Consider the following 55,903-nt stretch of genomic DNA (forward strand, 5'->3'; position numbering starts at 1 on the left):
CTGGAGGCGGAGGGCGTCGGGCTGGCGCGGCTGTTCATGATCGCGCCGCCGGTGGAGCGCTTCGCGGTCAGCCTGCCTGCGCGCTGCCCGCTGACCGTGGTGCAGCCGGAGGACGACGACGTGGTCACGCCGGCCGCGGTATATGCCTGGAGCGAGTCCCTGGCACGACCGCACGAGCTGTTGCGGGTGGCAGAAAGCGGACATTTCTTCCATGGCAAGCTGATCGATCTGAAGGACCTGTTGCTGCCACGCCTGCAGGACTGACGTCGTCGCGCCGGCCCTGCTACCATCCGGCGCGCCATTCTTTTCTTTGCCTGACATCTGGTATCGCATGACTACTCGTATCCTGACCGGCATCACTCCTACCGGCACTCCGCACCTGGGCAACTACGCCGGCGCCATCCGCCCGGCGATCCTCGCCAGCCGTCGGAGCGACGTGGATTCGTTCTACTTCCTGGCGGACTACCACGCCTTGATCAAGTGCGACGATCCCGCTCGTATCCAGCGCTCGCGCCTGGAAATCGCCGCGACCTGGCTGGCCGGCGGCCTGGACGTCGAGCGTGCGACCTTCTACCGGCAGTCGGACATCCCCGAGATTCCCGAGCTGACCTGGTTGCTCACCTGCGTCAGTGCCAAGGGCCTGCTCAACCGCGCGCATGCCTACAAGGCCGCGGTGGACCGCAATGTCGAGGCCGGCGAAGACCCGGACGCCGGCGTGACCATGGGCCTCTACAGCTATCCGGTGCTGATGGCCGCGGACATCCTGATGTTCAACGCGCACAAGATCCCGGTCGGCCGCGACCAGGTGCAGCACGTGGAGATGGCCCGCGACATCGGCCAGCGTTTCAACCACCTGTTCGGCAACGGCCGCGAGTTCTTCGTCCTGCCCGAAGCGGTGATCGAGGAAAACGTCGCCACCCTGCCGGGCCTGGACGGGCGCAAGATGTCCAAGAGCTACGACAACACCATCCCGCTGTTCAGCCCGTCCAGGCAGCTCAAGGACGCCATCGCACGCATCGTCACCGACTCGCGCGCGCCGGGCGAGCCGAAAGACCCGGACAGTTCGCACCTGTTCCTTCTTTACTCGGCCTTCGCCAGCGCCGAACAGGTCGCCGCGTTCCGCCAGGAGCTGCTCGAAGGCCTGGCCTGGGGCGAAGCCAAGCAGCGCCTGTTCCAGTTGCTCGACAACGAACTGGGCGAGGCTCGCGAGCGTTACCAGGCGCTGATCGCCAAGCCGGACGATATCGAGGACATTCTCCTCGCCGGTGCCGCCAAGGCGCGCCGCATCGCCACCCCATTCATCGCCGAGTTGCGCGAGGCAGTCGGCCTGCGCTCCCTGCGCGAGCCGCTGAAAAGTGCCGAGAGCGGCAAGAAGAAGGCCGCCAAGGCTGCGCGCCTGGTCAGCTTCCGCGACGACGACGGCAGCTTCCGCTTCCGCCTGCTGGACGCCGCCGGCGAACAGCTACTGCTGTCCCGCGCCTTCGCCGACGGCAAGGCCGCCGGTGCGGTGAGCAAGCGCCTGCTGGCTGGCGAGACTGCCGACCTGCGGGCCGAGGGCAATGCCTTTGGCCTGTGGCTGGATGGCGAGGCGGTGGCGCAGAGCCCGGCCTTCGCCGACGCCGCCGCCCGTGACGCCGCCATCGAGCGCACCCGCGAAGCGCTGGCACCGCAGGAGTAGGCAGCCCCGGTACATCCTCGACGGATGGCCGATTGCCAAGAGACGGGGTCGTCGCTAAAGTGACGGCCCCGTTTTCGTTGCATTGCTACCGATCATGACGCCCCTCGAGCGCTACCAGGCCGATCTCCAACGCCCCGATTTCTTCCACGATGCCGCACAGGCGAATGCCGTGAAGCATCTGCAACGCCTCTACGATGACCTGGTCGCCGCCGACCACGCCAAGCCCGGCCTGTTCGGCAAGCTGCTCGGCAGGAAGTCCGGCGGGCCGGTGAAGGGCCTGTATTTCTGGGGCGGCGTCGGCCGTGGCAAGACCTACCTGGTGGACACTTTCTTCGAGTCGCTGCCGTTCGAGCAGAAGGTGCGCACGCACTTCCACCGCTTCATGAAGCGGGTGCACGAAGAACTGAAGACCCTCAAGGGCGAGAAGAACCCGCTGACCATCATCGGCAAGCGCTTCGCCGACGAGGCGCGGGTGATCTGCTTCGACGAGTTCTTCGTCTCCGACATCACCGACGCGATGATCCTCGCCACCCTGCTGGAAGAGCTGTTCAAGAACGGCGTGAGCCTGGTGGCGACCTCCAACATCGTGCCGGACGGCCTGTACAAGGACGGCCTGCAACGCGCCCGTTTCCTGCCGGCGATCGCCCTGCTCAAGGAACATACCGAGATCGTCAACGTCGATAGCGGCGTCGACTATCGCCTGCGCGCGCTGGAGCAGGCCGAGCTGTTCCACTGGCCGCTCAGCGAACAGGTCGAGGAGGAGATGGCGCGCAGCTTCAAGGCCCTGACCCCGGACTGTGCCAAGGCCCAGCGCGACGAGGCGCTGATGATCGAGAACCGCGAGATCCGCGCGCGCCTGACCTGCGACGACGTGGCCTGGTTCGAATTCCGTGAGCTGTGCGACGGCCCGCGCAGCCAGAACGACTACATCGAACTGGCGAAGATTTTCCACGCCGTGCTGATCTCCAACGTCGAGCAGATGGGCGTCACCAAGGACGACATGGCGCGGCGTTTCATCAACCTGGTGGATGAGTTCTACGACCGCAGCGTCAAGCTGATCATCTCCGCCGAGGTCGAGCTAAAGGATCTCTACAGCGGCGGCCGGCTGGAGTTCGAATTCCAGCGCACCCTCAGTCGTCTGCTGGAAATGCAGTCCCACGAATACCTGACGCGTCCGCACCGGCCCTGATCCGGGGCGGAAACGAGAAAGGGGTTGCCGATGGCCACCCCTTTTTTCATGGGCGCGCGGCGTTTCAGCGCTGCGCGGTGTTCTGCTCGAAGCCGGCGAGGAGCTTCTTCGCATGGGCCACTTCGAGGGCTTCCATGGCGTTGATCGGCTTGATCGCCACAGCCTGCTTCAGTTGGGCGATGGCCTTCTCCCGCTCGTCGTCGCCGTATACGTAGGTCAGCGCGTTGGCGTACTCGTAGTGGCCGATCGGCAGGTCGTTGGCCTGGCGGAAGGAGCGGGCGAAGTACTGCTCCATCTTGTCGGCGCTGACCCCGTAGGTCATCTTGCCGACCAGCTTGCCGACCTTGCGGATCACTCCCGCCTCGTAGCCGCCGTAGAGCGCCAGGGCGAACGGCTGGTTGGGTTGCCTGGCCAGGAGAGCGTCCAGTTCCTTGGGTATTTCGCTGGTATAGCCGCGCTTGAGCACTACCGGTACCGATAGCTCCTCGGCCAGGCGCGCCTTGGCGTAGACGCTGCCGAACTGGGCGACGATATCGGCCTTGACCAGCGGGCCGGCCTGTTCGGTGTAGTCGATGACTTCTTCGAGCAGGCGCTGTTTCTCCGCCTGGTCGGGAGCCAGGAACATGGCGTAGAGCACCTGGGCGAACATCGCCGGTACCTGGCCGCCGACTCCCAGGGCCAGTCCCTGCTCCTTGGCCTTGGCGTAGTCGCCGCGGAACAGCAGGCGCCAGACATCCTGCAGTCGTGCCGCATATTGCGCGGCCTCTTCCGGCTTGCCGGTGAAGCCGGTGCCGGCCTTCACGGTCTTTTCCAGGGCATCCGGATGGGCGGTCGCCATGTTCACCACCCAGTCGGCGTCCGGATAGGGATAGTCGCCGAAGCCGCGGGTCAGGCGCGGCCAGGCTTCCTTCAACTTGTCGCCTGGATAGTCATAGGCGCTCTGGTCGTAGGGGAAGGCTTTCCAGTTGTCGGCGGCCATAGCATTCATACCGAAGAGGGCCAGGAAGGCGAGCAGATAAAGGCGCATGGCAAAGGTCCGTTCTTGTCGTTGTTCGGAACGCCCGCGTCTGCGGCGGGCCTGCGGATTCATGAGAACCCGCGAAGGCCGACCTGGCTACCTATCCTAGGTTCTGTAGGAAACGCGCCGGCGCCGATGCCGTTCGGGCAGGCCCGGCGAAGTCCGGCTCAGCTTTCCTTCTGCATGAACTGGCGACGGTAATGGTGGGGAGAGAGTTCGGTGTGCTGGCGGAACAGGCGGGCGAAGAAGCTGGCGTCGTCGTAGCCGACCTCGTAGCTGATCGTCTTGATGCTCTTGCGCGTGCTCGAGAGCATGCCCTTGGCGGTCTCGATCCGCAGTCGCTGCAGATAGTGCAGCGGCTTGTCGCCGGTAGCGGCCTGGAAGCGCCGCATGAAGTTGCGGATGCTCATGCCGTGGTCGCGGGCGACGTCCTCGAAACGGAACTTGTCGGCGAAGTGGTCTTCCAGCCATTGCTGGATCTGCAGGATCGTCGGGTCATGGTGCAGCTTCTGTCCGCCGAAGCCGATGCGCCCTGGGGTGTAGCTGCGCTGTACTTCGTAGAGGGTATCCCGGGCCACCGCCTGGGCCACCGATCCGCCGCAGAAACGCTCGATCAGATAGATGTAGAGGTCGCAGGCGGAGGTGACGCCGCTGGCGCAGAACAGGTCGTCGGCATCGGTCAGGTGCTTCTCCTGGTTGAGCAGCACGTTCGGGAAGCGTTCGGCGAATTCTCGATAGAAGCGCCAGTAGGTGGTCGCTTCCTTGCCATCCAGCAGACCTGCCTGGGCCAGCCAGAAGACCCCGGTCGCCTCGCCGCAGAGGGCGGTTCCCTCGGCATGGCTGCGGCGCAACCAGGGAACGATTTGCGGATAGCGCCGTTCGAGCGCGTCGAAATCGCCCCAGAAGGCGGGCAGGACCACGATATCGCAGGCGGCGAGGGGACCGTCGACGGCGATGCTGTCGCCGCTGAAGCTGCGTACCGGCTGGCCGTCGGGGCTGAGGATGCGGGTGCGGAAGGCCGGCTGGAGACCGAGGCCCTGCTGCTTGCCGTGGCGCAGGCTGGCCATGTGGAAGAAGTCCTTGGCCTGCATCAGGGTCGAGGCGAAGACGCCGTCGATGGCGACGATGCCGACATGTTTCAGCACCGGAGCGGATTGAGCGCGCATGGATTTTTATCGTTGTTGTGAGTAAGGGAAAGCGGTCAAAAGGCGGCTGGATCGTCTTATTTTTTGGCGCAACTGTCCAGTGCGTCGGTCAGGGCATTTCCCTACAGTCGAAGACCTGCCGCGTGCAGCCAACCCGATCCCAGACCGTTTCCAGGTGACCACGATGATACCGAGAACCCTGTTCAGCTCCGACCACGAACTGTTTCGCGACAGCGTGCGCAAGTTCCTCGAACAGGAAGCCGTGCCTTTCCATCACCAATGGGAAAAGGATGGGCATGTCGACCGCGCGCTCTGGAACAAGGCCGGCGAGGCCGGAATGCTCTGTTCGCACCTGCCGGAAGAGTATGGCGGGATGGGCGCGGACTTCCTCTACAGCGCCGTGGTCATCGAAGAGATCGGTCGGGCCGGCCTGACCGGGATCGGTTTCTCCCTGCATTCGGACATCGCTGCACCCTACATCCTCCACTACGGCAGCGAGGCGCTGAAGCGCAAGTACCTGCCGAAGCTGGTATCCGGCGAGATGGTCGCGGCCATCGCCATGACCGAGCCGGGGGCCGGTTCCGACCTGCAAGGGGTGAAGACCACTGCGGTACTGGATGGCGACGAGTACGTCATCAATGGCTCGAAGACCTTCATCACCAACGGCTTCCTCGCCGACCTGGTGATCGTGGTGGCGAAGACCGATCCGAAGGCTGGCGCCAAGGGCATAAGCCTGTTCGTGGTCGAGGCGGGTACGCCGGGCTTCAGCAAGGGCAAGCGCCTGGAGAAGGTCGGGATGAAGGCCCAGGACACCTCCGAGCTGTTCTTCCAGGATGTGCGGATTCCCCGGGAGAACCTGCTCGGCAAGGACGGCCAGGGATTCATCTACCTGATGCAGGAGCTGCCGCAGGAGCGCCTGACCGTCGGTATCGGCGCGCTGGCGTCGGCCGAGGCGGCCCTGCAATGGACGCTCGACTACACTCGCGAGCGCAAGGCGTTCGGCAAGTCGGTGGCGGACTTCCAGAATACCCGCTTCAAGCTTGCCGAGATGGCTACCGAGATCCAGGTCGGCCGGGTCTTCGTCGATCGCTGCATGGAGCAGCATCTCCAGGGCAAGCTGGACGTACCCACCGCCGCCATGTGCAAGTACTGGACGACGGACCTGCAATGCAAGGTGCTCGACGAATGCGTGCAGTTGCACGGCGGCTACGGCTTCATGTGGGAATATCCGGTGGCGCGGGCCTGGGCCGATGCCCGGGTGCAGCGGATCTACGCCGGTACCAACGAGATCATGAAGGAGATCATCGCGCGGGCCCTGTGAGGCGCGCCTGGTCACCGGGAGGGGCGGACGACCGCATCGCGCGGTTGTCCGCCGAACCCGCGGCAGCGCCAGGCCCCTGGAGGCTCAGGGAGCCGGGTTCGGTTGCTCCCGGTGGATTGCATCGATACCGGCGAGCAATTCCTCGTCCAGCCTCAGGTCGACGCTGCCGAGATTGGTTTCCAGCTGTTCCAGCGAGGTGGCGCCGATGATGTTGCTGGTCACGAACGGCCGCGAGGTGACGTAGGCCAGTGCCATCTGCGCCGGTTCCATTCCATGTTCGCGGGCCAGCGCTACGTAGCGCGCGCAGGCCGCTTCCGCCTGCGGGTTGGTGTAGCGGGTGAAGCGGCTGTACAGACTGATGCGCGCGTTGGCCGGGCGGGCGCCGTCCGTGTACTTGCCGGAAAGCATGCCGAAGGCCATCGGCGAGTAGGCCAGCAGGCCGCACTGCTCGCGGATGGCGATTTCCGCCAGGCCCACCTCGAAGCTGCGGTTGAGCAGGTTGTAGGGGTTCTGGATCGATACCGCGCGCGGCCAGCCGCGCTCCTCGGCGAGCCTGAGGAAGGTCATGGTGCCCCAGGGCGTCTCGTTGGACAGGCCGATGTGGCGGATCTTGCCGGCGCGCACCTGCTCGTCGAGCACTTCCAGGGTTTCCTCCAGCGGTGTGAAGCTCTCTTCCTGGTGCTGGTAGCCGAGCTGGCCGAAGAAGTTGGTCCGCCGCTCCGGCCAGTGCAACTGGTAGAGGTCCAGCCAGTCTGTCTGCAGGCGCTCCAGGCTGGCATCGAGGGCGGCGACGATGTGCTGGCGGTTGAACTTGAGGTTGCCGTCGCGCACATGGCTGATGCCGTTGCCGGGGCCGGCGATCTTGCTGGCGAGGATCCAGTCGGCGCGGTCGCTGCTGCGGCGGAACCAGTTGCCGATGATGCGCTCGGTGCTGGCGTAGGTCTCGGCGCGGGGCGGCACCGGATACATTTCGGCGGTATCCATGAAATTGATCCCGGCGGCCTTGGCCCTGGCGATCTGGGCGAAGGCGTCCTGCTCGCTGTTCTGCTCGCCCCAGGTCATGGTGCCGAGGCAGAGGGCGCTGACTTTCAGATCGGTGCGGCCGAGCGGGCGATACTCCATGCGGGTGTCCTCGTGAAATTAAGTGGTTAATGCGGTTGTAAATTCTGGCGAAATCTGCATAATTCCGCAGCCTTTCATCGGTGGGGGATGCCAAGCCTGCCGATCGATGTATCTAGTCGTTACGGACGCACACCGACCCGAGCCCCAATTCGTGTCTGTTTTCGGCTGTCCTTGACTTGTCAAGGCAACCACTGTCCAGTAAGATTCGCCGTCTTATTTTCAGGCGGCCCCTGAGGCTATAACGAATGAAAACCTATACCGCGAAACCGGAAACTGTACAGCGCGACTGGTTCGTCGTCGACGCTGCCGGCCAGACCCTGGGTCGTCTGGCGACCGAAATTGCCCGCCGCCTGCGTGGCAAGCACAAGCCTGAGTACACTCCGCACGTTGACACCGGCGACTACATCGTCGTCATCAACGCCGAGCAGGTGCGTGTGACCGGTGCCAAGACCACCGACAAGATGTACTACCACCACTCCGGCTTCCCGGGCGGCATCAAGTCGATCAACTTCGAGAAGCTGATCGCCAAGGCCCCTGAGCGCGTCATCGAGACCGCTGTAAAAGGCATGCTGCCGAAGAACCCTCTGGGTCGCGATATGTATCGCAAGCTGAAGGTGTACAAGGGTGCCAGCCACCCGCACACCGCTCAGCAGCCCCAAGAACTGAAGATTTAACGGGATAGCTCATTATGTCGGCGACTCAAAATTACGGCACTGGCCGTCGTAAGACCGCTACCGCTCGCGTCTTCCTGCGTCCGGGTACTGGCAAGATTTCCATCAACAACCGTGGTCTCGATCAGTTCTTCGGTCGTGAAACCGCTCGCATGGTCGTGCGTCAGCCGCTCGAGCTGACCGAGACCGTCGAGAAGTTCGACATCTTCGTTACCGTCGTTGGCGGTGGCGTAAGCGGTCAGGCCGGTGCGATCCGTCACGGCATCACCCGTGCCCTGATCGAGTACGACGAAACCCTGCGTAGCTCGCTGCGCAAGGCCGGCTACGTGACTCGCGATGCCCGTGAAGTCGAGCGTAAGAAAGTCGGTCTGCGTAAAGCGCGTAAGCGTCCGCAGTACTCCAAGCGTTAATTCGACGCTTGCTGAAAAACGCCCACCTCTTCGGAGCTGGGCGTTTTTTTATGTCTACGCTTTAACTCTGCGGCAAGGTGTCGCATGGCCGAAGGGCGCGCCCTACAAGGGTTTCGGGCGTTTTGTGTCAGGCTATTACCTTGTCATCAAAGGGGGTTTTCTTTACCATTTGGCGAATTTTTTGCGCGGCTCGAATTTTTACTTAAAGGCCTGATTAGAACAGGTCTGAAGCTGATGGGAGACGACTGAATGAGTAATGACGGCGTGAATGCAGGCCGGCGTCGCTTCCTCGTCGCGGCCACCTCTGTGGTTGGCGCGGCGGGAGCGGTGGGTGCTGCGGTCCCGTTCGTAGGGTCATGGTTCCCCAGTGCCAAAGCCAAGGCTGCTGGCGCGCCGGTGCAGGTGAACGTGGGCAAGATCGATCCAGGTCAGCAGATCATCGCTGAATGGCGCGGCAAGCCTGTATTCATCGTGCACCGCACGAAGGAGATGCTGGACGCCCTGCCGAGCCTCGAAGGACAACTGGCCGACCCGGACTCCAAGGCCTCGGAGCAGCCGGAGTACGTCGATCCCAAGCTTCGCTCGATCAAGCCGGAACTGGCGGTGATCGTCGGCATCTGCACCCACCTGGGCTGCTCGCCGACCTTCCGTCCCGAAGTCGCCCCCGCCGACCTCGGTCCGGACTGGAAGGGCGGCTACTTCTGCCCTTGCCACGGCTCCCACTACGACCTCGCCGGTCGTGTCTACAAAGGCCAGCCAGCGCCGCTGAACCTGCCGATTCCGCCTTATACGTTCGATGCTGACGACGTCATCACCATCGGCGTGGACCAGGAGAAAGCCTGATGAACAAGTTCATGGCTTGGGTCGATGCGCGTTTTCCCGCGACCAAGATGTGGGAAGACCATCTGAGCAAGTACTACGCACCGAAGAACTTCAACTTCTGGTATTTCTTCGGCTCCCTGGCGCTGCTGGTGCTGGTCAACCAGATCCTCACCGGCATCTGGCTGACCATGAGCTTCACGCCGTCGGCCGAAGAGGCGTTCGCTTCCGTCGAATACATCATGCGCGATGTCGACTACGGCTGGATCATTCGCTACATGCACTCCACCGGTGCATCGGCGTTCTTCATCGTGGTCTACCTGCACATGTTCCGCGGCCTGCTCTACGGCTCCTATCAGAAGCCGCGCGAGCTGGTGTGGATCTTCGGCATGCTGATCTACCTGGCGCTGATGGCCGAGGCCTTCATGGGCTACCTGCTGCCTTGGGGTCAGATGTCCTACTGGGGCGCCCAGGTGATCATTTCCCTGTTCGGCGCGATTCCGGTGGTCGGCGAAGACCTGGCCCAGTGGATCCGCGGTGACTTCCTGATCTCCGGCATCACCCTGAACCGCTTCTTCGCCCTGCATGTGATCGCCCTGCCGATCGTCCTGCTCGGCCTGGTCGTGCTGCACATCCTGGCGCTGCACGAAGTCGGTTCGAACAACCCGGACGGCGTTGACATCAAGAAGAAGAAGGACGAGAACGGCGTACCGCTGGACGGCATCGCGTTCCATCCGTACTACACCGTGAAGGACATCGTCGGCGTGGTGGTGTTCCTGTTCATCTTCTGCACCGTGATCTTCTTCTTCCCGGAAATGGGCGGCTACTTCCTCGAGAAGCCCAACTTCGAGATGGCCAACCAGTTCAAGACCCCCGAGCACATCGCTCCGGTCTGGTACTTCACCCCGTTCTACGCGATCCTCCGCGCGGTTCCGGACAAGCTGATGGGCGTGGTGGCGATGGGTGCGGCGATCGCTGTGCTGTTCGTCCTGCCGTGGCTGGATCGCAGCCCGGTTCGCTCGATCCGCTACAAGGGCTGGCTGAGCAAGCTGTGGCTGGTGATCTTCGCGGTGTCCTTCGTGATCCTCGGCTACTACGGCGCCCAGGCTCCGAGCCCGCTGGGTACTACCCTGTCGCGCGTTTGCACCGTCCTGTATTTCGCCTTCTTCATCCTGATGCCGTTCTACACCCGGATGGAGAAGACCAAACCGGTTCCGGAAAGGGTGACTGGCTGATGAAAAAGCAATTCGCTGCACTGATTCTGGCGGTACTGCCAGTCCTGGGTTTCGCCGCTGGCGGCCATGGGCCGCAACTGGATCATGTCGATATCGACCTGACCGACAAGGCGGCCATGCAGGATGGCGCGCGTACCTTCGCCAACTACTGCATGGGCTGCCATAGCGCCAAGTTCCAGCGTTACGAGCGTGTCGCCACCGACCTGGGCATTCCTGCCGATCTGATGATGGAGAAGCTGGTGTTCACCGGCGCCAAGATCGGCGACCACATGGACATCGGCATGAAGCCGGCCGACGCCAAGACCTGGTTCGGCGCCGCTCCGCCGGATCTGACCCTGGTTGCCCGCGTACGCGGCACCGACTGGCTGTACAGCTACCTGCGCTCGTTCTACGAGGATCCCAAGCGTCCGTGGGGCGTGAACAACGTGATCTTCCCCAACGTCGGCATGCCGAACGTCCTGGCGCCCCTGCAGGGACGCCAGGTGATCGGCTGCAAGCAGGTACAGGTGGTCGAGGATGGCAAGAAGCAGTTCGATCCGTTGACCGGTACCCCGCTGACTCACGAAGCTTGTGACCAGTTGACCGTGGTGCCGAAGACCGGCGAGCTGAACGAAGCCCAGTTCGACGAGAAGGTCAAGAACCTGGTGACCTTCCTGGCCTATTCGGCCAACCCGAACAAGCTGGCCTCCGAGCGTATCGGTACCTACGTCCTGCTCTACCTGGCCTTCTTCTTCGTATTCGCCTATCTCCTCAAGCGCGAGTACTGGAAGGACGTGCACTAACCCGCACGTTGGTCTTCGAAGCGCGCGCCCTACGGGGCGCGCGCGTCTTTTCACCTCCCACAAGTCGACCTGCGAGGAGGGCTCCATGGCTTCAATCAACAAGCTGACCTGCTATTCCGACCCTGCCGATCATTACTGCCATCGCATCCGCCTGGTCCTGGCCGAGAAGAACGTGGCGGTAGAGGTGATCGATATCGAGGCGGGCCGCTGTCCGCCGATGCTGGCGGAGGTCAACCCCTACGGCAGCGTACCGACCCTGGTCGATCGCGACCTGGCGCTGTACGAGCCGACGGTGGTCATGGAATACCTCGACGAACGCTATCCGCATCCGCCGCTGCTGCCCGATTATCCGGTGAAGCGTGCCAACAGCCGCCTGTTGATCCATCGTATCCAGCGGGACTGGTGTTCCCTGGTGGACCGGATCCTGGATGCGCGCAGCAAGGAGGCCGAGCGGGTCCAGGCGCGCAAGGAGTTGCGCGAGAGCCTGACCGGGGTTTCCCCGCTGTTCGCCGACAAGGCATATTTCCTCAGCGAGGATTTCAGCCTGGTGGATTGCTGCCTGTTGCCGATCCTCTGGCGTCTGCCGTTGCTGGGCATCGAGTTGCCGCGGCAGGCCAAGCCGTTGCTCGACTACATGGAGCGCGGATTCGCCCGGGAAAGCTTCCGGGCCAGCCTGTCTTCCGTTGAACGAGATATGCGTTAAGGAACATGAAGATGAATTCCAGCCGTCCCTATCTGGTCCGCGCGCTCTATGAATGGATCGTCGACAACGATTGCACGCCACATATCCTGGTGAACGCAGAGTTCGCCGGGGTAAAGGTGCCTCCGGGTTATGCCAGCGATGGGCAGATCGTGCTCAATGTCTCGCCCTCTGCCGTGCGGCATCTGCACATGGACAACGAGGCGGTCAGCTTCGAGGGGCGTTTCGGCGGCGTGGCGCAGAGCCTGTACATTCCAGCGCTGGCGGTAATGGCCATCTACGCCCGGGAAAACGGACAGGGCATGGTCTTCGATCTGGAGCAGCCGGGTCCGGTGGACGACGAGCCGGGCGATGACGATGGCGGACCGTCCGATGAGCCGCCGCGTCCCAGTGGCAGGCCATCCCTGAAGGTGGTCAAGTAAACGGCGAGCAATGAAAAAGGCGATCGAAGGATCGCCTTTTTTTCGTTCGCTGTTCTTCAGTTTATGTATTCGAACAGCTTGACGATCTTCTGCACCCCGTCGACGCCCTGGGCGACGCGGACAGCCTGGGCGGCTTCCTGCTGGTTGACCAGGCCCATCATGTAGACGATGCCGTTCTCGGTGACCACCTTGATCCGCGACGAGGGCACGTTGGGGTCGCTGAGCATCTGGGTCTTCAGCTTGGTGGTGATCCAGGCGTCGTTGTTGCGGGCGAGCAGGGAGGAGGGCGAGGTCACCTGCAGTTCGTTATGCACGTTCTTGACCTTCTGCACCGTGCGCGCGGCCTGTTCGGCCTTGCTCTTGAGGTCGGCGCGCGGGGTCTGGCCGGCGATCAGAACGATGCCGTTGTAGCTGACCACGACGATGTGAGAGTCCTTGTCCAGGGCCGGATCGGCCTTGGCGATGTTCACCGCGGCCTTGGTCTCGATCAGCGAGTCGTCGATCTTGCTGCCGATGGTTCGGGTCCCGCGATCGTCGTCGATCGGTTTGTCCCGGGTGGCGCTGAGGAAACTGCTGCAGCCTCCCAGGGCCAGGCTCAGGGCCAGGGTGGCGGCGACGAAGGCGGTACGGCTCATTCTTCACTCCCGAACAGTTGGCGGTCGATCAGGTCGCAGAGGCAGTGGATGGCCAGCAGGTGGACTTCCTGGATGCGTGCGGTGATCTTGGAAGGAACGCGGATCTCCACGTCTTCCGGCAGCAGCAGCGAAGCCATGCCGCCACCGTCGCGGCCGGTCAGGGCGACCACCAGCATCTCGCGGTCGTGGGCCGCCTGGATGGCCTGGATCACGTTGGCCGAATTGCCGCTGGTGGAAATCGCCAGCAGGACGTCGCCCGGCTGGCCCAGGGCGCGGATCTGCTTGGAGAAGACTTCGTTGTAGCTGTAGTCGTTGGCGATCGAGGTGATGGTCGAGCTGTCGGTGGTCAGGGCCACGGCCGGCAGGCTCGGACGTTCGCGCTCGAAGCGGTTGAGCAGTTCGGAGGAGAAGTGCTGGGCATCGCCGGCCGAGCCGCCATTGCCGCAGGAGAGGATCTTGCCCTCGTTGAGCAGCGCATTGACCATCACCAGGCTGGCTTGCTCGATATAGGGAGGCAGTACTTCCAGCGCCTGCTGCTTGGTCTCGATGCTGGCCTGGAAGAGCTGGCGGATACGGTGTTGCATGTCCATCGGTAATGACCTTCGGTGGGGCGGCTGATCAGGCGTCGAATGCGTTCTGAATCCAGTCCAGTCGCGGTGGTGATTGTCCGTCGCTGGTATCGACGGTGACCACATCGAAGCGACAGGGGCGTTTGGCCCAGCGCGCCTCCTGTTGCAGAAAAAGTTCGGCGGAGAGAATCAGGCGCTGCCGCTTGCGCGCGTCGATGCTCTCCAGGGCTCCGCCCCAGGCGCGATGCCGGCGGGAGCGGACTTCGACGAATACTACTGTATCGCCGTCGAGCATGACCAGATCGAGCTCTCCGCGGCGACAGGTCCAATTCTTGCCAAGTGTGGCAAGGCCCTGTCGCCGTAGATGGGTGCAGGCCAGTTCCTCGGCCTGGCGCCCCTTGTCCCGGGAGCTTTCCCTATCGGTCAAAAGCTGCTGGTCCCCAGCGGCTGGACCTGGCCATTGCGGAACTCGGCCCATTGCAACTGGCGTTCGATACGTTGGGTCGGATTCAGGCTCAGGGTACCGGTCAGGCCGTCGATCTGCAGGCTCGGCACGGCCTTCAGTTCAGGCAGACGCGGAGCGAGGCGGTAGGCGTCGACGCCCATGGCGTAGAGGCGGCCCATGCTGCCGTTGGCCTGGGGCCATTGGGCGGCGACCTGCTGGCGGGTCGGGTCGCTGGGGTTGAGCAGCCACGGGGTCTCGCAGAAGCGGATGCCGTTGAGGTCCTGGTCCTGGGTCGGGTTGTTGGTCCCGGTGTAGAGGTGCGAAGTGGCGTAGACCGGAAGGTCGCCGGCGTACTGGAAGGCCAGGGTCGGCTTGATCTGGCGGGCCTGCTGCGGGGTGGCGGCGAGGAACACGAAGTCGATGTCCTGGCGGCGCGACGGCTGGGTGGCGATCTGGCTGCCGAGGGCGCCCTGCAGGCGCTGGGCGCGGCCTTCGCTCTGGCGCAGTTGCAGCAGGTCGGCGATCTGTTGCGCCAGTTGTACCGGCTGGTCGACATGCTCGGCGGCGATCAGGCTGCCGCCCGCGGACTGCCAGCTCTGGCTGAAGGCGGCCAACACGCGGTCGCCCCATTCGCCGCGCGGCACCAGCGCCACGGCCCGGCGCATGCCGTCGCCCCAGGCCCGGCTGGCCACCGCGCGCGCTTCGTCCTCGGCGGCGAGGCCGAACTGGAACAGCTGCGCCGGGCCTTCCTGGCTGTTGTCGCTGTAGTTGAGTGCGAGGGTGGTGATCGGCAGTTGCTCGCGGCTAGCGAGTTGCTTGACCAGCGGCTTCTCCAGTGGACCGACGACCAGTTCGACGCCATCGGCCTGGGCCTGGCGGTAGAAGTCATCTAGCGAGCGCACCTGGGTACTGTCGTAGAGCTTGATCGAAGGAGGATTCTGGCCGGCCTGCTGGGCCTGGAAGTGGGCGGCGAGGAAGCCGTCCTGCAGGGCCCGGGCGACGTTGGCCAACTGCCCCTGCTGGGGTAGCAGGAGGGCGATGCGGGTCAGCGGCTGCTGGGACAGCGTCTTGAGTTTCTCCAGCGCCGCCGGCAAGTGCTTGGCCGCCGGGTGCTCGGGGTTCTGCTGTTGCCAGCTCTCGATGCTGGCCTGCTGTTGCTGCAGGGTCGGCGAGGTCTTGGTGATGCGTGCCAGGGTCAGCCAGCCGCTGAGGTCGTCTTCGTTGGCGCTCGGTTGCAACTGGTCGACCGGCAGGCTGCTGACCAGGGTCCAGATCTTTTCCTGGTTCTCGATCACCGCCGGGCCCTCGAGCAGCGGTGCGAAGTAGATGCGCTCCTTGGCTGCGGCAAGGACCTGGCCGTCGGCGGCGAGGGCCTGGGCCTTGGCGCGCTGGGTACGAACCTGCTGGGTCACCGGCAGTTCGCTGAGATGCTGCATGCTCGGATGCTGCAATGCCTGCAGGGCGGCCTTGGGCTTGCTGCGGGCGAGGGCCAGTTCGGCGTTCAGGGTGCTGGCGAAGACCTGCTGGGCCGGCTTCAGGCTTTCCAGCGGAATCTGTCCCAGGATGGCGGTGGACCTGGCGAGGTCCTTCTGCTGGTAGGCAAGGTCCGCTGCCGAGAGGCGCAGCAGCGCCGCTTCCTCGGGCTTGCTCTGGCTGGCCTGTTGCAACAACTGCTCGATGCTGGCATTCGGCGTACGGGGAAGTTCGCCCAGTCCGGAATTGGACGAGGTCGCGCAGGCGGTCAGCAGACCGGCCAGGATCAGAGCAGAAAGCGGACGCAGGCAAGCGATCATATAGGGCTTCTCATGGCGCATTCACGAAGAGTCGCCGATTGTACCGGAGGCCCGCCTCGGGTGCGATGGCGGCACCCTGAATCGCGATACAATGCCGCCTTTTCAGATAGCTCCCGAGGTATTTTCGTGTCAGCAGGCACTCTGTTCGTAGTGGCGACCCCGATCGGCAATCTCGACGACATCAGCCCGCGCGCCCTGCGGGTGCTGCGGGAGGTGGCCCTGGTGGCTGCGGAGGATACCCGCCATTCGATCCGGCTGTTCCAGCACTTCGGCATCGAGACGCCATTGGCGGCCTGCCACGAGCACAACGAGCGCGAGGAGGGCGGGCGCTTCATCTCCCGGCTGCAGGGTGGGGAGGACGTCGCGCTGATCTCGGACGCCGGTACCCCGCTGATTTCCGATCCCGGCTTCCACCTGGTGCGCCAGGCACAGGCGCTGGGTATCCGGGTGGTCCCGGTGCCGGGCTCCTGCGCGCTGATCGCGGCGCTGTCGGCGGCGGGATTGCCGTCGGACCGGTTCATCTTCGAAGGTTTCCTGCCCGCCAAGGCTGCGGGACGACGCAGCCGCCTCCAGGCGGTACAGGAAGAGCCGCGCACGCTGATTTTCTACGAGGCGCCCCATCGTCTGCTGGAAAGCCTGGCGGACATGCGCGACGTGTTCGGCGGGGAGCGCCGTGCGGTGCTGGCGCGGGAGCTGAGCAAGACCTTCGAGACCATTCGCAGCCTGCCGTTGGCCGAACTGCACGATTGGGTCGCGTCGGACAGCAACCAGCAGCGCGGCGAGTGCGTTGTGCTGGTGGCGGGGTGGCAGGCGCCGGAAGGCGAGGAGTCGATCGGTGCGGAGGCGCTCAGGGTGCTCGACCTGCTGCTTGCCGAGCTGCCGTTGAAGAAAGCCGCGGCGCTGGCGGCGGAAATTACCGGGGTGCGAAAAAACCTTTTGTATCAACAGGCTTTGCAACGCCAAGGGAAGAGTTGAGCTTGTTCTTCGCGCCTGCTCCCGCTAACCTTGTCGGCGGAGAGTCGATTGGACAGTCGCTGTCGCGCAATAGCGCGGTGGAGGAAAGTCCGGGCTCCATAGGGCAGAGTGCCAGGTAACGCCTGGGAGGCGCGAGCCTACGGAAAGTGCCACAGAAAATAACCGCCTAAGCGCAACAGCGCCGGTAAGGGTGAAAAGGTGCGGTAAGAGCGCACCGCACGGCTGGCAACAGTGCGTGGCTAGGTAAACCCCACTCGGAGCAAGACCAAATAGGAATCCATTGGCGCGGCCCGCGTTGGATTCGGGTAGGTCGCTTGAGGCGTACAGTGATGTGCGTCCCAGAGGAATGGCTGTCCTCGACAGAACCCGGCTTATAGATCGACTCTCCCACTTCTTCCCACTCTCTTCGCTTTTTCCCGGTTTTATCCGTCCGTCGCAAAAGCGAAAAGCCGCAACTCTTGATAAATCACTTTAAGTTCGAAGGCTAAGACTTTGGACTTATTGTGTTTTGTCATCTCTTTTACTTCTAAAAGCGCTCCGCAACCTTCCAAAAGCACGCTAAATCTCCGTCCTGTAAGGATTTTTCACTTCTGACGCGCCTTGACGGTGGGGAGTGTGGATTTCTATAGTGTGCAGAAGTGGTATGAAGTGGGTAAAAGTGGGATCAATTGGCATGGAAAGCCAACCACAGGGGAAGCGCTGACGTGTTTCGCGGAGCTAATGCCATAAGTCTCGACGCCAAAGGGCGCCTCGCGATGCCGAGTCGGTATCGTGACGAGCTCGTTTCGCGTTGTGCCGGCCAGCTCATCGTCACTATCGACGCAGTCGACCCCTGCCTCACCGTTTACCCCTTGCCCGAATGGGAACTGATCGAAGCCAAGCTGCGCGAGCTGCCTTCTTTGCGAGAAGAAACGCGGCGCCTGCAGCGGCTGCTGATCGGTAATGCCGTCGATCTGGAACTGGACGGAAACGGGCGTTTCCTGATTCCGCCGCGCCTGCGCGAGTACGCCAAGCTGGACAAGCGGGCGATGCTGGTGGGGCAACTGAACAAGTTTCAGTTGTGGGATGAGGATGCCTGGAACGCCATGGCTGAAGCCGACCTGGCGGCAATCAAACAACCCGGTGGGCTGCCGGACGAACTACGCGACCTGATCCTTTGACTATGAATGCCACCTACCGCCATATCACCGTTCTGCTCGAGGAGGCCGTTTCCGCACTGGCCCCGCGGGAGGACGGCTGCTATCTGGACGGTACCTTCGGAAGAGGGGGCCATAGTCGAGCCTTGCTCGAGAAACTGGGCGCCGGGGGACGCCTGCTCGGATTCGACAAAGATCCCCAGGCCATCCAGACAGGAAAAGCATTGGCGGCCGAAGACGGCCGCTTCGTCATTGTGCAGCGCTCGTTCGCCGAACTGGGCGATGAGGTGCGCGCACGCGGTCTCGAAGGGCGGGTCGATGGCGTCCTGCTCGACCTTGGCGTGTCGTCGCCGCAACTCGACGATCCCGAGCGCGGCTTCAGCTTCCTCAACGATGGTCCGCTGGACATGCGCATGAATCCCGGCCAGGGCATCAGCGCAGCGGAGTTCATCGCCAACGCCACCGAAGAGGAAATCGCCCGGGTCTTCAAGGAATATGGCGAAGAACGCTTCGCCAAGCGGATGGCCCGCGCCATCGTGCAGCGCCGTCAGGAGCGGCCGTTCGAACGAACTGCCGATCTCGCCGAAGTGATCACGGTTGCCAACCCCGCCTGGGAGAAGGGCAAGAATCCGGCGACCCGCGCATTCCAGGGCCTGCGCATCCATGTGAACAATGAGCTGGGCGATCTCGAGCGTGGCCTTGACGCCGCGCTCGAATCGCTGGCCGTCGGCGGCCGGCTGGTGGTGATCAGTTTCCATTCCCTGGAAGACCGCATCGTCAAGCTGTTCATGCGCAAGCACGCCAAGGGCGAGGCGGACAACCTGCCGCGCGACCTGCCGATCCGTTCCAAGGTCTTCGAGCCGCGCCTGAAGCTGCTGGGCAAGCCGCAGTACGCTTCGGAAGAAGAACTCAAGGCCAACCCGCGCTCGCGCAGCGCGGTCATGCGCGTGGCGGAGAAGCTGAGATGAGCCGTCTCTTCGTCAAGCGCCTGCCTACCGGCAGCTTCCTCATGTTGCTGCTTTATATAGGTCTGCTGCTCTCGGCGATTGCCGTGGCCTACAGCACCTACTGGAACCGGCAACTGCTCAACTCGCTGTATTCCGAGCTGAGCGTGCGCGACAAGGCGCAGGCCGAGTGGGGCCGGTTGATTCTCGAGCAGAGCACCTGGACCGCCCATAGCCGCATCGAAAGCCTGGCGGTGGAACAGTTGCGCATGCGCGTTCCCGACCCGGCCGAGGTCAGGATGGTGGCGCCATGAAACTGAATTATTTCCAGGGCGCCCTCTACCCATGGCGGTTCTGCGTGATCGTCGGCCTGCTGCTGGCGATGGTCGGCGCCATCGTCTGGCGAATCGTCGACCTGCACGTGATCGACCATGACTTCCTCAAGGGCCAGGGCGACGCGCGTAGCGTGCGGCATATCGCCATCCCTGCGCACCGGGGCCTGATCACTGACCGCAACGGCGAACCGCTGGCGGTGAGCACCCCGGTCACCACCCTGTGGGCCAACCCCAAGGAGCTGATGACCGCCAAGGAACGCTGGCCGCAACTGGCGGCGGCGCTCGGGCAGGATACCAAGCTGTTCGCCGACCGCATCGAGCAGAACGCCGAGCGCGAGTTCATCTATCTGGTCCGTGGGCTGACCCCGGAGCAGGGCGAAGGCGTGATCGCCCTGAAGGTGCCCGGCGTGTACTCCATCGAGGAGTTTCGGCGTTTCTACCCGGCTGGCGAAGTGGTGGCCCATGCGGTCGGCTTTACCGATGTCGACGACCGCGGTCGCGAAGGTATCGAGCTGGCTTTCGACGAATGGCTGGCCGGCGTGCCGGGCAAGCGCCAGGTGCTCAAGGATCGCCGTGGCCGCGTGATCAAGGACGTGCAGGTCACCAAGAATGCCAAACCGGGCAAGACCCTTGCGCTGTCCATCGACCTGCGCCTGCAGTACCTGGCTCATCGCGAACTGCGCAACGCTCTGCTGGAAAACGGCGCCAAGGCCGGCAGCCTGGTGATCATGGACGTGAAGACCGGGGAGATCCTGGCCATGACCAACCAGCCCACCTACAACCCGAACAATCGTCGTAACCTGCAGCCGGCGGCCATGCGCAACCGGGCGATGATCGACGTGTTCGAGCCGGGCTCGACGGTCAAGCCGTTCTCGATGAGCGCGGCGCTGGCCAGCGGGCGCTGGAAACCCAGCGATATCGTCGACGTCTACCCGGGCACCCTGCAGATCGGCCGCTACACCATTCGCGACGTATCGCGCAATTCGCGGCAACTCGATCTCACCGGCATCCTGATCAAGTCGAGCAACGTCGGCATCAGCAAGATCGCCTTCGACATCGGCGCCGAATCCATCTACTCGGTCATGCAACAGGTCGGTCTCGGGCAGGACACGGGGTTGGGCTTCCCCGGCGAGCGCGTCGGCAACCTGCCCAACCACCGCAAGTGGCCGAAGGCGGAAACCGCGACCCTGGCCTACGGCTACGGTCTCTCGGTAACCGCGATCCAGTTGGCGCATGCCTATGCGGCCCTGGCCAACGACGGCAAGAGCGTGCCGCTGAGCATGACCCGAGTCGACCGCGTGCCGGATGGTGTGCAGGTGATCTCGCCTGAAGTGGCTTCCACCGTGCAGGGCATGCTGCAACAAGTGGTCGAGGCCCAGGGCGGGGTGTTCCGCGCCCAGGTGCCGGGTTACCACGCCGCCGGCAAGAGCGGGACCGCGCGCAAGGTCTCGGTCGGCACCAAGGGCTACCGGGAAAACGCCTATCGCTCGCTGTTCGCCGGTTTCGCCCCGGCCACCGATCCGCGCATCGCGATGGTCGTGGTGATCGACGAGCCGAGCAAGGCGGGCTACTTCGGCGGCCTGGTGTCGGCGCCGGTGTTCAGCAAGGTCATGGCTGGCGCGCTGCGCCTGATGAACGTGCCGCCGGATAACCTGCCGACGGCCACCGAACAGCAGCAGGTCAATGCTGCGCCCGCAAAAGGAGGGCGTGGCTGATGCCTATGAGCCTGAACCAACTGTTTCCCCAGGCCGAGCGCGATCTGCTGATCCGCGAGCTGACCCTGGATAGCCGCGGCGTTCGTCCGGGCGACCTGTTCCTGGCGGTGCCGGGCGGGCGCCAGGATGGTCGTGCGCACATCGCCGATGCCCTGGCCAAGGGCGCGGCTGCCGTGGCTTACGAGGCGGAAGGCGCCGGAGAGCTGCCGCCCAGCGATGCGCCGCTGATCGCGGTGAAGGGGCTGGCCGCGCAACTGTCGGCGGTCGCCGGGCGTTTCTACGGCGAGCCGAGCCGCGGGCTGGACCTGATCGGCGTCACCGGCACCAACGGCAAGACCAGCGTCAGCCAACTGGTGGCCCAGGCCCTGGATCTGCTCGGCGAGCGCTGCGGCATCGTCGGCACCCTCGGCACCGGTTTCTACGGCGCCCTGGAGAGCGGCCGGCACACCACGCCGGACCCGCTCGCGGTGCAGGCCACGCTGGCCACGCTGAAGCAGGCCGGCGCCCGCGCGGTAGCGATGGAAGTGTCTTCCCACGGCCTCGACCAGGGCCGCGTGGCGGCGCTCGGTTTCGATATCGCGGTGTTCACCAATCTGTCCCGCGACCACCTCGACTATCACGGTTCGATGGAAGCCTATGCCGCCGCCAAGGCCAAGCTGTTCGCCTGGCCGGGCCTGCGCTGCCGGGTGATCAACCTGGACGACGATTTCGGCCGTCGACTGGCCGGCGAGGAGCAGGACTCGGAGCTGATCACCTACAGCCTCACCGACAGCTCGGCGTTCCTCTATTGCCGCGAAGCGCGCTTCGGCGACGCCGGCATCGAGGCGGCGCTGGTCACTCCGCACGGCGAGGGCCTGCTGCGCAGCCCGTTGCTCGGCCGCTTCAACCTGAGCAACCTGCTGGCGGCGGTCGGTGCGTTGCTTGGCCTGGGTTATCCCCTGGGCGATATCCTCCGCACCTTGCCGCAACTGCAGGGGCCGGTCGGCCGCATGCAGCGCCTGGGAGGCGGCGACAAGCCGCTGGTGGTGGTGGACTACGCGCATACTCCCGACGCCCTGGAAAAAGTCCTGGAGGCCCTGCGTCCGCACGCGGCCGCGCGCCTGCTGTGCCTGTTCGGCTGCGGTGGCGATCGCGATGCCGGCAAGCGTCCGCTGATGGCTGCGATCGCCGAACGCCTGGCGGATGGGGTGCTGGTCACCGACGACAACCCGCGCACCGAGGCCAGTGCGGCGATCATCGCCGATATCCGCAAAGGCTTCGCTGCCGCTGACAAGGTTACCTTCCTGCCGTCGCGCGGTGAGGCGATCGCCCATCTGATCGCTTCCGCTGCGGTGGATGACGTGGTGCTCCTGGCTGGCAAGGGTCACGAGGATTATCAGGAGATCGACGGCGTACGCCATCCGTTCTCCGACATCGAGCAGGCCGAGCGCGCCCTGGCCGCCTGGGAGGTGCCGCATGCTTGAGCCTCTTCGCCTCAGCCAGTTGACGGTCGCGCTGGACGCCCGCCTGATCGGCGAGGACGCCGTCTTTTCGGCGGTTTCCACCGACAGTCGCGCCATCGGGCCCGGCCAACTGTTCATTGCCCTGAGTGGGCCGCGTTTCGACGGCCACGACTATCTCGCCGAGGTTGCCGCCAAGGGCGCGGTGGCTGTGCTGGTGGAGCGCGAAGTCGCCGACGCGCCCCTGCCGCAATTGCTGGTGCGCGATACCCGTGCGGCCCTGGGGCGACTGGGCGCGCTGAACCGGCGCAAGTTCACCGGCCCGCTGGCGGCCATGACGGGCTCCAGCGGCAAGACCACGGTCAAGGAGATGCTCGCCAGCATCCTGCGTACCCAGGCCGGCGATGCCGAGTCGGTGCTGGCTACCCGTGGCAATCTGAACAACGACCTCGGCGTACCGCTGACCCTGCTGCAACTGGCGCCGCAGCACCGTAGCGCAGTGATCGAACTGGGCGCCTCGCGCATCGGCGAGATCGCCTACACGGTTGAGCTGACCCGCCCGCACGTGGCGATCATCACCAATGCCGGAACCGCCCATGTCGGCGAGTTCGGCGGACCGGAGAAGATCGTCGAGGCGAAGGGCGAGATACTCGAAGGGCTGGCCGCCGACGGCACCGCCGTGCTGAACCTGGACGACAAGGCCTTCGACACCTGGAAGGCCCGTGCCAGCGGCCGTCCGTTGCTGACTTTCTCCCTCGACCGGCCCCAGGCCGATTTCCGCGCCGCCGATCTGCAGCGCGATGCGCGTGGCTGCATGGGCTTCAGGCTGCAGGGCGTAGCGGGTGAAGCGCAGGTCCAGCTCAACCTGCTGGGGCGGCACAATGTCGCCAATGCCCTGGCTGCCGCCGCTGCCGCCCATGCACTGGGCGTGCCGCTGGATGGGATCGTCGCCGGGCTGCAGGCGCTGCAGCCGGTCAAGGGCCGCGCGGTAGCGCAACTGACCGCCAGCGGGCTGCGTGTGATAGACGACAGCTACAACGCCAACCCCGCGTCAATGCTGGCGGCGATTGATATACTGAGCGGCTTTTCCGGGCGCACCGTCCTGGTCCTCGGAGACATGGGCGAACTCGGTTCCTGGGCCGAGCAGGCCCACCGCGAGGTGGGCGCCTACGCCGCTGGCAAGGTGTCCGCGCTCTATGCGGTCGGACCGCTGATGGCCCACGCCGTACAGGCGTTCGGCGCCACGGGCCGGCACTTCGCCGACCAGGCCAGCCTGATTGGGGCGCTGGCCACCGAACAACCGACAACCACCATTTTGATCAAGGGTTCCCGCAGTGCGGCGATGGACAAAGTCGTCGCGGCGCTGTGCGGTTCCTCCGAGGAGAGTCACTAATGCTCCTGCTGCTGGCCGAATACCTGCAACAGTTCTACAAGGGCTTCGGCGTCTTCCAGTACCTGACCCTGCGCGGCATTCTCAGCGTGCTCACCGCGCTGTCGCTGTCGCTGTGGCTGGGGCCCTGGATGATCCGTACCTTGCAGATCCGCCAGATCGGCCAGGCCGTGCGCAACGACGGTCCGCAGTCGCACCTGTCGAAGAAGGGCACCCCGACCATGGGCGGCGCCCTGATCCTTACCGCCATAGCCATCAGCACGCTGCTGTGGGCGGATCTTTCCAACCGCTACGTGTGGGTAGTGCTGGTCGTTACCCTGCTGTTCGGTGCCATCGGCTGGGTGGACGACTACCGCAAGGTGATCGAGAAGAACTCCCGTGGCCTGCCGAGCCGCTGGAAGTACTTCTGGCAGTCGGTGTTCGGCATCGGCGCCGCCGTGTTCCTCTACATGACTGCCGAAACCCCGATCGAGACCACCCTGATCGTGCCGATGCTGAAGAGCGTCGAGATCCAGTTGGGCATCTTCTTCGTGGTCCTGACCTACTTCGTCATCGTCGGTTCGAGCAATGCAGTGAACCTCACCGACGGTCTCGACGGCCTGGCGATCATGCCGACGGTAATGGTTGCCGGCGCGCTGGGCATCTTCTGCTACCTGTCGGGCAACGTGAAGTTCGCCGAGTACCTGTTGATTCCCAACGTACCGGGCGCCGGCGAGCTGATCGTGTTCTGCGCCGCGCTGGTCGGCGCCGGCCTCGGCTTCCTCTGGTTCAACACCTATCCGGCGCAGGTCTTCATGGGCGACGTCGGCGCGTTGGCGCTGGGCGCCGCGCTGGGCACCATCGCGGTGATCGTGCGCCAGGAAATCGTGCTGTTCATCATGGGTGGGGTGTTCGTCATGGAAACCCTCTCGGTGATGATCCAGGTCGCTTCCTTCAAGCTGACCGGACGCCGCGTCTTCCGCATGGCGCCGATCCATCACCATTTCGAACTGAAAGGCTGGCCGGAGCCGCGCGTGATCGTGCGCTTCTGGATCATCACCGTGATCCTGGTGCTGATCGGCCTCGCCACCTTGAAGCTGCGTTGAGGACGAAGAGAGCATGAGCCTGATCGCCTCCGACCACTTCCGCATCGTTGTCGGCCTCGGCAAGAGCGGCATGTCCCTGGTGCGCTACCTGGCGCGCCGCGGCTTGCCTTTCGCCGTGGTCGATACCCGAGAGAACCCGCCGGAGCTGGCCACCCTGCGTGCCCAGTATCCGCAGGTGGAAGTGCGTTGCGGCGAACTCGACGCCGAGTTCCTCTGCTCCGCCCGCGAACTCTACGTCAGCCCCGGCTTGTCGCTGCGCACCCCCGCGCTGGTACAGGCCGCCGCGAAAGGCGTGCGCATCTCCGGTGACATCGATCTCTTCGCCCGCGAGGCGAAGGCCCCGATCGTCGCCATCACCGGTTCCAACGCGAAGAGCACCGTGACCACCCTGGTGGGCGAAATGGCGGTGGCCGCGGACAAGCGTGTCGCCGTCGGCGGCAACCTCGGCACCCCGGCGCTCGACCTGCTGGCCGACGACATCGAGCTGTACGTGTTGGAGCTGTCGAGCTTCCAGCTGGAAACCTGCGATCGCCTCAACGCCGAGGTGGCGACCGTGCTGAACGTCAGCGAAGACCATATGGATCGCTACGACGGCATGGCTGACTACCACCTGGCCAAGCACCGGATCTTCCGCGGTGCCCGCCAGGTCGTGGTGAATCGCGCCGATGCCCTGACCCGACCGCTGATCGCCGATACCGTGCCGTGCTGGTCGTTCGGCCTGAACAAGCCGGACTTCAAGGCTTTCGGCCTGATCGAGGAAGACGGCCAGAAGTGGCTGGCGTTCCAGTTCGACAAGCTGCTGCCGGTTGGCGAACTGAAGATCCGTGGCGCCCACAACTATTCCAACGCGCTCGCCGCGCTGGCGCTGGGCCATGCGGTCGGCCTGCCGTTCGACACCATGCTCGGCGCGCTGAAGGCGTTTTCCGGCCTGGCTCATCGCTGCCAGTGGGTACGCGAGCGGCAGGGCGTGAGCTACTACGACGATTCCAAGGCCACCAACGTCGGCGCCGCCCTGGCGGCGATCGAGGGGCTGGGTGCCGACATCGACGGCAAGCTGGTGCTGCTCGCCGGCGGAGACGGCAAGGGCGCCGATTTCCATGACCTGCGCGAGCCGGTCGCGCGCTTCTGCCGGGCGGTGGTACTGCTTGGCCGTGACGCCGGGCTGATTGCCCAGGCACTGGGCAACGCGGTACCGCTGGTGCGCGTCGCAACGCTGGACGAAGCAGTCCGGCAGGCCGCCGAGCTGGCCCGCGAAGGCGATGCGGTGCTGTTGTCGCCGGCCTGCGCGAGCCTGGACATGTTCAAGAACTTCGAAGAACGCGGACGCCTGTTCGCCAAAGCCGTAGAGGAGCTAGCGTGATGCTGTCGGTGTTGCGCCCCTTCCCGTCGCCGCTGTTGAGCCGGCACGGCATCGACCTGGACTTCCCGCTGCTGGCGGGTTGCCTGGCGCTGCTCGGCCTCGGCCTGGTGATGGTGACTTCCGCCTCTTCCGAGGTGGCGGCGGCGCAGTCGGGCAACCCGCTGTACTTCTCCGTCCGTCACCTGATCTACCTGGTGATCGGCCTGATTTCCTGCGGCCTGACCATGATGGTCCCGATGGCCACCTGGCAGCGCTGGGGCTGGAAGCTGTTGCTGGTCGCCTTCGGCCTGCTGGTGCTGGTGATCACCCCCGGTATCGGCCGCGAGGTGAACGGCTCGATGCGCTGGATCGGCTTCGGCCTGTTCAACATCCAGCCTTCGGAGATCGCCAAGGTCTGCGTGGTGATCTTCATGGCCGGCTACCTGATCCGCCGCCAGCAGGAGGTCCGGGAAAGCTGGATGGGCTTCTTCAAGCCCTTCGTGGTGTTGCTGCCGATGGCCGGCCTGCTGCTGCGCGAGCCGGACTTCGGCGCCACCGTGGTAATGATGGGCGCTGCCGCGGCCATGCTGTTCCTCGGCGGGGTGGGGCTGTTCCGCTTCGGCCTGATGGTGCTGCTGGCGGTCGGCGCGGTGGTCCTGCTGATCCAGACCCAGCCCTACCGGATGGCACGCCTGACCAACTTCACCGACCCCTGGGCCGACCAGTTCGGCGCCGGCTATCAGTTGAGCCAGGCGCTGATCGCCTTCGGCCGCGGCGGCTGGTTGGGCATGGGACTGGGCAACAGCATCCAGAAGCAGTTCTACCTGCCGGAGGCGCACACCGATTTCGTCTTCGCCGTGCTTGCAGAGGAGCTGGGCATCGTCGGCGCCCTGGCGACCGTCGCCCTGTTCGTGTTCGTCAGCCTGCGCGCGCTGTACATCGGCATCTGGGCCGAGCAGGCCAAGCAGTTCTTCTCCGCCTACGTGGCCTACGGCCTGGCCTTCCTCTGGATCGGCCAGTTCCTGATCAACATCGGGGTGAACGTCGGCCTGCTGCCGACCAAGGGCCTGACCCTGCCGTTCCTCAGCTACGGCGGCAGTTCGCTGGTGATCTGCTGTGCCTGTCTGGGGATGTTGCTGCGCATCGAATGGGAACGGCGAACCCACCTGGGTAGCGAGGAATATGAGTTCAACGAAGAGGACTTTGCCGATGAAAGGTAATGTCCTGATCATGGCGGGTGGCACCGGCGGACACGTGTTCCCGGCGCTCGCCTGTGCGCGGGAGTTCCAGGCGCGCGGCTATGCCGTGCACTGGCTGGGGACGCCGCGCGGCATCGAGAATGACCTGGTACCCAAGGCCGGCCTGCCGTTGCACCTGATCCAGGTCAGCGGGCTGCGCGGCAAGGGCCTGAAGTCGCTGGTCAAGGCGCCGCTGGAGCTGCTCAAGTCGCTGTTCCAGGCGCTGCGGGTGATCCGCCAGCTGAGGCCGGTCTGCGTGCTCGGCCTGGGTGGCTATGTCACCGGCCCGGGCGGCCTGGCTGCGCGCCTCAACGGCGTGCCGCTGGTGATCCACGAGCAGAACGCCGTGGCCGGCACCGCCAACCGCAGCCTGGCGCCGATCGCCAGGCGCGTCTGCGAGGCATTCCCGGATACCTTCCCGGCCAGTGACAAGCGTCTGACCACCGGCAATCCGGTGCGCGGCGAGCTATTCCTCGACGCGCACGCCCGCGCGCCGCTGACCGGCCGTCGGGTCAATCTGCTGGTGCTCGGCGGCAGCCTTGGCGCGGAACCGCTGAACAAGCTGTTGCCAGAGGCCCTGGCGCAGGTGCCGCTGGAAATCCGTCCGGCAATCCGCCATCAGGCCGGTCGTCAGCATGCCGAGATTACCGCCGAGCGTTATCGCACAGTGGCGGTCGAAGCGGACGTCGCGCCCTTCATCAGCGACATGGCCGCGGCCTACGCCTGGGCCGACCTGGTGATCTGTCGCGCCGGCGCGCTGACCGTCAGCGAGCTGACGGCGGCGGGATTGCCCGCCTTCCTGGTGCCGTTGCCTCACGCGATCGACGATCACCAGACCCGCAATGCCGAATTCCTGGTACGCAGCGGCGCCGGCCGCCTGCTGCCGCAAAAGTCTACCGGCGCGGCCGAACTGGCCGCGCAGCTGTCCGAGGTCCTGATGCATCCCGAAACCCTGCGCTCCATGGCAGACCAGGCACGCAGCCTGGCGAAACCCGAGGCTACCCGGACGGTGGTCGATGCCTGCCTGGAGGTGGCCCGTGGTTAAAGAACCGAATGGCGTCACCCGGACCATGCGCCGTATCCGCCGCATCCATTTCGTCGGCATCGGCGGCGCCGGTATGTGCGGGATCGCCGAAGTGCTGCTGAACCTCGGCTACGAGGTATCCGGCTCGGACCTCAAGGCCTCGGCGGTGACCGAGCGCCTGGAGAAGTTCGGCGCGCAGATCTTCATCGGCCACCAGGCGGAAAACGCCGACGGCGCCGACGTGCTGGTGGTGTCCAGTGCCATCAACCGGGCCAACCCGGAAGTGGCATCGGCCCTGGAACGGCGGATTCCGGTGGTGCCGCGTGCGGAGATGCTCGCCGAGCTGATGCGCTACCGGCACGGCATCGCGGTAGCCGGCACCCACGGCAAGACCACCACTACCAGCCTGATCGCCTCGGTGTTCGCCGCCGGCGGCCTGGACCCGACCTTCGTCATCGGCGGCCGGCTGAACGCCGCCGGGACCAACGCCCAGCTCGGCGCCAGCCGCTACCTGGTGGCCGAGGCCGACGAGAGCGACGCCAGCTTCCTGCACCTGCAACCGATGGTCGCGGTGGTCACCAATATCGACGCCGACCACATGGCGACCTACGGCGGCGACTTCAACAAGCTGAAGAAGACCTTCGTCGAGTTCCTCCACAACCTGCCGTTCTACGGACTGGCGGTGATGTGCGTGGATGATCCGGTTGTGCGTGAGATCCTCCCGCAGATCGCCCGCCCGACCGTGACCTACGGCCTTAGCGAAGACGCCGACGTGCGCGCGATCAACATCCGCCAGGAAGGCATGCGCACCTGGTTCACCGTGTTGCGCCCGGAGCGCGAGCCGCTGGACGTCTCGGTGAACATGCCCGGCCTGCACAACGTGCTGAATTCCCTGGCGACCATCGTCATCGCTACCGACGAGGGCATCTCCGACGAAGCCATCGTCCAGGGGCTGTCCGGCTTCCAGGGCGTAGGCCGGCGCTTCCAGGTCTACGGCGAGCTGCAGGTCGAGGGTGGCAGCGTGATGCTGGTGGACGATTACGGCCACCATCCGCGCGAAGTCGCCGCGGTGATCAAGGCGATCCGTGGCGGTTGGCCGGAGCGTCGCCTGGTGATGGTCTACCAGCCGCATCGCTATACCCGTACCCGCGACCTGTACGAAGACTTCGTGCAGGTGCTGGGCGAAGCCAACGTGCTGCTGTTGATGGAGGTCTATCCGGCCGGCGAAGAGCCGATCCCGGGAGCCGACAGCCGCCAGCTGTGCCACAGCATCCGCCAGCGCGGCCAGCTCGACCCGATCTACTTCGAGCGCGACGCCGACCTGGCGCCGCTGGTCAAGCCGCTGCTGCGCGCTGGCGACATCCTGCTTTGCCAGGGCGCTGGCGATGTCGGTGGCCTGGCCCCGCAACTGATCAAGAATCCGCTGTTCGCCGGCAAGGGAGGGAAGGGCGCATGAACCTTTGCCTCGATAGCCTGCTGAACGGCACCCAGGATCCCAAGGCGTTCGGCCGCGTTGCCGTGCTGTTCGGCGGCAAGAGCGCCGAGCGCGAGGTGTCGCTGAAGTCCGGCGCGATGGTCCTGCAATCCCTGCTGGCCGCCAGGGTCGATGCCTTCGGCATCGATGTCGGTGAAGACCTGCTGCAACGCCTGGTCGAGGAGAAGATCGACCGTGCCTTCATCATTCTCCACGGTCGTGGCGGCGAGGATGGCAGCATGCAGGGCCTGCTCGAGTGCGCGGGCATTCCCTACACCGGCAGCGGCGTGCTGGCCTCGGCGCTGGCGATGGACAAGCTGCGGACCAAGCGGGTCTGGCTCAGCCTCGGCCTGCCGACCCCGGACTACGCGGTGCTGGCCAGCGAGGATGACTGCCGCGAAGCGGCGCAGCGACTGGGTTTCCCGCTGATCGTCAAGCCGGCTCACGAAGGCTCGAGCATCGGCATGGCCAAGGTCGGCGGGCTCGTCGAATTGATCGCGGCGTGGCGCGAAGCGGCCCGCTACGACTCGCAGGTGCTGGTCGAGCAGTGGATCAGCGGCCCGGAATTCACCGTGGCGACCTTGCGCGGGCAGGTGCTGCCGGCGATCCGCCTGGGCACGCCGCACACCTTCTACGACTACGACGCCAAGTACCTGGCCAGCGATACCCGCTACCAGGTGCCCTGCGGTCTCGACGAGGCCAAGGAAAGCGAGCTGAAGGAACTCACCGCGCGCGCCTGCGACGCCCTGGGCATCCAGGGCTGGGGGCGGGCGGACGTGATGCAGGACGCCGAAGGGCGTTTCTGGCTGCTTGAAGTCAACACCGCACCGGGCATGACCGACCACAGCCTGGTGCCTATGGCCGCGCGGGCCGCCGGCCTGGATTTCCAGCAACTGGTGCTGGCGATCCTGGCCGATAGCCGCGAGGCGAGGGGATAAGCCATGAATGGCGTACTGCTCCGTCATCAGCAACCCGGTGGACTCGGCCGCGCTCCGCGCAAGCCGATGCCGCGCGGCGCCAGCCGTCTGGTGGCCAAGGAACCGCTGAGCGTGCGCCTGCCGAAAGCCGACTTCAGTTTCCTCAAGTACCTGGCCTGGCCGCTGTTGCTGGCCGTTCTCGGCTATGGCGCCTATCGCGGCGCCGAGTACATCCTGCCGTACGCCGACCGGCCGATCGCCAAGGTCAGTGTCGAGGGCGACCTCAGCTACATCAGCCAGCGCGCGGTGCAGCAGCGGATCTCCCCGTACCTGGCGGCGAGCTTCTTCACCATCGACCTGGCGGGCATGCGCGGGCAACTGGAACAGATGCCCTGGATCGCCCACGCAGAGGTGCGCCGGGTGTGGCCGGACCAGGTGGTGATCCGCCTGGACGAGCAACTGCCGATCGCGCGGTGGGGCGACGAAGCGCTGCTGAACAACCAGGGACAGGCTTTTACGCCAAAGGAACTGGCGAATTATGAACATCTGCCCCGCTTGCATGGTCCACAGCGGGCGCAACAGCAGGTGATGCAGCAATACCAGTTACTCAGCCAGTTGCTGCGTCCCCTCGGGTTCTCCATCGCCCGCCTGGAAATGAGCGATCGCGGCGGTTGGGCGCTGACCACGGCCCAGGGCGTCGAGATCCAGATCGGGCGCGACCACGTGGTAGACAAGATTCGCCGCTTCGTAAGCATCTACGACAAGGCACTCAAAGATCAGATTTCGAACATTGCGCGGATCGACCTGCGTTACCCCAACGGCCTCGCCGTTGCGTGGCGCGAGCCGGTCACGCCCGCGACGGTGGCCACGGCCAGCGCCGTGCAGTGAGTTGAGGAGACAGTAATAACCATGGCAAGCGTGCAGAGCGGCAAGATGATCGTCGGCCTCGACATCGGTACCTCCAAGGTGGTGGCGCTGGTGGGCGAGGTGACGGCCGATGGCCAGCTGGAGGTCGTTGGCATCGGTACTCATCCGTCCCGCGGCCTGAAGAAGGGCGTGGTAGTGAACATCGAGTCCACCGTGCAGTCGATCCAGCGCGCCATCGACGAGGCCCAGCAGATGGCCGGTTGCCGTATCCACTCGGCGTTCGTCGGCATCGCCGGCAACCACATCCGCAGCCTCAATTCCCACGGCATCGTGGCGATCCGCGATCGCGAGGTGAACCCGGCGGATATCGAACGGGTACTGGATGCCGCCCAGGCGGTGGCGATCCCGGCGGACCAGCGGGTGCTGCATACCCTGGCCCAGGATTACGTGATCGATAACCAGGAAGGCGTGCGCGAGCCGCTGGGCATGTCCGGGGTGCGCCTGGAAGCCAAGGTGCACGTGGTGACCTGCGCGGTGAATGCTTCGCAGAACATCGAGAAGTGCGTGCGCCGCTGCGGCCTCGAGGTCGACGACATCATCCTCGAGCAGTTGGCCTCGGCCTATTCGGTGCTGACCGAGGACGAGAAGGAACTGGGCGTGTGCCTGGTGGATATCGGCGGCGGCACCACCGATATCGCGATCTTCACCGAAGGCGCGATCCGCCATACCGCGGTGATCCCGATCGCCGGCGACCAGGTCACCAATGACATCGCCATGGCCCTGCGTACGCCGACCCAGTACGCGGAAGAGATCAAGATCCGCTACGCCTGCGCTCTGGCCAAGCTGGCCGGTGCCGGCGAGACCATCAAGGTGCCCAGCGTCGGCGACCGGCCGCCGCGCGAACTGTCGCGCCAGGCCCTGGCCGAAGTGGTCGAGCCTCGTTACGACGAGCTGTTCACCCTGGTCCAGGCCGAGCTGCGCCGCAGCGGCTACGAGGACCTGATCCCCGCAGGGATCGTCCTCACCGGCGGCACCTCGAAGATGGAAGGCGCGGTCGAGCTGGCCGAGGAAATCTTCCACATGCCGGTACGCCTCGGCGTGCCGTATAGCGTGAAGGGCCTCACCGACGTGGTGCGCAACCCGATCTATTCGACGGGCGTCGGCCTGCTGATGTACGGACTGCAGAAGCAGTCCGATGGCATGTCGATGTCTGTGTCAGGTAGCAGCTACAGCAGCGACGAACCCAAGGCACCTGTCCTGGAGCGGCTCAAACGCTGGGTCCAGGGCAATTTCTGATTCAACGCGGTAACAGTAGGCGACAAAACTAGAAAGGAAGGAGAGGGGAAATGTTTGAACTGGTCGATAACATCGCACAAACCGCCGTCATAAAAGTGATCGGTGTAGGTGGTGGTGGCGGCAACGCCGTCAATCACATGGCCAAGAACAACGTCGAGGGCGTCGAGTTCATCTGCGCCAACACCGACGCACAAGCGCTGAAGAACATCGCGGCGCGCACCGTTCTGCAACTCGGCCCGGGCGTCACCAAGGGGCTGGGTGCCGGCGCCAATCCGGAAGTCGGTCGTCAGGCGGCTCTGGAAGATCGCGAGCGCATTTCCGAAGTGCTGGAAGGCGCCGACATGGTCTTCATCACCACCGGCATGGGTGGCGGCACCGGTACCGGCGCCGCGCCGATCATCGCCGAAGTGGCGAAGGAAATGGGCATCCTCACCGTCGCGGTGGTGACCCGCCCGTTCCCGTTCGAAGGTCGCAAGCGCATGCAGATCGCCGACGAGGGCATCCGTGCGCTGGCCGAGAGCGTCGATTCGCTGATCACCATCCCGAACGAGAAGCTGCTGACCATCCTCGGCAAGGACGCCAGCCTGCTGGCCGCCTTCGCCAAGGCCGATGACGTGCTGGCCGGTGCCGTGCGCGGTATCTCCGACATCATCAAGCGTCCGGGCATGATCAACGTCGACTTCGCCGACGTGAAGACCGTCATGAGCGAAATGGGCATGGCGATGATGGGTACCGGCTGCGCCAGCGGTCCGAACCGTGCCCGCGAGGCCACCGAGGCGGCAATCCGCAACCCGCTGCTGGAAGACGTCAACCTGCAGGGCGCGCGCGGCATCCTGGTGAACATCACCGCGGGTCCGGACCTGTCCCTGGGCGAGTACTCCGATGTCGGCAACATCATCGAACAGTTCGCTTCCGAGCACGCCACTGTGAAGGTGGGCACCGTGATCGACGCGGACATGCGCGATGAACTGCACGTCACCGTAGTCGCCACCGGCCTGGGCGCGCGCCTGGAGAAGCCGGTGAAGGTCGTCGACAACACCGTGCAGGGCAGTGCAACCCAGGCAGCCGCTCCGGCCCAGCGCGAGCAGCAGTCGGTGAACTACCGCGACCTCGACCGTCCTACCGTGATGCGCAACCAGTCTCACGGCAGCGCGGCGACCGCGGCCAAGCTGAACCCGCAGGATGACCTGGATTACCTGGATATCCCGGCGTTCCTGCGTCGTCAGGCCGATTGAAGTAATTAATCAGGAGTAGAGATGTGATTGGTGTTCAGCAAAGGCCGGTTCTGCTATCATCGCCGGCCATTGTTGAAAACAGTTCGCAGTCAGCGCTTAAGCGGCCAAAGCCATGATCAAACAACGCACCTTGAAGAACATCATCCGGGCTACTGGCGTCGGTCTGCACTCGGGGGAAAAGGTTTACCTGACCCTGAAACCGGCGCCGGTGGACACCGGTATCGTGTTCTGCCGCACCGACCTGGATCCGGTCGTGGAAATCCCGGCCCGGGCCGAGAACGTCGGCGAAACCACCATGTCGACCACCCTGGTCAAGGGTGACGTCAAAGTGGATACGGTGGAGCACCTGCTCTCGGCCATGGCCGGCCTGGGTATCGACAACGCCTACGTCGAGCTGTCCGCTTCGGAAGTGCCGATCATGGATGGCAGCGCTGGTCCGTTCGTATTCCTGATCCAGTCCGCCGGATTGCAAGAGCAGGAAGCTGCCAAGAAGTTCATCCGCATCAAGCGCGAAGTCAGCGTGGAAGAGGGCGACAAGCGCGCCGTCTTCGTTCCGTTCGACGGCTTCAAGGTCAGCTTCGAGATCGATTTCGATCATCCGGTCTTCCGTGGTCGCACCCAGCAGGCCTCGGTCGATTTCTCCAGTACTTCCTTCGTCAAGGAGGTCAGCCGCGCCCGTACCTTCGGGTTCATGCGCGACATCGAGTACCTGCGTTCGCAGAACCTGGCACTCGGCGGTAGCGTGGAGAACGCGATCGTGGTCGACGAGAACCGCGTGCTCAACGAAGACGGCCTGCGTTACGAGGACGAGTTCGTCAAGCACAAGATCCTGGATGCCATCGGCGACCTGTATCTGCTCGGCAACAGTCTTATCGGCGAGTTCCGTGGCTTCAAGTCCGGCCATGCCCTTAACAACCAACTGCTGCGTACGTTGATCGCAGACAAGGATGCTTGGGAAGTGGTGACCTTCGAAGACGCGCGTACCGCGCCTATTTCCTATATGCGCCCGGCGGCGGCAGTGTAGGAAAACTCTCCTTTCCATATTTGGAGGCCACCTCAGGGTGGCCTCTTTTTATTTCGGGATTTATTCTTGCCGGCTTTTCTCGGCGCGGCTTGCCAACCGCTCGAGCGCTTCCCGCAGGCGTGGATTGCCGACGATCTCGGCGGATTCGCGAAGGTTTTCCGCCGCGACGGCAGACAGGGTCAAGCTGCGACGTGCCGCACGTTGTGTGGACGTGGTGGGTTGCACCTTGAAAAGGATTTTCGCTAAGTTCGCGAATTCTTCGAAAGCCTGCAGCTGCCGCTGCAGGCGCCGCTGCTGATAGCGCAGGCGTGTGGCCCAGTGGCCATCGGTGACGATCAGCAGCAGGCAACCGCCGCGCCACGAAGCCACATGGCAGTACGGGCGCGCCGCCGGTTGCAACTGGCTTTCCAGCAGTTGCTGCAGGCGGCAGATGCGCTGGGCTTCGGCGAACAGCATCTGCAGCGGCCTGGCCTGGCGCAGCAACTGGGTCGATGCCTGGGCGGGCAAGGGACGAAAAGACATGGCGGGAAGCCTGGGGGTTACTGAGTCGGAATGGTAGCAGAAAGCGTTTCGCTACTGCCGGCCCGTATGAAGGATAAGTCATGCACATCATTTTTCTGAGCCGGCACCATGGGGCCGCTCGCTCCGTCCATCTGCAGCCGCGGTTGCTGATGCTGGCCGGGGCCTGCGTGGTCGGTGCCAGCCTGTTGGCCGGGGGCTTCCTGGGCGCCTGGCTGTTCCGCGCGCCGGCTCCGGTGGCCGGCATCGAAGTCGATGCCGCGCTGCAGGCGCAGAGCGCCGAGATCAGCAGCGCCCGCGAGGACGCGCAGCGGCAGATGGACGCACTGAGCGTGCATCTCGGCGAACTGCAGGCGCGCCTGGTTCGGCTGGATGCCCTCGGCGAACGTCTCACCGAGCTGGCCGACGTCGACCCCGACGAGTTCGACTTCTCCCTGAGCGTCGGCCAGGGTGGCGTCGACGAACCGCTGGAGGGCAGCGCCTATGCCCCGCCGTCGTTCATGGCGACGCTGGACGAACTGGCGGCACGCCTGGATACCCGCGAGCAGCAGCTCGAGGTGCTGGAGCAACTGCTCGCCGACAAGCACATCAGCCAGTCGACCTACCTGGCCGGCCAGCCGGTGCGCCAGGGCTACATCTCCTCGCCGTTCGGGCGCCGGGTCAATCCGGTGAGCGGCCGCCTGAGCATGCACAAGGGCATCGACTTCGCCGCGCCGGCCGGCAGCGACGTGGTGGCCGTGGCGGCGGGGGTGGTGACCTGGTCCGGGCGCAAGAACGGCTATGGCAACGTGGTCGAGGTCGGGCACGCCGATGGCTACACCACGTTGTATGCCCATAACCAGAAGAACCTGGTCGAGGTCGGTGACCTGGTCAAGCGCGGCCAGGTGCTGGCCAAGGTCGGCAGCACCGGACGCTCCACCGGCTACCACGTACATTTCGAAGTGATGAAGGATGGCCGGGTAATGAATCCGCAAAGCTTCATCGCACGCGCGTCTGTTTCCGAGTGAGCGACGCGCATTGATCTGCTGTACTTTTCTCATACCCGTTTCCGGGTAGAATGTTCCCTTTCATGCCGTTGATCGGCACGGGCCGCCGGATGGGTGAGCCTTCCATTCCCCACGTGTGGATGACCAAGTCGATATGTTTGCGCCTTTGTTGAAGAAACTCTTTGGAAGCAAGAACGAGCGTGATGTAAAGCGCATGGCCAAGGCTGTACAGGCCATCAATGCGCTCGAGCCCCAGATGGTGGCGCTCTCCGACGAGCAGTTGAAGGCGAAAACGGCTGAATTCCAGCAGCGCTACGCCAAGGGCGAAACGCTCGACCAATTGCTGCCCGAAGCCTTCGCCGTGGTTCGCGAGGCTGGCAAGCGGGTGATGGGCATGCGCCACTTCGACGTCCAGCTGATCGGTGGCATGACCCTGCACGACGGCAAGATCGCCGAAATGCGTACCGGCGAGGGCAAGACCCTGGTGGGCACCCTGCCGGTCTACCTCAACGCGCTGTCCGGCAAGGGCGTGCACGTGGTCACGGTGAACGACTACCTGGCGCGCCGCGACGCCAACTGGATGCGCCCGCTGTACGAGTTCCTCGGCCTCAGCGTCGGCGTGGTCACTCCCTTCCAGCCGCCGGAAGACAAGCGCGCCGCCTACGCCGCCGACATCACCTACGGCACCAACAACGAATTCGGCTTCGATTACCTGCGCGACAACATGGCCTTCAGCCTGGACGACAAGTTCCAGCGCGAGCTGAACTTCGCCGTGGTCGACGAAGTGGACTCGATCCTCATCGACGAGGCGCGTACCCCGCTGATCATCTCCGGCCAGGCCGAAGACAGCTCCGAGCTGTACATCAAGATCAACAAGCTGATCCCGCGTCTCAAGCGCCAGGTCGAAGAGGTCGAGGGCAAGCCGACCGAGGAAGGCCACTACAGCATCGACGAGAAGACCCGCCAGGTCGAACTCAACGAGCAGGGCCACCAGTTCATCGAGGACCTGCTGAGCCAGAACGGCCTGCTCGGCGAAGGCGAGAGCCTCTACTCGGCGCACAACCTGAGCCTGCTGACCCACGTCTACGCAGCGCTGCGCGCGCACACCCTGTTCCACCGCAACGTCGAGTACATCGTCCAGGGCGACCAGATCCTCCTGATCGACGAGCACACCGGCCGCACCATGCCTGGCCGTCGCCTGTCCGAGGGCTTGCACCAGGCCATCGAGGCGAAGGAAGGCCTGCCGATCCAGGCCGAGAGCCAGACCCTGGCCTCCACCACCTTCCAGAACTATTTCCGCCTGTACAACAAGCTGGCCGGCATGACCGGCACCGCCGATACCGAGGCCTTCGAGTTCCGCCAGATCTACGGTCTCGACGTGGTGGTGATCCCGACCCACCGGCCGATCGCGCGCAAGGACTTCAACGACCTGGTCTACCTGACCCAGGAAGAGAAGTACGCGGCGATCATCACCGACATCAAGCAGTGCCAGGCCCTCGGCCGGCCGATCCTGGTCGGCACCGCGTCGATCGAGAGTTCCGAGTACGTTTCCAAGCTGTTGCAAGAGGCAGGCATCGAGCACAAGGTGCTCAACGCCAAGTACCACGAGAAGGAAGCCGAGATCATCGCCCAGGCTGGCGCGCCCGGTTCGGTGACCATCGCCACCAACATGGCCGGCCGCGGTACCGACATCCTCCTCGGCGGCAACTGGGAAGTCGAAGTCGCGGCCCTGGAGAACCCCACCGAGGAGCAGATCGCCCAGATCAAGGCCGAATGGCAGAAGCGCCACCAGCAGGTGATCGAGGCGGGCGGCCTGCACGTGATCGCCTCCGAGCGCCACGAATCCCGCCGGATCGACAACCAGTTGCGCGGCCGCGCCGGTCGTCAGGGCGACCCGGGTTCCAGCCGCTTCTACCTGTCGCTGGAAGACAACCTGATGCGGATCTTCGCCTCCGACCGGGTGAAGAACTTCATGAAGGCGCTGGGCATGCAGTCCGGCGAGGCGATCGAGCACCGCATGGTGACCAACGCCATCGAGAAGGCCCAGCGCAAGGTCGAAGGGCGCAACTTCGACATCCGCAAGCAACTGCTGGAATTCGATGACGTAGCCAACGAGCAGCGCAAGGTGATCTACCACATGCGCAATACCCTGCTGTCGGCAGAGGACGTGGGCGAGACCATCAAGGAATTCCGCGAGGAAACCCTCAGCGCCACCATCAACCAGCACATTCCGCCGCAGTCGCTGCCCGAGCAGTGGGACATCGAAGGCCTGGAGGCTGCGCTGTACAGCGACTTCGCCGTGCGCCTGCCGATCCAGCAGTGGCTGGACGAAGACGACAAGCTGTACGAGGAAACCCTGCGTAGCAAGATCCTCGAGCAGATCGTCGCCGCCTACTACGAGAAGGAAGAGCTGGCCGGCGCCGAAGCCCTGCGCGCCTTCGAGAAGCAGATGCTGCTGCGGGTGCTGGACGACCTGTGGAAGGACCACCTGTCGACCATGGACCACCTGCGGCACGGCATCCACCTGCGTGGCTACGCGCAGAAGAATCCGAAGCAGGAATACAAGCGCGAGTCCTTCACCCTGTTCCAGGAGCTGCTGGACTCGATCAAGCGCGACACCATCCGCGTGCTGTCCCACGTCCAGGTCCGTCGCGAAGACCCGGCCGAAGAGGAGGCCCGCCTGCGTCGCGAGGCGGAGGAACTGGCCAAGCGCATGCAGTTCCAGCACGCCGAGGCTCCCTCGATGGAGCAGGCCGTGGCCGGCGAGGAAGAAGAGCTTCCCGAGGGCCCGGCTCCGGTCGTGCCGCTCGAGCCTGTGCGCAACGAGCAGAAGATCGGCCGCAACGAGCCTTGCCCGTGCGGTTCCGGCAAGAAATACAAGCACTGCCACGGGCAGCTGGACTAAGCTTCCCGCCTGGTTCACCAACGCCGCGACCGGTCCTGCCGCTCGCGGCGTTTGTTCGAATTGGCGCCAGCCCGGCGCCGATGCGTTTTCCGTCACGCCGTCGCAGACGGCATCGAGTCCACTGTTTGGTAAAGGAGCGCGTTCCCATGGCTGTCGGTCTTGGCCCCCTGTCCACCCTGCACCCGGTCCCCGGTTTCGAACTCGGCATCGCTTCCGCCGGCATCAAGCGACCGGGGCGCAAAGACGTGGTGGTCATGCGCTGCGCCGAAGGCTCCAGCGTGGCCGGGGTGTTCACCCTGAACGCGTTCTGTGCCGCGCCGGTGACCCTGGCCAAGCAGCGTTTCCTCGGTGAGGTGCGCTACCTGCTGACCAATACCGGCAACGCCAACGCCGGTACCGGCGAGGCCGGCCTCGCCGCCGCCGCGCAAACCTGCGCCAAGCTCGCCGAACTGGCCGGGGTCGCCGAGACTTCGGTGCTGCCATATTCCACCGGGGTGATCGGCGAGCCCCTGCCGGTGGCCAAGATCGAGGCGGCGTTGCCTGCGGCCCTGGCCGACCTGGCCGAGGACCGCTGGGCCGAAGCTGCCGCGGGGATCATGACCACCGATACCCTGCCCAAGGGCGCCAGCCGCCAGTTCGTGCACGATGGCGTGACCGTGACCGTCACCGGAATCAGCAAGGGCGCCGGGATGATCAAGCCGAACATGGCGACCATGCTCGGTTATATCGCCACCGACGCCAAGGTCGCCCAGGGCGTGCTGCAGGATCTGTTGCGCGACGCCGCCAACAAGTCCTTCAACCGCATCACCATCGACGGCGATACCTCCACCAACGACTGCTGCATGCTGATCGCCACCGGTCGCGCGGCGCTGCCGGAAGTCACCCAGGCCAGCGGCGCGCTGTTCGCCGCGTTGAAGCAAGCGGTACTGGAGGTTTCCATGGAGCTGGCCCAGGCCATCGTTCGCGACGGCGAGGGCGCGACCAAGTTCGTCACTGTTCAGGTCAACGGCGGCGCCACCCACCAGGAGTGCCTGGATGTCGGCTATGCCGTGGCCCACTCGCCGCTGATCAAGACCGCGCTGTTCGCCTCCGACCCGAACTGGGGACGCATTCTCGCCGCGGTCGGACGTGCCGGCGTGGCCAATCTGGACGTGAGCAAGATCGACGTGTTCCTTGGCGACGTCTGTATCGCCAGCCGTGGCGGCCGGGCGGCCAGTTACACCGAGGAACAGGGCGCGGCGGTGATGGCCCAGGCCGAGATCGGCATCCGCATCGAACTGGGACGCGGCACCTGCAGCGAGACCATCTGGACCACCGACCTGTCCCACGAATACGTGAAGATCAACGCAGAGTACCGCACCTGAAGCCAGGCATTCCGATCCTTCATCGATGGATGAAAATCGGGAATTTGCCATCGGTCCGTGCGCCTCTTAAGTTCTCTGGTGCATGGCCGTCCGCGTCGGGCGGCCGAAGAGGAGAGGCGCATGGCCCTGACCATCGTGATTGGCAATCGCAATGACTCGTCCTGGTCGCTGCGGGGCTGGCTGGCCCTGCGCATGAGCGGGGCGGCGTTCGACGAGATCCTCGTCCCGCTGGGGCGGCCCGATACCCGGGAGCGGATCCTGCAATATTCGCCGACCGGCAAGGTGCCCTTGCTGAAAAGCGAGGATGGCGACATCTGGGATTCCCTGGCCATCGCCGAGTACCTCGCCGAGCGCTTCCCCGAGGCCCACCTGTGGCCGCGCGGCGAGGCGGCGCGGGCGCTGGCCCGTTCGGTTTGCGCGGAAATGCACAGCGGTTTCGCCGCGTTGCGCGGCGAGCTGCCGATGGACCTGCGGCGCCAGCAGCCATTGGTGGAATTGTCCGAGGCGACACGACAGGATATTCAACGTATCTGCGAAGCCTGGGCGGATTGCCGGCGGCGCTTCGGCCAGGACGGTCCGTTCCTGTTCGGCCACGCCAGCCTGGCGGATGCGTTCTACGCACCGGTGGCGGCGCGTTTCCGCAGTTATGCGGTGGAGTTGCCGGATATCGCCCGGACCTATGTCGAGACGATTTATCAGTGGCCTGCGTTCCGCGCCTGGTACGACGCGGCATTGCGCGAGCAGGCCGGTAGTTGATGGCCGTCCGCCGCTTCCGGCGGTGCGTGACGGCAGTAGCGAGGAGATGATCCGTGAAACGAGTACATGTCGCCGCGGCCGTGATTCGTGGCTCCGATGGCCGGGTGCTGATCGCCCGGCGGCCGGAAGACAAGCACCAGGGCGGCCTGTGGGAGTTTCCCGGGGGCAAGGTGGAGGACGGCGAGCCGGTGCGCGCGGCGTTGGCCCGTGAGCTGGAAGAGGAACTGGGCATCCGTGTCGAGCGGGCCCGGCCGCTGATCCAGGTCCGGCACGACTATGCCGACAAGCACGTCCTGCTCGATGTCTGGGAGGTCGACGGGTTTTCCGGCGAAGCCCACGGCGCCGAGGGCCAACCGCTGGCCTGGGTGGAGCCGCGCGAGCTGGCCGACTACGAGTTCCCCGCCGCCAACGCGCCGATCGTCCAGGCCGCGCGCCTGCCGGCGCACTACCTGATCACCCCGGACGGATTGGAGCCGGGCGAGCTGATCAGCGGCGTACGCAAGGCGGTGGAGGCGGGCATCCGCCTGATCCAGTTGCGCGCGCCGAACATGTTCAGTCCCGAATACCGCGATCTCGCCATCGATATCCAGGGACTCTGCGCCGGCAAGGCGCAACTGATGCTGAAAGGCCCGCTGGAGTGGCTGGGCGACTTCCCGGCTGCCGGTTGGCACCTGACCTCCGCTCAACTGCGCAAATACGCCAGCGCCGGTCGGCCGTTCCCCGAAGGGCGCCTGCTGGCCGCCTCCTGCCACGACGCGGAGGAACTGGCCCTGGCTGCCTCGATGGGAGTGGAGTTCGTCACCCTTTCGCCGGTACAGCCGACCGAGAGCCATCCCGGCGAGCCGGCGCTGGGTTGGGACAAGGCCGCCGAACTGATCGCCGGCTTCAACCAGCCGGTCTACCTGCTGGGTGGCCTCGGTCCGCAGCAAGCCGAGCAGGCTTGGGAGCATGGAGCCCAGGGCGTGGCGGGTATCCGTGCGTTCTGGCCGGGCGGCCTTTGACGGTGGAATGAAGAAAAAAGGAGGCTTCGGCCTCCTTTTTTTCGTCTCGATGCCGAGCCCTCGCTCACCGTCAGTCCGGTTTTGCCGCCGCCTCCCAGAGAATCTCCGCCACGCCCTGGCGCCGGGCGATGGCGCGGGCGGCGACGAACAGCAGGTCGGAGAGCCGGTTCAGGTAGCATAGGCCGACGCCCTCCAGCGTTTCCTCCTGGTCCAGCGCCTGGCAGCGCCGTTCGGCACTGCGCGCCAGGCTGCGGCAGACATGGGCCTGGGCGACCAGGCGGGAACCGCCGGGGAGGATGAAATTCTTCAGCGGGCCCAGCTCGTCGTTCCAGCGGTCGATGCAGCTTTCCAGGCGTGCCACTTCCGTCTCGTCCAGGGCCCGATACTCCGGCATCGCCAGCTCCCCGCCGAGGTCGAACAGGCGGTGTTGCACCGGCGCCAGCGCCTGGACGATCTCCTCCAGGCCGGGATGTGCGCCACGCGCTTCCAGCAGCTCGGCAAGGAGCAGGCCCAACTGGCTGTTCAATTCGTCCACCGCGCCGATCGCCTCGATGCGTGGATGGCTCTTGGGCACCCGGCGTCCGCCGGCCAGGCCGGTCTCGCCGCGGTCGCCGGTACGGGTGTAGATCTTCGACAATCGATTGCCCATGGATTCAACCTTCCTCTTCGTCGCCCCGCCGCAGGCTGCTACCGGGTTGCGGCAGAGCGGGCGGCAGGGCCTTGGCTTGTGCCGGGGCGACCGCTTCGGAGCTTTCCAGCGGCAGGCGGATGCTGAAGCAGGTGCCGCGGCCCAGTTCCGAGCGTACTTCCATCTGGCCCTTGTGATTGTTGGTGATGATGAAATACGAGACGGACAGGCCGAGACCGGTGCCCTGGCCGACTTCCTTGGTGGTGAAGAACGGCTCGAAGATACGCTTGCGCACCAGTTCGGGCATGCCGCTGCCGTTGTCTTCCACCTGGACTTCCGCCCAGGGCGGCGTCAGGCGCGTGCGCAGGACGATCCGGCCCTGTTCGCCTTCCTCTTCGTCGTCGCGCTGGTGGATGGCCTGGGCGGCGTTCTTCAGCAGGTTGAGCAGGACCTGCTCGACCTCGTTGGCGATCACCGGCACCGGGCCGAGGTTGGGGTCGAACTCGTGGACGATCTGCAACGACTTGAAGTCGAAGCCTTCGGCCAGGTCGAAGTCGTTACCGGCGATTTCCACCGCCTGTTCGAGCAGTGCGGGCAGTTCGCAAGCGGTCATCTGCCGGTGGCTGCGGCGGCTGAAGGCGAGCATGTGGGTGACGATCTTCGCTGCCCGCGAGCCGGCGTGCTGGATGCCTTCCAGCAGGCGCGGGATGTCGCGGCCGTCGAGGTAGTGATTGATGTCTTCCAGCGGCACTCCGACCTCGGCCGCCAGCTCGACGTTCTTCGCCAGCTCCGGGGACAGGCGCCGCTTGATGTTCTGCACGTTGTGCAGGATCGCGCCGAGCGGGTTGTTGATCTCGTGGGCCATGCCGGCGGCGAGGCTGCCGACCGAGAGCATCTTCTCCGATTGCACCATCACTTCTTCCAGGCTCAGCCGCTGGGTGATGTCGTCGATGCGGATCACCGCGCCGCGGCCGGTGCCGCCCATCAGCGGGTAGAAGGTCAGGGCGTAGTGGCGCGGCGTGTCGATCAGCGCCCAGGTGACCCGTTCGACACGCTCCACGCTGTGCTTCTCGGCAGCCCGGGTGAGCTGCGGAAGGAACGGCTTGAGCGAGGGAAAGGCGAGGAACACCGGCTGGTTGACCGCATCGTCCAGGCTGGTGCCGGAAAGCTGGCTGGCCTCCTGGTTCCACTGCGTGACGTAGAGTTGCTCGTCCACCGCGATCAGCGCCGAAGGCATGGAGTCGATGATGCTGTTGAGGTAGTGCTGGAAACCGGTGAGCTTCTTCTCGATCTTGCTGCGCACCTGCACTTCCAGTTCCAGCTTGCGGTTCGAGCGGCGGGTTTCCTCGGCCAGGCTCTGGGCCTGCTCGACCGCTTCCTGGGCATCGTCGCGGGCGCGCTTGAGCTGCTGCTCGCGGGCCTCGATGCGGGTCAGCATGGTGTTGAACGCGTCGGCCAGGCGGCCGATTTCGTCGCCGTTGCCGCGCTGGGCGCGGAGGGCGTAGTTCTCCTCGCGGGTGACCTGCCGCGACAGTTCCTCGAGATCGCGGATCGGCCGGGTGATCAGGCGGCGTATCTGCTGCGCCACCAGCAGCCAGAGCAGCACGCTGACGCCGAGGATCGCCAGGCTGGCGGTGAGGGTTCCGGTGTAGAACGCGCTCGGCAGTTCGCCGCTGGCCACCAGCAGCAGGTAGCCGGGGCGGGCGTTTTCCTGGGGCAGTTCGATCAGCGCGTTGAGGCGGTACTCGCCGCGCCTCCAGTGCTCCAGGCGGTCCAGGCGGGCCGGCAGCTTGAGGGTGTCGCCGCGTTGCAGGTCGGCTAGCATCAGCCCATTGCTGTCGTACAGGGCCGCGGCGCGCAACGGCTGGTAATCGTTGAGCTGGCGCAGCAGGACCTCGGCGGTCTGCGGCGAACTGAGCGCCGGCTGGCTGAGCGCCGGGTTGGCGATCAGCCGGCCGATGGTCTGCATCGCCTGGGGGGCGACGCTTTCCTGGGAAATCCAGTAGGCGGCGCTGATGAACGCCAGGTTGGCCACCAGCAGCACGGTGGCCAGCAGGATCAGCAGGGCGGCGAGCAGTTTCTGCCCTACGGGCAGGTTGTCGAGGCGCTGGCGCAGGTTCATGGGCTCTGGCGGTCCGCGGCGAAAAGGAATGGCGGGCAGGGTAACGCGCTTTAGCGGTCGGGCAAACCGCTCTGGCGCAGATGGGCCTGGAGGCGGGCGAGCAAGGTTCCCAGGCGCGGCAGCGGTAGTCCCAGGCGCTGCCCATGCTGGCAGGCGTAGCCGAGCAGATAGCCGATTTCCGTGCGCCGGCCGCGGGTGACGTCCTGATGCATCGAGGAATAGTTGGCCGCGGTGGCGTCGATCACCGCCCGGACATCCTCCAGCAGGCTCCTGGCGGCGGCGTCGTAGCCGCTGGCGTGGAGCAACTGGCCGAGTTCGTCGCAAAGCGCGGCGATCTCTTCCGGGTGCTGCCGCAGGCCGCCGTTGCGGCAATCGTGGAGGACGGTCAGCGGGTTGATCGCGCAGTTCAGGGCCAGCTTGCGCCACAGCCGTTCGAGGATGTCGTCGCTCCAGCTGTGCGGGATCCCGGCCTGGGACAGCTGCGCCAGCCAGGCGGGGGCGCTTGTGTCGCGCGGATCGCCGAGCCAGGTGTGCCCCCGGCCGGCGAAGACCACGCGGAAATCGCCATCGCGGAACGCGCCTTCGGTGCTGGAGGCGAACAGGCAGCGGCTGCGCGGCAGGCGGGCGGCGACCGCCTGCTGGCTGCCCAGGCCGTTCTGCAGCAACAGCAGTTCGGCGTTGCCGGCCAGGCGATGGGCCACGCTGGAGGCGGCTTCCTCCGCGTCGTAGGCCTTGCAGGCCAGCAGCAGGCGCTGGATGGGTTGCCCGCCGTCTGGGGTTTCCGCGGCGATCGGGTAGAGGCTGGCCTGGCCGTCTTCCACCAGGCTCAGTCCGCCGGCCTGTTGGTAGCGGCGCAGGCGCTGGCGGTCGCGCAGGATCAGGCGGACGGGCAGGCCGGCGCGCCCGAGGCGCGCGGCCCAGAGGCTGCCGAGGCTACCGGCGCCGAGGATATGCCAGGTCATGGTGGCTACTGCGAATGGCTGACGATAGGGCGAAGTCTAGCGCAGTGCCGGTAGCCGGCAGGTTGCGATCCTGCCGCTGGCATAGGCATCGGGCAACAGGGCCTCGGTGCGCTGCAGCAGTTCGTCGATGCCCAGCGGCAATGCCCCGCTGTCGAGGCCGAGCATGGCGATGCCGGCTTTCAGGCTGATGAAGCCTTCGCTGGTCTTGAAGGCCTTCAGGTTGAGCCCGTCGTGCAGCCGCTTGAAGCTGCTCGACGAGCATTCGTGCAGGTCCTCCACCAGGGTGATCAGGGCGAAATGCTGCTCGTCCAGGCGCACCAGCACATCCAGCGGCCGGACCAGCTGTTGCAGGCGCCTGGCCACGCCGAGCAGCAGCTCGCGATGGAAGGCCTCGCCGTGCCGCTGGCGCAGGACCGGTGCCTCGGGCATGCCGACCAGCAGGTAGCACAACGCTCCACCGCGGGTTTCCACCTGGCGCAGGCTGTCGGCCAGCTTCTGTCGCAGGTAGCGGGGATTGCCGAGGCCGGTGAGGGTATCCACCAGGTTGCGTTCTTCCATCCGCGCGATGTTTTCGGTGAGCAGGCGGTTTTCCACCAGCAACCGTTGCAGGGTGTTGCACAGGCGGTCGGCTGCGTAGATGCGCGGCACCAGTTGCTCGTTCATCGCGGCCTTGCTGACGAAGTCGTCGACGCCGCGGTCGAAGGCCTCGCCGAGGACGTTCTCGCCTTCCTTGCCGGTGAGCAGGACGATGTAGGTGTAGTGGTTGATGCTTTCGTCCAGTTGGCGGACCCGGGCGGTCAGTTCCAGGCCGTCCATCTCCGGCATCAGCCAGTCGGCCAGGAGCACGCTGACCGGGCGTTGTTCGAGCTGCTGCAGGGCCTCGCTGGCGCTGCTGGCGAAGCGGATGTCCTGGTAGCCGGCCTGGCTGAGGGCGCGGCCGATCATGGCGCTGGAAAACTTGGCGTCGTCGACGACCAGGATGCTGAGATCGGGGTTGGGCATGAACGGACTCGAGAAGAGGATGGGCGCCGGTACGCTGCCGGCAAGGGCCCGGTTCGTCGCGGGAGGCCGGGTCCCGGCCGCGGTCGCGCGCGCCATCGGGAAGAAATCGTCGGTCTCCGCCACACCGGCGGGCATTCGCTCGCGAGGGCTCGGTTATAATGGGCGGGCATTTTTTACCGTCAAGCCAGGCGCGGTTCCGTCTGTGAACCCTGTCGCGCCGTCCATCTGGAGAGATGACATGCCTTCGTTCGACGTGGTGTCCGAACTGGACAAACACGAGTTGACCAACGCCGTGGACAACGCCATCAAGGAACTGGATCGCCGTTTCGACCTGAAAGGCAAATGCAGTTTCGAAGCCAAGGACAAGTCGGTGACCCTCACCGCCGAAGCCGATTTCATGCTCGAGCAGATGCTCGACATCCTGCGTTCCAACCTGGTCAAGCGCAAGGTCGACAGCCAGTGCATGGAGATCAAGGATGCCTACCCGTCGGGCAAGGTGGTCAAGCAGGACGTCAACTTCCGCGAGGGCATCGACAAGGACCTGGCGAAGAAGATCGTTGGTCTGATCAAGGAGCGCAAGCTCAAGGTCCAGGCCGCCATCCAGGGCGAGCAGGTGCGCGTCACCGGCAAGAAGCGTGACGATCTGCAGGAGGCCATCGCCCTGCTGCGCGGCGAATCCCTCGGCATGCCGTTGCAGTTCACCAACTTCCGCGATTGACGAGGTTTTTCGGAACCTCTCGCCATCCCGGGCATCGCAATAGGGAGTAGCGCCGCCGCGACCTCTCCCGCGTTGTCCGCCCCTGTCGGCGCAGCGTCGGTTCGTCCGCGCTGCGCCGATTCGTATCCAGGCCCGGAAACGTCGCCCCACGGCGTCCGGGCAGGAATCTGCAAGCCCGTCCCGTTTCCGTTGCGGAAGGGAGGGGTGTTTTTTCGAGAAATGGAGGTAATGCATGGAATTGAACTACGACCGACTGGTGCAGCAGACCGAGTCCTGGCTGCCGATCGTGCTGGAGTACAGCGGCAAGGTCGCCCTGGCGCTGCTGACCCTGGCGATCGGCTGGTGGCTGATCAACACCCTGACCGGCCGGGTCGGCGGCCTGCTCGCCAGGCGCAGCGTCGACCGCACCCTGCAAGGCTTCGTCGGCAGCCTGGTGAGCATCGTCCTGAAGATCCTGCTGGTGGTCAGCGTGGCTTCCATGATCGGCATCCAGACCACCAGCTTCGTCGCCGCCATCGGCGCCGCCGGCCTGGCCATCGGCCTGGCCCTGCAGGGCAGCCTGGCTAACTTCGCCGGCGGCGTGCTGATCCTGCTGTTCCGCCCGTTCAAGGTCGGCGACTGGATCGAGGCACAGGGCGTGGCCGGCACCGTGGATTCGATCCTGATCTTCCACACCGTGCTGCGTAGCGGCGACAACAAGCGGATCATCGTGCCCAACGGGGCGCTGTCCAACGGAACGGTGACCAACTACTCCGCCGAGCCGCTGCGCAAGGTGATCTTCGACGTCGGCATCGACTACGACGCCGATCTGAAGAATGCGCAGAACATTCTTCTGGCCATGGCCGACGATCCGCGGGTTCTGAAGGACCCGGCACCGGTGGCGGTGGTTTCCAATCTCGGCGAAAGCGCGATTACCCTGTCCCTGCGGGTCTGGGTGAAGAACGCCGACTACTGGGACGTGATGTTCATGTTCAACGAAAAGGCCCGCGACGCGCTGGGCAAGGAAGGTATCGGCATTCCCTTCCCGCAGCGGGTGGTCAAGGTTGTGCAGGGCGCGATGGCCGACTGAGGTCCGTGCGATCCACGAAAAAGGCCGGCGAATGCCGGCCTTTTTCATTCTCGCCTCAGTGCTGCTCGGCGTTCTGGTGTCCCGGCGCCGGCGTCTCGCTGGACGGCGCGCGGCGCAGCCACAACCAGCCGATCAGCAGCAGGGTGGGAATGCCCATCACCGCGGTGACGTAGAAGAAGTGCTCGTAGCCGAGGCTCTCGACCATGGTTCCGGAGTAGCCGCCGATGAAGCGCGGCAGCAGGAGCATGGTCGAGCTGAGCATGGCGTACTGGGTGGCGGAGAACTTCAGGTTGGTCAGGCTCGACAGGTAGGCGACGAAGGCCGAGGCGGCGAGGCCGCCGCTGAAGTTGTCGAGGGTGATGGTCATCACCAGCATCAGCACGTGCGGCTCGAGCGCCATCACCAGGCTGATCACGTCATGGCTGGGCAGGGCCTCGGCGTGCAGCGGGCCGAGCTGGGCGAGCATGGCGAACAGCAGGTTGGTGGCAGCCGAAGCGGCACCGCCGATGAACAGGATGGAGAGGATGCTGAAGCGGGCGATCAGCACCCCGCCGGCGGCGGCGCCGATCAGGGTCATGAGTACGCCGAAGACCTTGCTGACACTGGCGATGACTTCCTTGGAGAAGCCCATGTCGATGTAGAAGACCCCGGCCATCACCCCCATCACCGTGTCCGACAGGCGATAGGTGGAGATCAGGCCGAGCAGCAGCAGGGCCTGCCAGCGATAGCGCTGGACGAACTCGGTGATCGGCGTCAGCACCGGGGCCATCAGCAGGCGTCCGGGTGCCGACAGGCAGGACGCGGCGATCAGCAGGAACAGCGTGCCGCGCGGCCAGGCGCCGGAGTAGTAGGCGCGGCACATGGCGGTGACGGTGACGAGGAGGATGATCAGCACCATCACCGAGACCGCCTGGTGGACGAAATCGAACAGCGGCACTTCCTTGCCGCGCGCCGCCACCAGCAGCGGCCTGCGCACGGTGGCGAGCAGTTCGCGGACCGGGCGGATCTGCTGGCGTCCCCACGGCGACAGGCAGATCCCCATGAGCAGCGCGTAGAGGCCGGCGCGCGGCCAGGCGCGGTCGAGGAGGGCGGTGATCATCGCCGGCAGCGAGATCAGCAGGATCAGCAGCAGGAGCACCGAGAGCAGTTGGTGGTTGAAGTCGAAACGCGACGGGTTGACGTGGATCGGCACGTCCACCGCCGGCTCGCGGATCAGCAGGCTTGTGACCAGCCCAGGCAGGATCAGCAGGGCGAACAACGCATAGGTCAGGCCCCAGGCCGACTGGCTGTAGTTGAGGCTGGTGGAGCCGAACCATTCGGCGAGAATCAGCGCGCCGGCGCTGGCCAGCAGGATCGCCGCGCGGTAGCCGGTCATGTAGCAGGCAGCGAGGGCGGCCTGGCGGCTATCCTCGGCGATTTCCAGGCGGTAGGCGTCGATCGCGATGTCCTGGGTGGCGGAGGCGAACGCCACCAGCAGGGCCAGGCCGATCAGCCAGGGCAGGTGGCTCTGCGGATTGCACAGGGCCATGCCGAGCAGTCCCAGGGCGATCAGCACCTGCGAGAACACCAGCCAGGAACGGCGCCGGCCGAGACGGCCGACGAAGGGCAGGCGCCACTGGTCGAGCATCGGCGACCAGACCCACTTGAAGGCGTACACCAGCCCCAGCCAACTGGCGAAACCGATGGTATCCCGCGCCACGCCGGCTTCGCGCAGCCACACCGACAGGGTGTTGAACACCAGCATGGTCGGCAGGCCGGCGGCGAAGCCGAGCAGCAGGAGGGCCAGGCTGGCGGGAGACTTGTAGGCGACCAGGGCCTCTCGCCAGGATTGCTGAGTCATGGGGTAACCGTTCCGCAAAAAATAACGCGCACTCTAACCGCTCTACTTCGCTGTAAGCCAGCCATGCCGACGTATGTCCACCCTGTCGTTGTGCAGGAGAACGCCTTCCTCGCGCAAGCGTGCGCGTTGTTCGCGACCGCCGGGACTGTCCGCCGGCAGGCTGATGCGACCGCCGGCGCCGAGAACCCGATGCCAGGGCAGGCGGGTATCCACCGGCAACTGGCTGAGCGTCCTGCCGACCCAGCGGGCGGCGCGGCCTAGGCCGGCCAGTTCGGCCAGTTGCCCGTAGCTGACCACCTGCCCCGGCGGCACCTGCGCCAGCACCAGGTACAGGGCCTCGCGGCGCGCCTGGGCACTTGCCGGGTCGCTGCCGGCCCATGCATGCTCATCGGTTTTCCCTTTCCTGTCCGCCTTGTGAACGCCCATGTCGCTCAGAGCCCTCTGTTCAATCGTCGTGATGCTCCTGGCCGGCCCCGCGCTGGCCGACACCGTATGGCTGGACAACGGCGACCGCCTGTCCGGCGAGATCGTGCTGATGGACGGCGGCAAGCTGGCGCTGAAGACCCGTTATGCCGGCCAGGTGCTGATCGATTGGAAGGATATCGACACCATCAGTTCCGACAAACCCCTGCTGATCAAGCAGCAGGGCGTATCCGGGCAGCGTAGCCGAACCCTGGAGGCGGCGGGCAAGGGCATGGTGCGGATCGTCGATGGCGGCAGCCATACCGTCCCGCTGGCCAGTATTCGCCAGATGGTGCCGCCGCGACCGCTGGTGGAGGACCTGGTCTGGGAGGGCAATCTCGACGTCAAGCTGGATAGCAAGCGCAACGACAGCGACAAGGACGAATGGAAGCTCAAGGGCGATACCCGGCTTCGCCACGGTGCCTGGCGCCACGTGCTGGCGGGGGAAGTGGAGCGGGAAAAGAAGGACGGGCGCAAGGTCGAGGACAACTGGGAGCTGGACTACGACCTCGATCGCTTCTTCGACGAACACTGGTTCTGGCGCGGCAGCTATTCGCAGAAGCACGATGCGATCGACAACCTGGAGCGCCAGAGCGCGCTGGGAACCGGCCCCGGCTACCAGTTCTGGGACGACGAACTCGGGCGTTTCGACCTGGTCGCCGAGATCAGTCGCTGGCAACTGGAGTGGCGCGATCAGCCGCGCGAGGATTTCACCTCCTATTCGCTGGAGTGGGACTACAAGCGGCTGCTCGCCGGCACCCGGCTGGAGCTGTACAGCAAGGGAACCGTGCTGGTTCCCGGCATCGAGCGGATCGACTACCTGCTCGACAGCGAATACGGCCTGCGCTATCGCCTGAACAGTTGGGCGCGTCTTTCGTTCCTCTATGAACTGGACCAGTTGCGCACCGAGGGGGGCACCCAGTCCGACCGGCATTACCTGATCGGGGTCGGCGTCGGCTGGTGACGCGGCTCACCTTTCGGTCGATCCGGCTGAACTTTACCGCCCGTGCCCCGGTCCTTGCTCTGCCGCCCGGCATTTGGATAATGCCGGCCTCTTCGAACCCAACTCAGTTGATTTGTGCTCATGTTGTCGAGAATCCTGCTGTGCCTCGCTGCCCTTGCAAGTTCCACCTCTGCCCTTGCCGATACGGTCTGGATGAAGAACGGTGACCGCCTTACCGGCAAGATCACCCTGTTCGACGGCGGCAAGCTGCTGCTGAAGACCGACTATGGCGGCGACATCACGCTCAAGTGGGACAAGATCTCCACCTTCGAGAGCGAGCAGAACCTGCTGGTCAAGCAGGATGCCGAGACTGGCGAGCACTCCAAGGGCATCAAGGCCGCCGGGCCGGGCCAGGTGACCCTGGTCAACGGCGAGCCGAAGACCGTGGAGCTGGCCAGCATCCAGCAGATGATGCCGCCCAAGCCGATCCTCCAGGACTGGGTATGGAACGGCAACGTCGATTTCTCGCTGGACCGCAAGCAGGCCGAGAACGATGTGTCCGACTACGACATCGATTTCAAGACCAACGCCCGCCACGGACTCTGGCGCCACAACGTGCAGGGCGAGTACAACCGCGAGAAGAAGAACGGCCAGGTCAGCACCGACAATTATTCCGGCCAGTACGCGCTGGACCGCTTCATCGACGACCACTGGTTCTGGCAGGGCCAGGTCGCCTACAAGCGCGACATGATCGAGGACCTGGCGAAGAAGCGTACCGTCGGTACCGGCCCCGGCTACCAGTTCTGGGACAACGAGCTGGGCGCGTTCTCCATCGCCACCCTGGTCAACCGCAACGACTACGAGTTCGCCGATGGCGAGAAGGAGCACTTCTATTCGTCGAGCTTCAAGTGGGACTACAACCGCTACCTGCTGGCCAAGCAGTTCGAGCTGTTCACCAACGGCGAGGTCAGCAAGCCGCTGCAATCCGGCCTGGACTACGAGCTGCAGACCGAGGCGGGGATCCGCTACAAGCTGACCAGCTGGGCTTCGCTGAGCATGAAGGCGGAATGGGACAAGTTCAGCGGCAACGACGGCAACGTCAACCAGCGCCGCTATACCTTCGGCCTCGGGGTCGGCTGGTAAGCCGGCCTGCACGAAAAAGCCCCGCGATAGCGGGGCTTTTTCCTTGCGGGGCCGGGGCCTACAGGCGCAGGCCGCCGTCCAGTTCGAGAACGCGGCCGGTGTAGTAGTCGTTCTCGAAGATGTAGGCCACCGAGTGGGCGATCTCCACCGGCTTGCCCATACGCTTGAGGGGGATGCCGGCGGTCATCTTCTCCAGCGCCTCGGGTTTCATCCCGGCGGTCATCTCGGTCTCGATGAAGCCCGGCGCCACGCCGGCCACGCGGATGCCGTAGCGCGCCAGTTCCTTCGCCCAGACCACGGTATCCGCGGCCACCCCGGCCTTGGCTGCCGAGTAGTTGGCCTGGCCCATGTTGCCGGCGCGGGAGATCGAGGAAATGTTGACGATCGCGCCTTCGTTCTTCAGCTCGATCATCTTCGCCGCCACTTCGCGGGTGCAGAGGAACACACCGGTGAGGTTGACGTCGATCACCGATTGCCATTGGGCCAGGCTCATCTTGCTCAACTGGCCGTCCTTGACCTTGATGGTCAGGCCGTCGCGGAGGATGCCGGCGTTGTTGACCAGGCCGTTGATCGCGCCGAAGTCGCTGGCGACCTGGGCCACCATGTGGGTAACCTGTTCCTCGTCCGCCACGTTGCACACGTAGGCGCGAGCGTCGCCGCCGGCGGCCTTGCAGGCAGCGACGGTTTCGTCGAGACGTTCGCGGTTGAGATCGACCAGGGCCAGCCTGGCGCCCTTGCCGGCGAGATATTCGCCCATTGCCCGGCCGAGCCCCTGGCAGCCGCCGGTGATGATGATGACCTTGTCTTTCAATTGCATTGCTTGGAACCCCACGAGCAGTTTCTGGAAGCGGACCTTGCCGGCACCTGCGAACGCACTTTGATATGCCCGTCCGTTTACGACGGATTCTATGCAAGGAGTCATAAATTGAGCGTTGAAGCTGCAAAGAATGCCCGAGAATTGCTGCTCAAGGAATACCGTGCGGTCCTTTCCACCCACTCGAAGAAATGGCCGGGCTTTCCTTTCGGCTCGGTGGTTCCCTATTGCCTGGATGCCGAAGGCCGGCCGCTGATCCTGATCAGCCGGATCGCCCAGCACACCCACAACCTGCAGGCGGACCCGCGCTGCTCGATGCTGGTAGGCGAGCGCGGCGCCGAGGATATCCAGGCTGTCGGCCGCCTCACCCTACTGGCCGAGGCGCGGCAATTGGCGGAGGAGGAGGTCGCCGCGGCGGCCGAGCGTTACTACCGCTATTTCCCCGAGTCCGCCGACTACCATCGGGTCCACGATTTCGACTTCTGGGTGCTGCAGCCGGTCCAGTGGCGTTTCATCGGCGGTTTCGGCGCGATCCACTGGCTGGCCGCCGAGCGCGTGCCGCTGGCCAATCCGTTCGCCGGAGAAGCCGAGCGCGGCATGGTCGAGCACATGAACAGCGACCACGCCGCCGCCATCGCCCACTATGTGGAACTGGCCGGACTGCCGGCGCATGCCGCGGCGCAGCTGGCGGGAATTGATACAGAAGGTTTCCACCTGCGCATCGGCCAGGGCCTGCACTGGCTGCCGTTCCCCGCCGCCTGCGGCAACCCCGGGGCCGTGCTCCAGGCGCTGGTGCAATTGGCCAGGGCCGAGCGCTGGCCTACCGTCGAGCCGGAGCAGGGTTGAATTCTTCCCCGGCTGGCGCCAACTACTGGTGGTACCGGGGGCAAACGGGCCCCGCCAAGGACTCTGAAATGCGCGCTTTCCTCTTTCTGCTGTTGCTCTTCCCGCTGGTCGAGCTGGCCGTCCTGATCAAGGTCGGCAGTGTCATCGGGGTCGGCTGGACCCTGTTCCTGATCGTCGCCAGCGCCTTCATCGGTGCTGCATTGTTGCGCGTGGCCGGCGTGGCCACCGCCTGGCGCGCCCGCGAACGACTGGCCCGTGGCGAACTGCCGGAGCAGGAAATGCTCGAAGGCCTGTTGATCGCCGTCGGCGGCGGCCTGCTGATGCTGCCGGGTTTCATCAGCGACATCTTCGGCATCCTCTGCCTGATTCCTTTCACCCGTCGCCTGATGCTCGGCGGCCTGCGCCGCCGCGTCGAACAGCAGGCGCTGCGCCGGCG

General features: G+C 65.1%; 54 protein-coding genes and 1 other RNA gene (2 of these 55 running past the window's edge). 40 read left to right on the forward strand and 15 right to left on the reverse strand.

Going from position 1 to position 55,903, the window contains the following annotated elements:
- The 3 genes from HMPREF1224_RS33280 to zapE form a co-directional block, all read left to right on the forward strand.
- Positions 1-264, forward strand: partial view of an alpha/beta hydrolase gene (locus HMPREF1224_RS33280; protein WP_003094302.1) — the final stretch only. 366 nt of this gene lie to the left of the window's left edge; 264 of the gene's 630 nt are visible here — the last part of the coding sequence; the start codon falls outside the window, past its left edge; it ends in the stop codon at positions 262-264.
- 67 nt (positions 265-331) lie between these two features.
- Positions 332-1,678, forward strand: a complete 1,347-nt coding sequence (locus HMPREF1224_RS33285; RefSeq protein WP_003112748.1) for a tryptophan--tRNA ligase — start codon at positions 332-334, stop codon at positions 1,676-1,678.
- Between the two features lie 94 nt (positions 1,679-1,772).
- The gene (gene zapE, locus HMPREF1224_RS33290; protein ID WP_003094297.1) at positions 1,773-2,867 is read left to right on the forward strand and encodes a cell division protein ZapE; all 1,095 of its coding nucleotides are present in this window, start codon (positions 1,773-1,775) and stop codon (positions 2,865-2,867) included.
- A 64-nt stretch (positions 2,868-2,931) separates the two neighbouring features.
- Here the strand turns inward: zapE and HMPREF1224_RS33295 are convergent, their stop codons facing one another.
- Positions 2,932-3,894, reverse strand: coding sequence for a hypothetical protein (locus HMPREF1224_RS33295; RefSeq protein ID WP_003110032.1), 963 nt, complete (start codon positions 3,892-3,894; stop codon positions 2,932-2,934).
- A 158-nt stretch (positions 3,895-4,052) separates the two neighbouring features.
- Positions 4,053-4,952 carry a GlxA family transcriptional regulator gene (locus tag HMPREF1224_RS33300; protein WP_003120906.1) on the reverse strand — a complete coding sequence of 300 codons (900 nt, stop codon included), beginning with the start codon at positions 4,950-4,952 and terminating at the stop codon, positions 4,053-4,055.
- Between the two features lie 253 nt (positions 4,953-5,205).
- Here HMPREF1224_RS33300 and HMPREF1224_RS33305 point away from each other — a divergent pair, with 253 nt between their 5' ends.
- The gene (locus HMPREF1224_RS33305; protein ID WP_003120905.1) at positions 5,206-6,351 is read left to right on the forward strand and encodes an acyl-CoA dehydrogenase family protein; all 1,146 of its coding nucleotides are present in this window, start codon (positions 5,206-5,208) and stop codon (positions 6,349-6,351) included.
- Positions 6,352-6,435: 84 nt separating this feature from the next.
- Here HMPREF1224_RS33305 and HMPREF1224_RS33310 read toward each other — a convergent pair whose 3' ends face one another.
- A complete protein-coding gene (locus tag HMPREF1224_RS33310; protein WP_003145890.1) occupies positions 6,436-7,473 on the reverse strand; it encodes an NADP(H)-dependent aldo-keto reductase in 1,038 nt (345 codons plus the stop codon).
- Between the two features lie 245 nt (positions 7,474-7,718).
- On the opposite strand from HMPREF1224_RS33310, the gene rplM reads away from it, so the two are divergent.
- The 7 genes from rplM (at position 7,719) to HMPREF1224_RS33345 (ending at position 12,512) form a co-directional block, all read left to right on the forward strand.
- Positions 7,719-8,147 carry a 50S ribosomal protein L13 gene (rplM, locus tag HMPREF1224_RS33315; protein ID WP_003094164.1) on the forward strand — a complete coding sequence of 143 codons (429 nt, stop codon included), beginning with the start codon at positions 7,719-7,721 and terminating at the stop codon, positions 8,145-8,147.
- Between the two features lie 14 nt (positions 8,148-8,161).
- Entirely contained in the window at positions 8,162-8,554 is a 393-nt protein-coding gene (gene rpsI / locus HMPREF1224_RS33320; RefSeq protein ID WP_003098810.1) for a 30S ribosomal protein S9, read from the forward strand.
- 249 nt (positions 8,555-8,803) lie between these two features.
- Positions 8,804-9,397, forward strand: coding sequence for a ubiquinol-cytochrome c reductase iron-sulfur subunit (gene petA, locus HMPREF1224_RS33325; protein WP_003100631.1), 594 nt, complete (start codon positions 8,804-8,806; stop codon positions 9,395-9,397).
- Positions 9,397-10,608 (forward strand): cytochrome b, encoded by a 1,212-nt coding sequence (locus HMPREF1224_RS33330; RefSeq protein WP_003094159.1) that lies wholly within the window; start codon positions 9,397-9,399, stop codon positions 10,606-10,608. The genes petA and HMPREF1224_RS33330 overlap by 1 nt, the downstream gene beginning before the upstream one ends.
- Complete coding sequence (locus HMPREF1224_RS33335; RefSeq protein ID WP_003094157.1) at positions 10,608-11,390, forward strand: cytochrome c1; 783 nt, start codon at positions 10,608-10,610, stop codon at positions 11,388-11,390. The genes HMPREF1224_RS33330 and HMPREF1224_RS33335 overlap by 1 nt, the downstream gene beginning before the upstream one ends.
- Before the next feature lie 85 nt (positions 11,391-11,475).
- Positions 11,476-12,093: a glutathione S-transferase N-terminal domain-containing protein gene (locus tag HMPREF1224_RS33340; RefSeq protein ID WP_003094155.1), complete on the forward strand. Its 618-nt coding sequence runs from the start codon at positions 11,476-11,478 to the stop codon at positions 12,091-12,093.
- A gap of 11 nt (positions 12,094-12,104) precedes the next feature.
- On the forward strand, positions 12,105-12,512 hold the full coding sequence (locus HMPREF1224_RS33345; RefSeq protein ID WP_003094153.1) for a ClpXP protease specificity-enhancing factor: 408 nt from the start codon (positions 12,105-12,107) through the stop codon (positions 12,510-12,512).
- Positions 12,513-12,568: 56 nt separating this feature from the next.
- Here the strand turns inward: HMPREF1224_RS33345 and HMPREF1224_RS33350 are convergent, their stop codons facing one another.
- The 4 genes from HMPREF1224_RS33350 to HMPREF1224_RS33360 are packed head-to-tail and all read right to left on the reverse strand — an operon-like array spanning position 12,569 to position 15,954.
- Positions 12,569-13,147: a BON domain-containing protein gene (locus tag HMPREF1224_RS33350; RefSeq protein ID WP_003094151.1), complete on the reverse strand. Its 579-nt coding sequence runs from the start codon at positions 13,145-13,147 to the stop codon at positions 12,569-12,571.
- Positions 13,144-13,737, reverse strand: a complete 594-nt coding sequence (locus tag HMPREF1224_RS33355; RefSeq protein WP_003094149.1) for a phosphoheptose isomerase — start codon at positions 13,735-13,737, stop codon at positions 13,144-13,146. The genes HMPREF1224_RS33350 and HMPREF1224_RS33355 overlap by 4 nt, the downstream gene beginning before the upstream one ends.
- Before the next feature lie 28 nt (positions 13,738-13,765).
- The gene (locus tag HMPREF1224_RS0112350; protein WP_031628191.1) at positions 13,766-14,143 is read right to left on the reverse strand and encodes a YraN family protein; all 378 of its coding nucleotides are present in this window, start codon (positions 14,141-14,143) and stop codon (positions 13,766-13,768) included.
- Complete coding sequence (locus HMPREF1224_RS33360) at positions 14,140-15,954, reverse strand: penicillin-binding protein activator (protein WP_010793805.1); 1,815 nt, start codon at positions 15,952-15,954, stop codon at positions 14,140-14,142. The genes HMPREF1224_RS0112350 and HMPREF1224_RS33360 overlap by 4 nt, the downstream gene beginning before the upstream one ends.
- Before the next feature lie 126 nt (positions 15,955-16,080).
- Here HMPREF1224_RS33360 and rsmI point away from each other — a divergent pair, with 126 nt between their 5' ends.
- From rsmI to lpxC, 18 genes are all read left to right on the forward strand, one after another.
- Positions 16,081-16,929 (forward strand): 16S rRNA (cytidine(1402)-2'-O)-methyltransferase, encoded by an 849-nt coding sequence (gene rsmI, locus HMPREF1224_RS33365; protein WP_003120901.1) that lies wholly within the window; start codon positions 16,081-16,083, stop codon positions 16,927-16,929.
- Between the two features lie 40 nt (positions 16,930-16,969).
- Positions 16,970-17,319, forward strand: an RNA gene (gene rnpB / locus HMPREF1224_RS40360) — RNase P RNA component class A.
- Between the two features lie 314 nt (positions 17,320-17,633).
- Complete coding sequence (gene mraZ, locus HMPREF1224_RS33370; protein WP_003103101.1) at positions 17,634-18,089, forward strand: division/cell wall cluster transcriptional repressor MraZ; 456 nt, start codon at positions 17,634-17,636, stop codon at positions 18,087-18,089.
- A 2-nt stretch (positions 18,090-18,091) separates the two neighbouring features.
- A complete protein-coding gene (rsmH, locus tag HMPREF1224_RS33375; protein ID WP_003110151.1) occupies positions 18,092-19,033 on the forward strand; it encodes a 16S rRNA (cytosine(1402)-N(4))-methyltransferase RsmH in 942 nt (313 codons plus the stop codon).
- Positions 19,030-19,323 carry a cell division protein FtsL gene (gene ftsL / locus HMPREF1224_RS33380; RefSeq protein WP_003094142.1) on the forward strand — a complete coding sequence of 98 codons (294 nt, stop codon included), beginning with the start codon at positions 19,030-19,032 and terminating at the stop codon, positions 19,321-19,323. Before rsmH ends, ftsL begins: the two co-directional genes overlap by 4 nt.
- Complete coding sequence (gene ftsI, locus HMPREF1224_RS33385; protein ID WP_003094139.1) at positions 19,320-21,059, forward strand: peptidoglycan D,D-transpeptidase FtsI; 1,740 nt, start codon at positions 19,320-19,322, stop codon at positions 21,057-21,059. Before ftsL ends, ftsI begins: the two co-directional genes overlap by 4 nt.
- Positions 21,059-22,522, forward strand: coding sequence for a UDP-N-acetylmuramoyl-L-alanyl-D-glutamate--2,6-diaminopimelate ligase (locus tag HMPREF1224_RS33390; RefSeq protein ID WP_003094133.1), 1,464 nt, complete (start codon positions 21,059-21,061; stop codon positions 22,520-22,522). The genes ftsI and HMPREF1224_RS33390 overlap by 1 nt, the downstream gene beginning before the upstream one ends.
- Complete coding sequence (gene murF / locus HMPREF1224_RS33395) at positions 22,515-23,891, forward strand: UDP-N-acetylmuramoyl-tripeptide--D-alanyl-D-alanine ligase (protein ID WP_010793806.1); 1,377 nt, start codon at positions 22,515-22,517, stop codon at positions 23,889-23,891. Before HMPREF1224_RS33390 ends, murF begins: the two co-directional genes overlap by 8 nt.
- A complete protein-coding gene (mraY, locus tag HMPREF1224_RS33400; protein WP_003094129.1) occupies positions 23,891-24,973 on the forward strand; it encodes a phospho-N-acetylmuramoyl-pentapeptide-transferase in 1,083 nt (360 codons plus the stop codon). The genes murF and mraY overlap by 1 nt, the downstream gene beginning before the upstream one ends.
- Positions 24,974-24,986: 13 nt before the next feature.
- Entirely contained in the window at positions 24,987-26,333 is a 1,347-nt protein-coding gene (gene murD / locus HMPREF1224_RS33405; RefSeq protein ID WP_010793807.1) for a UDP-N-acetylmuramoyl-L-alanine--D-glutamate ligase, read from the forward strand.
- Positions 26,333-27,532 carry a putative lipid II flippase FtsW gene (gene ftsW / locus HMPREF1224_RS33410; RefSeq protein WP_003094125.1) on the forward strand — a complete coding sequence of 400 codons (1,200 nt, stop codon included), beginning with the start codon at positions 26,333-26,335 and terminating at the stop codon, positions 27,530-27,532. Before murD ends, ftsW begins: the two co-directional genes overlap by 1 nt.
- Positions 27,522-28,595, forward strand: coding sequence for an undecaprenyldiphospho-muramoylpentapeptide beta-N-acetylglucosaminyltransferase (gene murG, locus HMPREF1224_RS33415; RefSeq protein ID WP_003103107.1), 1,074 nt, complete (start codon positions 27,522-27,524; stop codon positions 28,593-28,595). The genes ftsW and murG overlap by 11 nt, the downstream gene beginning before the upstream one ends.
- Complete coding sequence (gene murC / locus HMPREF1224_RS33420; RefSeq protein ID WP_003094121.1) at positions 28,588-30,030, forward strand: UDP-N-acetylmuramate--L-alanine ligase; 1,443 nt, start codon at positions 28,588-28,590, stop codon at positions 30,028-30,030. Before murG ends, murC begins: the two co-directional genes overlap by 8 nt.
- Positions 30,027-30,986 carry a D-alanine--D-alanine ligase gene (locus HMPREF1224_RS33425; RefSeq protein ID WP_010793808.1) on the forward strand — a complete coding sequence of 320 codons (960 nt, stop codon included), beginning with the start codon at positions 30,027-30,029 and terminating at the stop codon, positions 30,984-30,986. The genes murC and HMPREF1224_RS33425 overlap by 4 nt, the downstream gene beginning before the upstream one ends.
- 3 nt (positions 30,987-30,989) lie before the next feature.
- The gene (locus HMPREF1224_RS33430; protein ID WP_003094118.1) at positions 30,990-31,853 is read left to right on the forward strand and encodes a cell division protein FtsQ/DivIB; all 864 of its coding nucleotides are present in this window, start codon (positions 30,990-30,992) and stop codon (positions 31,851-31,853) included.
- A gap of 21 nt (positions 31,854-31,874) precedes the next feature.
- Positions 31,875-33,128: a cell division protein FtsA gene (ftsA, locus tag HMPREF1224_RS33435; protein WP_003094115.1), complete on the forward strand. Its 1,254-nt coding sequence runs from the start codon at positions 31,875-31,877 to the stop codon at positions 33,126-33,128.
- A 50-nt stretch (positions 33,129-33,178) separates the two neighbouring features.
- Positions 33,179-34,363, forward strand: coding sequence for a cell division protein FtsZ (ftsZ, locus tag HMPREF1224_RS33440; protein ID WP_003103118.1), 1,185 nt, complete (start codon positions 33,179-33,181; stop codon positions 34,361-34,363).
- 112 nt (positions 34,364-34,475) lie between these two features.
- Complete coding sequence (gene lpxC, locus HMPREF1224_RS33445; RefSeq protein WP_003094111.1) at positions 34,476-35,387, forward strand: UDP-3-O-acyl-N-acetylglucosamine deacetylase; 912 nt, start codon at positions 34,476-34,478, stop codon at positions 35,385-35,387.
- A 60-nt stretch (positions 35,388-35,447) separates the two neighbouring features.
- Here the strand turns inward: lpxC and HMPREF1224_RS33450 are convergent, their stop codons facing one another.
- Positions 35,448-35,909, reverse strand: coding sequence for a DciA family protein (locus HMPREF1224_RS33450; protein ID WP_003148130.1), 462 nt, complete (start codon positions 35,907-35,909; stop codon positions 35,448-35,450).
- 80 nt (positions 35,910-35,989) lie between these two features.
- On the opposite strand from HMPREF1224_RS33450, the gene HMPREF1224_RS33455 reads away from it, so the two are divergent.
- From HMPREF1224_RS33455 to HMPREF1224_RS33475, 5 genes are all read left to right on the forward strand, one after another.
- Complete coding sequence (locus HMPREF1224_RS33455; protein WP_003123289.1) at positions 35,990-36,913, forward strand: M23 family metallopeptidase; 924 nt, start codon at positions 35,990-35,992, stop codon at positions 36,911-36,913.
- A gap of 133 nt (positions 36,914-37,046) precedes the next feature.
- Complete coding sequence (secA, locus tag HMPREF1224_RS33460; protein WP_003112752.1) at positions 37,047-39,797, forward strand: preprotein translocase subunit SecA; 2,751 nt, start codon at positions 37,047-37,049, stop codon at positions 39,795-39,797.
- A 146-nt stretch (positions 39,798-39,943) separates the two neighbouring features.
- Positions 39,944-41,161 carry a bifunctional glutamate N-acetyltransferase/amino-acid acetyltransferase ArgJ gene (argJ, locus tag HMPREF1224_RS33465; RefSeq protein ID WP_003110156.1) on the forward strand — a complete coding sequence of 406 codons (1,218 nt, stop codon included), beginning with the start codon at positions 39,944-39,946 and terminating at the stop codon, positions 41,159-41,161.
- A gap of 120 nt (positions 41,162-41,281) precedes the next feature.
- Complete coding sequence (locus HMPREF1224_RS33470) at positions 41,282-41,917, forward strand: glutathione S-transferase family protein (protein ID WP_003116203.1); 636 nt, start codon at positions 41,282-41,284, stop codon at positions 41,915-41,917.
- A gap of 53 nt (positions 41,918-41,970) precedes the next feature.
- Positions 41,971-42,918, forward strand: a complete 948-nt coding sequence (locus tag HMPREF1224_RS33475) for a Nudix family hydrolase (protein WP_003112754.1) — start codon at positions 41,971-41,973, stop codon at positions 42,916-42,918.
- Between the two features lie 70 nt (positions 42,919-42,988).
- On the opposite strand, the gene HMPREF1224_RS33480 is transcribed toward HMPREF1224_RS33475, so the two are convergent.
- The 4 genes from HMPREF1224_RS33480 to HMPREF1224_RS33495 are packed head-to-tail and all read right to left on the reverse strand — an operon-like array spanning position 42,989 to position 47,767.
- Positions 42,989-43,567 carry a cob(I)yrinic acid a,c-diamide adenosyltransferase gene (locus HMPREF1224_RS33480; RefSeq protein ID WP_003106516.1) on the reverse strand — a complete coding sequence of 193 codons (579 nt, stop codon included), beginning with the start codon at positions 43,565-43,567 and terminating at the stop codon, positions 42,989-42,991.
- A 4-nt stretch (positions 43,568-43,571) separates the two neighbouring features.
- Positions 43,572-45,668, reverse strand: coding sequence for a sensor histidine kinase (locus HMPREF1224_RS33485; RefSeq protein ID WP_003106517.1), 2,097 nt, complete (start codon positions 45,666-45,668; stop codon positions 43,572-43,574).
- A 50-nt stretch (positions 45,669-45,718) separates the two neighbouring features.
- Positions 45,719-46,630: a putative 2-dehydropantoate 2-reductase gene (locus tag HMPREF1224_RS33490; RefSeq protein ID WP_010793809.1), complete on the reverse strand. Its 912-nt coding sequence runs from the start codon at positions 46,628-46,630 to the stop codon at positions 45,719-45,721.
- 36 nt (positions 46,631-46,666) lie between these two features.
- Positions 46,667-47,767: a GGDEF domain-containing response regulator gene (locus HMPREF1224_RS33495; RefSeq protein WP_003106524.1), complete on the reverse strand. Its 1,101-nt coding sequence runs from the start codon at positions 47,765-47,767 to the stop codon at positions 46,667-46,669.
- Positions 47,768-47,870: 103 nt separating this feature from the next.
- On the opposite strand from HMPREF1224_RS33495, the gene HMPREF1224_RS33500 reads away from it, so the two are divergent.
- Both HMPREF1224_RS33500 and HMPREF1224_RS33505 read left to right on the forward strand, forming a co-directional pair.
- The gene (locus tag HMPREF1224_RS33500) at positions 47,871-48,350 is read left to right on the forward strand and encodes a YajQ family cyclic di-GMP-binding protein (RefSeq protein WP_003106526.1); all 480 of its coding nucleotides are present in this window, start codon (positions 47,871-47,873) and stop codon (positions 48,348-48,350) included.
- Between the two features lie 232 nt (positions 48,351-48,582).
- On the forward strand, positions 48,583-49,419 hold the full coding sequence (locus HMPREF1224_RS33505) for a mechanosensitive ion channel family protein (RefSeq protein WP_003094078.1): 837 nt from the start codon (positions 48,583-48,585) through the stop codon (positions 49,417-49,419).
- 55 nt (positions 49,420-49,474) lie between these two features.
- Here the strand turns inward: HMPREF1224_RS33505 and ampG are convergent, their stop codons facing one another.
- Positions 49,475-51,259 (reverse strand): MFS transporter AmpG, encoded by a 1,785-nt coding sequence (gene ampG / locus HMPREF1224_RS33510; RefSeq protein ID WP_003094076.1) that lies wholly within the window; start codon positions 51,257-51,259, stop codon positions 49,475-49,477.
- 42 nt (positions 51,260-51,301) lie between these two features.
- A complete protein-coding gene (locus HMPREF1224_RS33515; protein ID WP_003112757.1) occupies positions 51,302-51,685 on the reverse strand; it encodes an MGMT family protein in 384 nt (127 codons plus the stop codon).
- Between HMPREF1224_RS33515 and HMPREF1224_RS33520 the strand changes: the two genes are divergently transcribed.
- Entirely contained in the window at positions 51,684-52,685 is a 1,002-nt protein-coding gene (locus HMPREF1224_RS33520) for a DUF481 domain-containing protein (protein ID WP_003120893.1), read from the forward strand. The two genes, HMPREF1224_RS33515 and HMPREF1224_RS33520, sit on opposite strands and share 2 nt — an antisense overlap.
- 114 nt (positions 52,686-52,799) lie before the next feature.
- A complete protein-coding gene (locus tag HMPREF1224_RS33525) occupies positions 52,800-53,807 on the forward strand; it encodes a DUF481 domain-containing protein (protein WP_003120892.1) in 1,008 nt (335 codons plus the stop codon).
- Positions 53,808-53,865: 58 nt separating this feature from the next.
- On the opposite strand, the gene HMPREF1224_RS33530 is transcribed toward HMPREF1224_RS33525, so the two are convergent.
- On the reverse strand, positions 53,866-54,624 hold the full coding sequence (locus HMPREF1224_RS33530) for an SDR family oxidoreductase (protein WP_004352901.1): 759 nt from the start codon (positions 54,622-54,624) through the stop codon (positions 53,866-53,868).
- Between the two features lie 108 nt (positions 54,625-54,732).
- Here HMPREF1224_RS33530 and HMPREF1224_RS33535 point away from each other — a divergent pair, with 108 nt between their 5' ends.
- Both HMPREF1224_RS33535 and HMPREF1224_RS33540 read left to right on the forward strand, forming a co-directional pair.
- Positions 54,733-55,467 (forward strand): HugZ family pyridoxamine 5'-phosphate oxidase, encoded by a 735-nt coding sequence (locus HMPREF1224_RS33535; protein ID WP_010793810.1) that lies wholly within the window; start codon positions 54,733-54,735, stop codon positions 55,465-55,467.
- Positions 55,468-55,535: 68 nt separating this feature from the next.
- Positions 55,536-55,903: the 5' portion of an FxsA family protein gene (locus HMPREF1224_RS33540; protein ID WP_003094066.1), read on the forward strand. Its footprint extends 100 nt past the window's final position; 368 of the gene's 468 nt are visible here — the first part of the coding sequence; it begins with the start codon at positions 55,536-55,538; its stop codon lies off the right edge, out of view.

The organism is Pseudomonas sp. P179 (assembly GCF_000478485.2).
In the GTDB taxonomy this organism is placed as follows: Bacteria; Pseudomonadota; Gammaproteobacteria; order Pseudomonadales; family Pseudomonadaceae; genus Pseudomonas; species Pseudomonas aeruginosa.

Coding starts and splice junctions, on each gene's coding strand:
- HMPREF1224_RS33285 (WP_003112748.1), top strand. CDS start 332: ATGACTACTCGTATCCTGACCGGCATCACTCCTACCGGCACTCCGCAC.
- zapE (WP_003094297.1), top strand. CDS start 1,773: ATGACGCCCCTCGAGCGCTACCAGGCCGATCTCCAACGCCCCGATTTC.
- HMPREF1224_RS33295 (WP_003110032.1), bottom strand. CDS start 3,894: ATGCGCCTTTATCTGCTCGCCTTCCTGGCCCTCTTCGGTATGAATGCT.
- HMPREF1224_RS33300 (WP_003120906.1), bottom strand. CDS start 4,952: ATGGCCAGCCTGCGCCACGGCAAGCAGCAGGGCCTCGGTCTCCAGCCG.
- HMPREF1224_RS33310 (WP_003145890.1), bottom strand. CDS start 7,473: ATGGAGTATCGCCCGCTCGGCCGCACCGATCTGAAAGTCAGCGCCCTC.
- rplM (WP_003094164.1), top strand. CDS start 7,719: ATGAAAACCTATACCGCGAAACCGGAAACTGTACAGCGCGACTGGTTC.
- rpsI (WP_003098810.1), top strand. CDS start 8,162: ATGTCGGCGACTCAAAATTACGGCACTGGCCGTCGTAAGACCGCTACC.
- petA (WP_003100631.1), top strand. CDS start 8,804: ATGAGTAATGACGGCGTGAATGCAGGCCGGCGTCGCTTCCTCGTCGCG.
- HMPREF1224_RS33330 (WP_003094159.1), top strand. CDS start 9,397: ATGAACAAGTTCATGGCTTGGGTCGATGCGCGTTTTCCCGCGACCAAG.
- HMPREF1224_RS33335 (WP_003094157.1), top strand. CDS start 10,608: ATGAAAAAGCAATTCGCTGCACTGATTCTGGCGGTACTGCCAGTCCTG.
- HMPREF1224_RS33340 (WP_003094155.1), top strand. CDS start 11,476: ATGGCTTCAATCAACAAGCTGACCTGCTATTCCGACCCTGCCGATCAT.
- HMPREF1224_RS33345 (WP_003094153.1), top strand. CDS start 12,105: ATGAATTCCAGCCGTCCCTATCTGGTCCGCGCGCTCTATGAATGGATC.
- HMPREF1224_RS33350 (WP_003094151.1), bottom strand. CDS start 13,147: ATGAGCCGTACCGCCTTCGTCGCCGCCACCCTGGCCCTGAGCCTGGCC.
- HMPREF1224_RS33355 (WP_003094149.1), bottom strand. CDS start 13,737: ATGGACATGCAACACCGTATCCGCCAGCTCTTCCAGGCCAGCATCGAG.
- HMPREF1224_RS33360 (WP_010793805.1), bottom strand. CDS start 15,954: ATGATCGCTTGCCTGCGTCCGCTTTCTGCTCTGATCCTGGCCGGTCTG.
- rsmH (WP_003110151.1), top strand. CDS start 18,092: ATGAATGCCACCTACCGCCATATCACCGTTCTGCTCGAGGAGGCCGTT.
- ftsL (WP_003094142.1), top strand. CDS start 19,030: ATGAGCCGTCTCTTCGTCAAGCGCCTGCCTACCGGCAGCTTCCTCATG.
- ftsI (WP_003094139.1), top strand. CDS start 19,320: ATGAAACTGAATTATTTCCAGGGCGCCCTCTACCCATGGCGGTTCTGC.
- HMPREF1224_RS33390 (WP_003094133.1), top strand. CDS start 21,059: ATGCCTATGAGCCTGAACCAACTGTTTCCCCAGGCCGAGCGCGATCTG.
- murF (WP_010793806.1), top strand. CDS start 22,515: ATGCTTGAGCCTCTTCGCCTCAGCCAGTTGACGGTCGCGCTGGACGCC.
- mraY (WP_003094129.1), top strand. CDS start 23,891: ATGCTCCTGCTGCTGGCCGAATACCTGCAACAGTTCTACAAGGGCTTC.
- murD (WP_010793807.1), top strand. CDS start 24,987: ATGAGCCTGATCGCCTCCGACCACTTCCGCATCGTTGTCGGCCTCGGC.
- ftsW (WP_003094125.1), top strand. CDS start 26,333: ATGCTGTCGGTGTTGCGCCCCTTCCCGTCGCCGCTGTTGAGCCGGCAC.
- murG (WP_003103107.1), top strand. CDS start 27,522: ATGAAAGGTAATGTCCTGATCATGGCGGGTGGCACCGGCGGACACGTG.
- HMPREF1224_RS33425 (WP_010793808.1), top strand. CDS start 30,027: ATGAACCTTTGCCTCGATAGCCTGCTGAACGGCACCCAGGATCCCAAG.
- HMPREF1224_RS33430 (WP_003094118.1), top strand. CDS start 30,990: ATGAATGGCGTACTGCTCCGTCATCAGCAACCCGGTGGACTCGGCCGC.
- ftsA (WP_003094115.1), top strand. CDS start 31,875: ATGGCAAGCGTGCAGAGCGGCAAGATGATCGTCGGCCTCGACATCGGT.
- ftsZ (WP_003103118.1), top strand. CDS start 33,179: ATGTTTGAACTGGTCGATAACATCGCACAAACCGCCGTCATAAAAGTG.
- lpxC (WP_003094111.1), top strand. CDS start 34,476: ATGATCAAACAACGCACCTTGAAGAACATCATCCGGGCTACTGGCGTC.
- HMPREF1224_RS33450 (WP_003148130.1), bottom strand. CDS start 35,909: ATGTCTTTTCGTCCCTTGCCCGCCCAGGCATCGACCCAGTTGCTGCGC.
- HMPREF1224_RS33455 (WP_003123289.1), top strand. CDS start 35,990: ATGCACATCATTTTTCTGAGCCGGCACCATGGGGCCGCTCGCTCCGTC.
- secA (WP_003112752.1), top strand. CDS start 37,047: ATGTTTGCGCCTTTGTTGAAGAAACTCTTTGGAAGCAAGAACGAGCGT.
- argJ (WP_003110156.1), top strand. CDS start 39,944: ATGGCTGTCGGTCTTGGCCCCCTGTCCACCCTGCACCCGGTCCCCGGT.
- HMPREF1224_RS33470 (WP_003116203.1), top strand. CDS start 41,282: ATGGCCCTGACCATCGTGATTGGCAATCGCAATGACTCGTCCTGGTCG.
- HMPREF1224_RS33480 (WP_003106516.1), bottom strand. CDS start 43,567: ATGGGCAATCGATTGTCGAAGATCTACACCCGTACCGGCGACCGCGGC.
- HMPREF1224_RS33485 (WP_003106517.1), bottom strand. CDS start 45,668: ATGAACCTGCGCCAGCGCCTCGACAACCTGCCCGTAGGGCAGAAACTG.
- HMPREF1224_RS33490 (WP_010793809.1), bottom strand. CDS start 46,630: ATGACCTGGCATATCCTCGGCGCCGGTAGCCTCGGCAGCCTCTGGGCC.
- HMPREF1224_RS33495 (WP_003106524.1), bottom strand. CDS start 47,767: ATGCCCGCCGGTGTGGCGGAGACCGACGATTTCTTCCCGATGGCGCGC.
- HMPREF1224_RS33500 (WP_003106526.1), top strand. CDS start 47,871: ATGCCTTCGTTCGACGTGGTGTCCGAACTGGACAAACACGAGTTGACC.
- HMPREF1224_RS33505 (WP_003094078.1), top strand. CDS start 48,583: ATGGAATTGAACTACGACCGACTGGTGCAGCAGACCGAGTCCTGGCTG.
- ampG (WP_003094076.1), bottom strand. CDS start 51,259: ATGACTCAGCAATCCTGGCGAGAGGCCCTGGTCGCCTACAAGTCTCCC.
- HMPREF1224_RS33520 (WP_003120893.1), top strand. CDS start 51,684: ATGTCGCTCAGAGCCCTCTGTTCAATCGTCGTGATGCTCCTGGCCGGC.
- HMPREF1224_RS33515 (WP_003112757.1), bottom strand. CDS start 51,685: ATGGGCGTTCACAAGGCGGACAGGAAAGGGAAAACCGATGAGCATGCA.
- HMPREF1224_RS33530 (WP_004352901.1), bottom strand. CDS start 54,624: ATGCAATTGAAAGACAAGGTCATCATCATCACCGGCGGCTGCCAGGGG.